The organism is Oceanobacillus rekensis (assembly GCF_002153375.1).
Classification (GTDB): Bacteria; Bacillota; Bacilli; order Bacillales; family Amphibacillaceae; genus Oceanobacillus; species Oceanobacillus rekensis.
In genome coordinates, this window is sequence record NZ_MTBQ01000003.1 from 519,042 (window position 1) to 576,712 (window position 57,671).

A 57,671-nucleotide genomic window follows, 5' to 3' on the forward strand; every position below is an offset into this window, starting at 1 on the left:
GCAACGACTATGCTCTACAAAGGCTAGTAGAACTTATTGATAATATTTCGTATGATACCGGCAAACCATTAAATCTTGGTCTCACATTAAAATATAGTGATCCTATTGTATAGAATAAAGACGGAAAGCTGACGTAACGTATACTTCCATAAATTGCCAAAATCTTATACTTTATAAAACCAAATAAAAAAACAGAGCCCCGACGCTCTGTTTTTATTTCGGTTTTATTTCTACTTTTTCTTTCGGGTACGTGAGTCGTTTTGCATCCCGAATCCCCTGGTCGATATCCACGAAGCGAAGGATAAAAATACCGATGATAAAAAAGAAAATAAGCGAAATAATACCAAGTCTACTGTTTCCTGTAATCTGGCCAATGAAAGCAAACATAAAAGGACCTATCACTGCTGCAAACTTAGACGAAATTCCGTAAAACCCAAAGAATTCCGCGTGTTTATTTGCAGGAACCATCTTTCCAAAAATAGACCTGCTAAGTGATTGTGCCCCACCTTGAACCATCCCAACACAAATGGCGAGAATATAAAAATGAAGCGATGAATTCATGAAATATCCGAGTATGACAATACCAAGATAGACAAAAAGCGTTATATTCAATGCCTTCTTAGCTGTTATAACAGTCGCCAGCCAACCAAAGAAAAATGTAAAAGGAATACCGACGAACTGTGTGATTAACAAAGCAATGATTAAATCATTTTGAGCAATACCTATTTCACTTCCATAAATAGTCGCCATCCGAATAATTGTCGATATACCATCATTATAGAGCCAAAATGCCAATAGAAAAATAGCAAGTTGTTTATATTGTTTAATCTCTTTTAATGTATTACCTACCCTCGAAAAACCGATGGCGATGTAGGATTGATTCCTTTCCGTATGAACTTTTTTCTCTTCTTTAATATTCTTTAGTAAAGGGATGGAGAAAATAAACCACCATATACCAACCGTTGCAAATGACACACGGCTGGCCATAGCTGTGTCTACTAATCCAAACCAGCCTGGATTTAGAATCATCAGTACATTAATGGCAAGTAAAATACCTCCACCTATATAACCGAAAGCAAAACCACCCGATGAAATGCGATCCATCTCATCCTCTTTCGCTATCTCAGGCAAAAAACCGTCATAAAAAATATTAGCTCCCGAAAATCCAATGGAACCAACGATAAATAATACAGAAGCTAATAGATAATCTCCTTCACCAACGAAAAACAATAAAATACTAGCAATAATACCCATAAATGCAAAAAATTGAAGGAACTTCTTTTTAGCTGCAGAGAAATCACTGATTGCTCCTAAAATCGGCGCCAGTATAGCGACTATCAATACAGAAATGGATTGGGAATAACCCCAATAACTTGTTGCAAGGCCTTCTTCCAAACCAGAGGCAGCAACACTTGAATAGTAAACAGGCAGAACAGCAGCCATAATGGTTGTCGCAAATGCTGAATTCCCGAAGTCATAAAGCATCCAGCTCCGTTGTATTTTCTTTTTATTTTCCATCGACCTATCACCCCTTTTTCAGCATACCAAATAAAGAGACGATGACACATAATATTAAATGAAATTTTATTAGAAAACTTGATTGTCACCAAGCTTTTAAGTGACAACCTTAGTTGCACTTATGCAGTAAGAAAATATTTATGCTTTCTTAACTGCCAAAAAAATACAAACATGAGCGGTCGTAATAAAAGCCTTACCATGAAAAGGTAAGGCTTTTATTGTCTATTCCCAAATAAAATGTTTAAATTCATCACTCAACTTCATAAAATCTTCCCTGTTTCCATTTTCTATCGAATCATTGATATCTTCTTCTAATCTTTTCTTATTCCAGTTAAAACAAAGTTCATCAAGAATTAAACGAGCAAGGAGTCTAATTTCATAAGGAATTTCACGTTTAGCTTGCAATTTTCCACCTTGATAGCGACAAAATTTATAAACTACCTTTTCCTTTTTCATAGAACATGCCCCCTTTGTCTATTCTATTATTATCCTAAATTTTTAGAATAATTGCAACTATTTTTATTTTAATTTGATGTTTATTTAAGCTAAATTACTTAACAAGATCAAAACATATTCACTAAAGACCGAATGTTTCTCTAGACCAACCATGTACACCTTTGATAAACTATTAGAACTGAACGAAAGAGCAATATAATTTAGGTTTAAAATACAGACATACTTATAATTTCCACTGTTTTGGAACAACCTCTTATAAGGGATCAGGAATACATATAGCTATCATACATGGAGGCAAGGGATGAATCACTCAGACAATCTAAAAAGAGGCGAAAAAGGTGCTTGGCTCAGTATCTTTGCCTATATCGTGCTAGCAATCACCAAACTATATATCGCAAGTGTTGGTAATTCGGATGCATTAAGGGCTGATGGTTTAAACAATTCTACAGATGTCATAGCATCGATAGCCGTATTAATTGGGTTAAAAATTTCAAGGAAACCCCCTGATGAAGTACATCGTTACGGACATTACCGAGCAGAAACCATTGCATCTTTATTCGCAGCCTTTATTATGATGTTTATCGGTATACAGGTCATATTAGATACATTTAATAGCTTATTAATTGCTGAAGTTCCTCAGCCAGATATGCTAACGGCATGGACCGCAATAGGTTCAGCATTGGTTATGCTATTCGTTTACCGCTATAATTTAAAGCTTGCAAAACAAATAAAAAGCAGCTCGTTGAATGCTGCTGCACAGGATAATCGCTCAGATGCTCTAGTGAGTGTTGGAGTGTTTATTGGGATTGTTGGGGCACAATTTGGTATCTTCTGGCTGGATCCTTTAGCAGGATTAATTGTAGGTATCATTATTTGTAAAACAGCCTGGGATATTTTTAAAGATTCCACAATTACATTAACAGATGGTTTTGATGATGAACAGCTTGAGAAAATTAGAAGGAGTATATCCAAAGATACAGACGTAAAAGAGGTTGTTGATGTAAAAGGCAGAATCCATGGTAACCAGGCCTTAATAGATATTACCATCCTAGTCGATCCTAATCTGACTGTAGCAGAAAGTCATCATATCACTGAAAGAATCGAATATTACCTGTACGAGAAACATACAATCACATATGCACATATTCATATTGAACCATACGAAGAAAAAGGGGTATAACGCATATAATTTACGTTATACCTCTTTATTTAGGCTTCTTGCGATAGAGATAAAGTGCGAACTAAGATAAGCAGCAACTTCGGCGACCGCTCTGGGAAAATACACTGTGCGTATCCGCCCACAGCAATCATAGACGGCGGCATAAGCACATGTATTTGGAAATCTGCCAGCAGTCACTTTTTATGATTTTGTGGAAGAAATCTAAAATACATAGTAGTTAGTTCGCAGTTTATCTTGGGCTGCGAGAAATGCAAGGCAACAATTGGCGGTATTGTAACCATAGTTTAAAATATTATGAACAAAACATATATTCATAAAGATAAAAAATAAACGGTAATGATTGCTCCAATTACAACCAACACTACATTTAGACCTATATAAGCAAGAATTACAGCTACAATTCCACCTAGCAATCCAATTTGGGATTTATCTGGATTAACAGATAAAATACCAGGGAAAATTAGCGCCCCCAATGCTGCATAGGGAATAGCACTGAGCCATCTATTCACCCAGGGCCGGAACTGCATTTTTTCAATGACAAAAGCTGGAATCACTCTTGGTATCATGGTCACTAAAGACATACCAATAATGATTAGAATAATCATGCCACATCCTCCTTAAGCAAGTAAATACCGCTCATTCCACCAATAATCGTTCCCGCTACGATTGCCCACCCTGTACTCATACCAAGTTGAATACACAATGCATGAATCAGCATAGCAAATAGAGCTATTACAGCTATCTTTTTCTCCTTTTTAATCGAAGGTATTAGTAATCCGATAAACATAGCATACAACGCAATTCCCATACTTTGACTCAATCTATCTGGTATAACATCCCCTAAAACCCCACCAAGAAAAGAACCGATAATCCAGGATAAGTACGCAATGCTTATGATTGTTCCATAAAAAAAGGCACCCTTTTCCATTTTGGCCTCGTCTTTATTGATGGATGAGACTGCAAATGATTCATCCGTTAAACCAAGTGATAAAGGTATTTTCCATTTTAATTTTAATTCCCTCAGTTGATTCATAAACGAAAGACTCATGATAAAATGGCGAAAATTGAGTACGAATGTTGCAATAATAATTTCTAGTGTACCTGTGCCGACTGCAATCATATTTACTCCCATAAACTGACTAGCTCCAGCAAAAACCATAACACTCATTAATGTCAATTCCATTAAAGTCATTCCTGCCTGTTTTGCCAGCACTCCATAAGTAATGGCAACTGGTAAGTAACCGAGCATAATTGGAATCCCGGTAATAAATCCTCTTTTAATCATATGTACCGCAGTGGATGAATAAATCTCTGCTTTGTCTGTCACAACTACTGACATTCCTCCTTCAGTAAAATTCTACTTATTATAACTGAATTTTTTGCAAAGTTGAAGTCTTTATAGGTCTTTTATGATTTATTAAGTCCAATTTTTGGCATTCTATTTAAACAGATACTTTTTGAAAAAGATATGTTATTGACAAATAATCAATCAACCGTGTATAGTCAATATTATCATAATTAAATACTTACATTATCCAAGGATTCACAGTAGACTATTCCCTATGCAGAAAAAAGAGACAAAGCGGTTGCTGCAAGCTTTGGCAGGTAATGATTGAATTACAGTTTCCAATATTCTGTTCGAAACAGAAATATTATAAATGGATTATTACATTGAGAGGGTGGATTTATTTCACCAATCAGGGTGGTAACGCGGAGATAAGCTTCGTCCCTTTTTAGGGGCGGGGCTTTTTTATTAATTTCAGAGGAGGAAACAACAACATGGTCCCTATTAACCCAAGACATTATCCTTCATTAATGGAAGCAAGTTTATTCTTTATTCTTATCATCGGTCTGATTAGCTATTTTATTATTGGATTAGAAACAGTACCACATATACCGATATTACTTGGTATTTTTTCTTTAATTGCTTATGGACTATTAAAAAGGATTTCCTTTAAAGATTTACAAGAAGCTATGATTTCAGGAGCAACCGCTGGAATGGGTGCAGTCTTCCTGTTCTTTCTGATTGGAATACTTATCAGTAGCTGGATCATCAGTGGTACCATTCCCACACTTATCAATACAGGCTTTTCGATTATTGGCGGTACATGGTTTTATGGAATTGTATTCGCTGTGACTGCAGTTATCGGGGTCGCACTAGGTAGTTCGTTAACGACGACTGCTACAATCGGCGTAGCATTTATTGGCATGGCAAGTGCTATGGATATCTCGCTTGCTATAACAGCTGGTGCAATTGTCTCTGGTGCTTTCTTCGGAGATAAAATGTCTCCACTGTCCGATACGACTAATCTTGCATCAACCATTGTCGGAGTGGATTTATTTGATCATATTAAACATATTAGTTTAACAACCATTCCAGCTTTTATCATTTCATTTATTTTATTTATTTTAATTTCACCAGAACAATCTGCTTCATTCGGCCATGTTGCTGAATACCAAACAGCACTACAGTCATCTGGACTTATACATTGGGCTTCATGGATTCCATTAATTGTATTGATCATTTGTACTCTATTTAAGATTCCAGCATTTATTGCCTTAACAATCAGCAGTTTAATCGCTACTGTATCAGCGGTTTTCACGACAAATCTGAACTGGGCTGAAATATGGACAATCTGGTTTAGTGGCTATACTGGCACAACTGAATTTGCTCCTGTAAATGAATTATTAACAAGGGGCGGTATCAATAGTATGCTGTTTACCATTTCGCTAGTTCTTTTGGCGTTAAGCTTTGGGGGACTTTTGTTTGCGACCGGAATACTTCCAACCATGCTTACTGCTCTACAAGAAAGGCTAAGCAAGGTTCGCTCTATTATACTTTCAACCGCTGCAACAGCAATCGGTGTGAATGTCTTAATCGGAGAACAATATTTATCCATCTTGCTGACCGGTGAAACATATAAAGGAATATATGAAAAAGCAGGACTAACGAAAAAGGCTCTCTCCAGAACATTGGAGGATGCCGGAACAGTCATCAATCCACTTGTTCCATGGAGTGTATGTGGAGTATTTATCGCAGACGTATTAGGTGTTCCCGTGCTTGAATATTTACCATTCGCATTCTTTTGCCTGCTTAGTCCACTGATAACAATCCTATTTGGGGCAAAAACAGCAAGAATGAATAAATGATAGAAGAGCCGAGAGTTTTTTTTCTTGGCTCTCTTTTTGATTGTGCTTGACTACTTGGACACGATAAATTACTCTTTTCCAGAAAACATGGCAATCGGGAATTCGCCTCTTTTCAAAGCTCGCACTTATGCAAACTTCCTTTACTGCAAAAAAAGAGAGTTCCCCTCTTAGGAAAACTCTTCCATTTCATATAACTTCCAGTAATTTCTTCAAACCATCGAGCAACCTTGGTGACGGTCTACAAAATAGTGATTCTTCAAGTACATGAATATTGCCATTCTGTATGGCCTTCATTTCACTCCAACCGGGGCGCTTAATCACTAATTCGGGTCGCATTTTTTCTTCTTTGATACCAACCCAGACCATACATATATGATCAGGATTTCTTGCTTTGACATCTTCCCAGTCAGTTTGATAACTTGCTACGTCTTCGGATGCAAATATATTTTCTGCACCGGCAAGTTCGCTAATTTCTGTGAGCCAATTCACTCTTCCTGGTGTGAATACGGGCTTGGGCCACCATTCCCAATATAAGGATGGGCAAGTATCTCTTTCTGAAGCTTTTTCTTTTAAATGTGCTACCTCATTAAGAAACCTTTCCGCTTTTTTCTCACCTAACTGCTTGAGATTTAGTTCATCTCCTACAGTTCTTATATCATCTGCTATCTCCTGTAATGAGTTGGGATTAAGAATAATGTATGGAATTCCCTTTTCTTCCATGGCCACGATATTCTTTTCCATACCTGGGACACTTAAAGATGCTAGGACGAGATCCGGCTTTAGTTTTTCCACCTTTTCCATATCGATGGAAAGGTCTGGACCAACTTTCGGCAAGCTCACTATAGATTCCGGCCAGTCTGAGAAATCATCAACACCGACCAATACATCTAATTTACCTAAATAAGCCAAGATTTCCGTATTACTCGGACAAATGGATACAACTCGCATTGATGCCCTCTCCTCTACCCACGTATAAAGTTGATTATTTATCTTGATCGGTTAAAATTAGTGGTCCTTCTTTTGTAATAACAATTTGATGTTCATATTGTGCAGAGCGTCCTTGATCGATGGTTCTTGCCGTCCAGCCATTGTCGTCCATTTGGCTTTCCCACGTACCTTCATTAATCATAGGTTCAATTGTAATAACCATGCCTTCTTTCAAGCGCAACCCTTTATTCGGCAATCCAAAATGTGGAATATGTGGTTCTTCATGGATGGTTGGTCCAATTCCATGTCCTGTAAAATCACGTACAACGGAGAAACCTTCCGCTTCCGCATAAACTTGGATAGCATGACCAATATCCCCGATTCTGTTTCCAAGCTTTGCTTGCTCGATTCCTTTGTAGAGAGCAGTATTAGTTACATCCATCAATCGTTTGCCAACAGCATCAACATTTCCTACAGCATATGTCCAAGCAGAATCTGCCAACCCACCGCGAAGGTTAACGACCATATCGATTGTAACGATATCCCCATCTTTTAACTTCTCATCCGTCGGAAAGCCATGGCAAATCTCATCATTGACTGATGCGCAAATTGCATACGGGTATCCACTATATCCCTTTTGTTCCGGTGTTGCACCATGTTTGGCCATAAAATCTTCGGCAAATGTATCAATTTCCATTGTCGAGATTCCAGGTTTAATTATTTTAGCTATTTCTTTATGACATGCAACAAGAATATCACTTGCTTCCTGCATTTGTTCAATTTCACGTTTACTTTTTCTTGTAATCATCGGGTAAACTTCCTTTCTATGTGGTAAAAACTCTGCTATATTATTCGTATTTTAATTTACCACTTTATATATCAATTAAATACTTTAATTAAATACATTAATTAGTGAAATATCCAAAATAAAGTGTATCATAAAAAACTGTTAAATTCAGTAATGGAACACTTCAAAACAGAAAACCTAAAATTCATTTTACATTAGACTTAAGTTTAACCATATATGTAATTTTTACAGGTAAAGGAATAATTATATGACAATGAAAAAAATGCAGCGGATTAGCGCTGCATTCTTATTTTCTAGGCAATTAGGAAAGTATAAGTACTTTCTTAACTGCTAAGTGTGGCTAGTTTGTCACTTAAAAGCTCGGTGACAATCTTAGTGTTCTAACAGTATCCGCCACCACCGTAACCGCCATCTGTATATGCTGTTCCGATGATAATTAATAAGATGAATAACACAACCAGCAATGCGAAACCGCTGGATCCGAAACTTCCTCCGTCTTTACTCATTCTTTCCCCTCCTCAATTCTTTAGACTACTTTACTTTATGCAATCCATCTGAATTGGGAAGGGCTAATTGCTCAGTTTTTAGACTACAGATAATCTTTTACATTGTAAATTTTGCCACTATTTATATCGGTATCGACTAGAATATCGATCAGAACACCACCAACAAGCTCTGTACTTTTTAGTAAATTATTTTCTTTGTACCCTTGAAACGTTTCCAACTGTAAAAACTCTGACTTGGTACTGGACCGAATCTTTTTCTGCATTTCCGTATCCATAATTCCTGGACTGAAAGCAATTATTTTATGATCCGTTTTCAATTCCTCTTGCTCGAGTGCAACCGTTTTTGTATACATATTCATACTTGCCTTTGTTGTACAATATGCACTCCATCCATACATTGGTGATTCTGCAGCACCAGATGTAACAATTGCACATATGAGCGGAATTTCTTTTTCAGTCGCTTTATCCAGAAAATAATTAGTGAGCACCATTGGGGCAATTGTATTTATATGAACATGGCTTTTCAGTTCGTTAGCTTGTATGTGCATCGATTGCTTAACTGGCTCTACAACTCCTGCATTGTTAACCAAATAAATAGTATTCGTCTCTTCAGAAAAAACGATATCAGCTACTTCTTCACATACCTGTTCCAGTGATTCAATTTTCTCAAGGTCACAAGGAATATGTTTAAATATCGCATTATTCTCTTTGGCTATTACGGAAAGATAGTCATTATTACTCCGGGACAAACCAACGACATGAACACCGGATTCCAAAAACAGCTTTGCAATCGATTCGCCAAGTCCCTTGGAAGATCCTGTTATGATGGCATATTTCATTTCATTAAACCCCCTGTTCTAATTTTACAGTTTTCCTAAATAGTTATTATGTAAAATACCCCGAATCCGATTTACAGAAACGGGGGTGATGCCATTAATGAAGCATTATTAGAGAAATAGCTATCCAACTAGCGAAGCTTTATTTCTTTACCTCATCCCAATAATATACAAGTGTTTCCATACCCTTATCAAAACTATCCAATGGAAAACTCTCATTTGGAGAATGCAAGCGGTCATCAGGTGTGCCGAAGCCCAACAAAACTATTGGGATGTCATAGATTGCTTCAATCCACTCTACTACAGGTATAGAGCCGCCCATACGAAGGTAGACTGTTTCTTTGCCGAATGCTTTTGTATAGCTTGACGCAGCTTTCTTTATCAGTGGATGTGTTGGTTCAACTTTATATGCTTTAGCCGAAAGTTTTTCCTTTTTTACATCCACGGTGACTCCAGTTGGCACTACGTTATTAACATGGTCTTCCAATAACTTCTGGACTTTTTCTGGATCCTGTCCTGGTACAAGACGGCAGGTTATTTTTGCGGTTGCTGAAGAGGGGATAATTGTTTTTGTTCCTTCCCCCTGATAACCACCATAAATTCCGTTTATTTCAAATGTTGGTCGGCCCATTGTATGTTCTTTGGCTGTATATCCCTCTTCTGAAACAGTTTCCGGTATTCCAGTCGTTTCTAAAAAGTCTTCACCAGGTGCCTGCTCCATGAGCTTTCTTTCCGCATCTGTCAATGGTTCCACATCATCATAAAATCCATCTACCGTAACAACTTCATTTTCATTTTTCATGGAAGCAAGGATATGACTAAGTGCCATGATTGGATTCCTTACAGCTCCACCATACATCCCTGAATGAAGGTCATGGTCTGGTCCATTAACAGTGATTTCGATACCAGTAAAGCCTTTCAAACCATATAGAATTGTTGGCTGATTCTTTTCAGCCATACCAGAATCAGATATTACTGCGAAATCAGCTTGGAACTGCTCCTTTTTCTCGTGAAGAATATCGTACAGATTTTCACTGCCAATCTCTTCTTCCCCTTCAATACATACTTTTACATTGATTGGGATTGCTCCTTCTGTTTTCATGTATGCTTCAAAGACTGCCAGGTGCATGAAAACCTGCCCTTTATCATCGCTGGAACCACGTGCAAAAAGTCTTCCATCTCTTACTTCCGGCTTGAATGGGTCGCTATCCCATAAATCAATCGGATCTACTGGTTGCACATCATAGTGACCATAGAAAAGTACTGTTGGTGCGTCCATTCCTGCTCCATTATATTCCGCATAGACGAGTGGATGTCCGTTTGTTTCCTGCTTTTCCACTTTGTCAAAGTTAATATCGGTTAAATATGTAACGATAAAATCTGCTGCGCTATGGACATCATCTTTATATTGGCTATCGGTGCTAACACTTGGAATAGCAAGGAATTCATTCAGCTTTCCAAGTAAACGTTCTCGATTATCCTTAATATAATGCAGCGCTTTTTCGCTCATGATACATACCTCCAGTTTCTTTGCATAATAAAATTTTAGAAAACAATCCTACTAATCGACTGCCTAAGTTATATCATTTATTAAAAAACTTCACGCCATTCTTCTTTTCGATTCAGCATTTCTTCTGCGATTTCTTTGGCACCTTCCAGGCTGTGGTTTGCAGCCCATCCGCATTGGACCTCATTACACGCAGGAACTTCCTCGGCTGTTAAAACATCATTTAATGTTTTCTCCAATATAACAAGGACATCGTCAAAATCTTCATGGTTAAGGAGCGATAAATAAAATCCTGTTTGACACCCCATCGGACCAATATCCAATACAGAATCCGTATGATTTCGGATATGTTCTGCCATCATATGTTCCAGTGAATGCAGACCAGCCATTTCCATATGTTCTTTATTCGGCTGCTTAAAACGGATATCGTATTTATATACCTTATCCCCATTGGATCCCTCTGTTACACCAACCAAACGTACATATGGTGCTTTTACTTTTGTATGATCAAGGTTAAAGCTTTCAACATTCATTTTTTTTGTCATAATTAAATCTCTCCTCATTTGGCTTATTTTTGTCTGTAAGAAACAAAGTCAGTCATTTGATTAGGCTATTTTCGCATGGTTTTCTATTACCAGGCCCCACAGCCCGAGATAAACTGCAATATAACTTCTGCTTGCTATAAGTAGGTGCTATTATCGCCGTCCGGGATTGCTGTGGGCGGATGCGCACCTTAGGGCACGGCCTCAGCCCACCGAAGAGAAAACCACTCTTTGCTGTCTTCGGACACATGCTGTTTCCGAAGGAGTCACGCCCACAACGATGCCGGACTGGTGAAGTTGTAGGATGCTTTTTAGCTATTAGCAAGTCTAGTCATTGTCAGCAACCTTCTAACCAGCTCTGGGAAATATACGGAGACTCCTGCGGGAAAAGAGGCATAGGTAAGACCCTGAAATGCGTTAGAATGAAGGGGCTCACCAGCCGCCCTAAGGTGCGTAAAGTATATCTCCCAGAGCGGTCGCCGAAGCTTACTTCCGTCATAGTTTATATAAGCTGAAAGGTCAACAATGTATACGAAAAGAGCCTTTGATTAAATGATACATCAAATCGGTACTTTTCAAAAGTATTCTCTATTATAGAAAAAACGAGTGCTTCGGGGAGCACTCGTTTTTTATCCATTAGTTATTTTGTGGGAAGATACGTTGAATCATATTGCCCATTTGATCAAAAAAACCTTCAATTGGTTCGCCATTGTTCATATCATCAACATAATTATTCGTTAAATCAATAAAATCAGGGTTCGATGAGACGTATACATTTTCAATATTGTTGTCTACCGATCTTACTATGTCACCAATTTTTTGCTTCGTTTCTTCGTTGACTTCTTCTTCACCGTCTCCATTATTCTGTCTATTTTGGTTTTGATCGTTTTTATTATCAATGCTTGCAGCTACATATGCATTATTATCCGTGGTTAGCACTTGTACACGGTCTACATCCTTAATTTCAGAAGTTATACGCTCTGCCGCTTCTTCTGATACATCGTATTGGTTATTACGATTCTCATCGTTCACGTTCGTACCACGGTTCTGCATTTGGTCAGCATCCCGATCCATCGTATTGTTACGAACTCCTGTTAGTCCATCACCAGTATTATTATGATTATTGTTATACCTGGTTTGCTCCGCATTGTCGTTCCCATTTGTACCTGCATCTTGTAATCCAGTTTCATCAGTATTCTGACATGCAACCAAAGTCAGAAAAAGTACTGCAAAAATGCTCATCAATTTGTATTTCATTGTTTATTCCTCCTTACGTGTTTGGTTTTATTATGTAACGGAGATTAAATACTATTCGTACTTGAGGAAACCCTTATATTGGTATTCACACCATAAATGTTGCCAACATTATATATAGAAAGCAGGAAAACATAACTAATGACCCTTGACAATCAAGGAGGAGTAATAATGATTCTGGACTACGACAAAGCACTTTACTATACGTTATGGGGACAATGGGATGATCTATTGGTATTAATGGTACGGACAAAAGATGATTTACTTTCTAAGAAAATCGAACGTTTTCTGAATGATTATCACTACTCATTGGACCAAACAAAAGTAGTTGATTCCCATGATACACTGCTGTACTACCTGGACCATGCGATGAAATACAATCCGCCTTTAGTAGAAGAAATATAAAAATGGAAAAGCACATATATGTGCTTTTCCATTAATTATTTCCATTACCACGATTATTATTGTTATTGCCATTGTTTTTTTCTTTGTTTTTGCTATTTCCATTATTATTATTATTATTATTATATTTTTCACTTGGATGATTTTTTTCTCTATGCTTATGTTTTTCGTTTGAATGATATTTTTCTTTAGAATTTTGTTTACCATGACCGCTGTTACTAAATTCATCTTTATAATATTTATTATTGCCTTTGCCATTATTCTCATTGCTATCTTTCACTTCATTTTTGGCTTTATCTTTTTTCATATTCTGACCATTATTATCTTTGTTCCTTTTCTCTTCACCTTTACCTTGATTGTCATTCGTGAATTTAGTCTTCTCAATCTTTTTTTTGCTCTCCGCTTTATTCTCAGAACGTGAACTATTCGCATTAGAGTTGGCGTTCGTTTTAGTCTTACCACTTTCACCCTTTAATTCATTTGGATCTTTTGATTGATGATTTATTTCGCTTACTTCTTTTTCAGGCTGCTTTTCTTGTGTAGAAATAGATTGATTTGGGCTTCTTTTATTGTTCTGTTCAGTAACTGGGGTAATTATCACTTCTTCATCATTTATAGAGGAGTTACCTTCATTTTCATCTGGTACTGTAATCGTATTATAAAAAGAGTTAATAATTGCTTTATCATTTGGATCAAATGTGGCTTCTTCTATTGAATCAGAATCTTTTTGCAATATTTCCTGGGCCATAACTTTGTTCATGGATATATCATTATCTTTAGCTTGCTTTCTAATTTTTTCTGGTACAATAAATGCAGCGATTTCCCATCCTGATATAGTTGAGAAATAATTTTTCAGGTTTCCAGTAAAAAGTTCACTTTGCCTTGATTGAGCATCCGTATAACTGATACCAACAAGCATGCTTTTATCATCATTAAACATTCCGATATGCTCACTTTTATTAATAATTTTACCAATAATTATTTCGATATTTTCATTTTCAACATCAGTTAGCTCGCTTAAAAGTAGTGATGCATCCTCATTTAATGCCTTTATATGCTGTACATTGAATTCTTCATCTATTTCCATTTCAATACTTGGATTGATATCAACAGTAATGTACGCATAGGTTTCCTTTTTGCCAACAAAAAAATATAATGGCAATAGTACTAAAAGCACAATACAAACCATAGAAAGTGTTTTAAATGGAACATTTATCCTCTTTAAGGAAAATAGCAGCCCTTTATAAGGCTTATAGGAAACTTCCTCCCCTACTGCCACGTTTTCATCAAGTACCACTACTTTCTTAAAAGAACCATCTCTAGTCAAAATAATCGAATATTTACGATGGTGTTCCAACACAATCCCTTTTTTCATTACCCCACTCCCTTAAGATAATCCTTAAGATAAATAAAATCTCCACTGAGAACTATAAAAACCGCTATAATAAATTTACGATTTCTTTCCAGTGTTTTCTTGCTGACTTCTACTTTTTTCAATAAGTCTTTGATCGGAAGTTTTTTCTTTACTTCTACATACTCCCTTAATTCGCTATTATCGTAAAGAATTTGTGCTACTTCTACTGCAGAAACGCGAGCATCCCTATGTTTAGGTGACACTTCCGTAATTTCTACTAATGTTAATTTATACTCCCCGAGCTTTTCTTTAAATTCCATAATCTCTTCTCTGCGGCGTATCGTATCCTGCTCTTGATTATATTTTTCGATTACGGCCGCTAATTCCATTGGATTTTCCATTTGTTCGGCATCAAATGATTCATCCAGTGACAACGGAGTCGGTCTTCTCTGGTTATATCTGATATAATCAATAACTTTACGTTTCACAACAAGTTTAGCAAACGACAAAAAAGAACTTCCCTTATCCGGGCAATAAGAAAAAATAGCCTCATTAAAGGCAGATAAACCAATACTAAATTCGTCATCCCTCAACGGATCGATATATCGCTTGCAAACTTCCGACACACTTTTAGCGATAAATGGCTTATACTTATCCAATAAATAATTTTGCATGGTCGTATTCCCTTGCTGAATGGATTCCACCATTTCTTCGAGAGGTTTGTCTTTGACCTGGCTGTTCATCATCAAACTGAAGACCTCCCAGCCACTATATAATTCGTAAATATTACAGTTTTTTCGGGTGTTGTTACAAAAACATTACATTTATGTATCGTTAATTGATTTCTATTTATATATATCATATGATGTCCCCACCATTTTCATTTTTTTTGATTTTTATTATATATTTATCGACAAAAATATCTAATTTTTTTAATATAGTTCATATTAACCCATCCACCATGCCTTTACTATCCCAATAAGATTACATTTCATTTAAATTTCAATGACTATGGTCAATTACTGTACAGACCATTGCCCAAACGTCTTGACCTTTCCATGCATATGCTGTACTGAAGAAGGTATTATTGGACGTATCCAAAGAATGACTGGGAGCTCGGTTGTCTGTTATATAAGTTAAGTAAATTGCTGTCATAACTTTATTTATTCTTATCTCAGCAAAAAAGCCTGCCATTTGGCAGGCTTTTTGATAGACTCTTTAATTAATATTTAGGACTGCGATTCTCGTCCTACGAAAAGAATTGTTGCTTTATAAGCATCGCAGTTGATATTAATTGCTACATAAGAAAAGAAGCTTCGGCGACCGCTCTGGGAAATACACTGCGCTCATCCGCCCAGAGCGACCCCGGACGGCAGGGAAAGCACATACTTTAGAATTCAGAACAGCAGTTACTTCGCAGTTTATAGATTTCGTGACAATAAAGCTTTTCTACGGCGAGTAGTGCGCAGTCCAAATTTCGAGAATAAAGATTTTGATATTAAAGGCTTGCTATAATCTCATCTTTACTTGTAAATGGTTTACTACTGGAAATTCCTTTTACTGAATCATTGATATAAAGGTCTTTTTCAAACCAATCCACTGTTTTAATTTGCTCCACTCGGTAAATATATAATTCTTCTTCCAACAGATTTTCATTACTATTCACAACAATATAATTAATCTTCCATTGTTCCGAATCATAGATCATATCAACTAACTTGCCGATTTTCCCATCTTTAGCGTGGACTTTAAAACCAATCGTTTCATCTTCACTTCGCAGATGTTTTTCATTCTTGTCTCCGTTCTGCTCACGTTGCAGATGCGGCTCTTCGGGCACCTTTTCCTTCACTGACCTATTTGGTTCAAAGGTTCCAATCGGTCCTCGCTCTGTACCTATTAGTGCATTATCTGGAAATACATTCCAACCATAGTAGTCAACCAAATTACTTTCCTGCTCTTTGGTAAGATCTTCATTTTCCGGTACAGGTGGACTGTTACGAACCATTTCTTTATCATATTCCACAGCAACATACTTATCGTCTTTATTCACATTTATAAATATATCTGGCGGTAATAGTACTTTTCTTCCTGGGAGCCATTTCCTTGTATCCACAATGGCATATCGAATACCCCAGTTTTGATCGTTAAAGTATATATCTTTAATTTTCCCCATTTCACCATCTTTTGCAAGAATACTGTAGTTCTTTAATTGCGTTGTATAGAATTGCATAAAAAACGCCTCCATAAAGGATTTACATAATGTATACCCTTCACCTGAGACGTTAAACCATTCTTTTTATTCCTTTTGAGATGCATACTTATAATAAAGATCGATAGGTATAAATAATCCAACCTTGCCAAAATCATCATGGGTCATCGTAGCGAAAATTACACCAATTACTTTTCCGTCCTCATTAATAATCGGGCTACCACTGTTGCCTCTATAGACGGGAGCTTCAATCATCACTACTTCTTCATCCCAGCTTGATAGCTGTGTATAACTAATCATCGTCCCTTCATTCACAATACCGTTGAATCTCAAAGGATTCCCTATAAAGTGAATTGGCTCATTCGCTTCAAAATTGGTTTGTTCTGCCAATGGTAAATAAGGCAGATCTTGTTCACCGACTTGAAGTACAGCTAGATCAATTTCAGGGTAGGATTCTGTGACATCTGCAGTAAATAGCCCTTCATCTGGAAAAGCAACTGTCACACTTGTCTCACCTTCAATTACATGATGATTCGTTAAAATTGTTCCAGTGTCCGATATCGAAAAACCTGTTCCTTTACTATCATCCGTTTCAACAACAACGACAGATTTTTTATACGTCTGAATCGTTTCATCGGTAGATAATTTTGCGGAAGTAATTAGAAAATCAATTGCTGGAATAGAAAATGTCTGTGGTATTAATGCGAATACATTAAAAACAAGTGCAATAGCAATTAGCCAGAACGGCCATTTTGGAAATGGCCGTTTCGGTTCAGATTCTTCATTCGATTTAGCTCGTTCTAAAGCTTTCCTACGTTCTTCCTGGACAAGCTCATATAATTCTTCGTCATCAAATTCTTCATATAGATCCTCATCAATGATGTCATCTCGTTTATTATCTTTGGAATCCATATTCCACCCCGCAACCCGAATGATTATAGACAAAAGTTATTAGATTGCAGCCTTTATCTTTCCTTGCTGCATTTAATACATCGGAAAATATAGACCTTTCTCTTCTATCAGTTTATCATGATTTCTTTGTTCTATGATAGTTCCACGGTCAGGGAACAAAAATCGTATACGCCTGTTGAATCGTTGATATACGATGCGCAATGACAAGTGTTGTTCTACCTTCTTCTAGAACCTCCAATGCTGTTTGTATAATATTTTCCGTTTCGTTGCTATATGTTCAATAATTTTCGCCTCTATCTTACCATCTACAGTCGACATCAAATCATCCAGAAACAGTATTACTTAGTTATTGTAATACAACAAGTTTAGGTGGTAAGAGTCCAATTGCACCGGCAAGAATCAAAGAAATAATTGCAAATGTTTAAAAACCCAATCCAGTTTTTTAAATACTTGATCATCTTTCCACCTTCCAGTCATACTTTTATAATTTAATTTTAAACTTTCACACAAAAAAGCATACGTCTATGACATATGCAAAATACGGGACAAAAAATTCCCAAATATTACAAAAGGTCACAGACAAGTGTGACCTTTTGATGGTTGATTAGTTAGAAAGTTAAAAGCTAAAAGACAAACACATTTTGAATGAAGGTCACTATATACACGATTATTCATGATTGCTAACAAATGCTTTTTCCATCGTAATGACCTTCTTAGAGTTTATTCACCAATAATTATAGTATTCGTAATTTTATAATCAATTACTTTACAGAATATTCATTTAAATATAAAGAAAAGAAAAAGAGAACTGCTCATTTAGAGTTATTCTCAGTATCTACGGGGGACTCATCTCAATTCATTTCAGATTCAATGGTAATTTTTGACCTAAGGTTGCCATGTTTTCTATTTTTTCTAAAGAAATGTTAGTTGACTCGGATATTTCTTCGAGCGTAACATGAGGTGTTTTTTGGACAAAGCTCCGAATTAGCTCACTATCCCTTAAACAAGTTGGGCACATTATAAACGGGCTGCTTTCCATTGGTTCTTTACATAAACGACAATTTCGAACAATACCTCCCATTTCCTCACCCCTTATTTAGTCATATTTACATAATACATCAATATATATACCTTAACAATAACAACTTAGAATGTTTCGAAAGATGGTCCCTAAGACTCAATTTATGTCATTATTCTACCAATAAATTTCCTTAATTCTTAAAAAAATGCTATAGTTTTTAACAAAGATTAAAGGGAGTTGATTAAATGCATCTAGATGAAATGCTAGAATACAACAAAAAGTTTGTTACGGATAAGGAATACCAGGCCTATACAACTGATACATATCCGAATAAAAAAATGGTCATATTTACTTGCATGGAGTCACGATTAGTCGAATTATTGCATCGAGCATTAAACATCCATAATGGCGATGTAAAAATGGTAAAAAATGCTGGCGCAATTATCCGGAAACCTTTTGATAGTATTATGAAAAGTATTCTTGTCGCCGTATTAAAATTAAAGGCAGATGAAGTGGTGGTCATTGGTCACCATGACTGTGGAATGTCCCATGTGGATACAGATGCTCTTAAAACTATCATGGTTGAACGCGGAATTCCTGAAGATACGATAGATACCTTAACAACCGGTGGAATTAATTTGGATGACGAGTTTCACGGCTTTGACACCGTTGAGGAATCTGTTACACAAAGTGTATCCATTATACGAAACCATCCACTATTGCCCAAAGAGGTAAAAGTTCATGGATTGGTCATCGATCCAGATACAGGAAAAGTAGATGTTGTTACAAGACAATAAAAAACCTAAACGAAACTACCACTCGATGTTGAGCTGGTAGTTTTTATTTTCGCTGTTTTCTAGAAGGTTGGACTGCAGTTACTCGTCCCACAGAAAAAGATTAGCTTTTTTAACCTTCGAAGTTTATATAAAGTGCGAAGTAACAAACATTTTTAATAATAATTTCCGCTTCATCTCCACATACTAAAAGAAATGTATGGTTTCTTTTCGGAGGTTCTTATGAGAAAAAGGCTTAAAAGTGAATCTAAAGGTATTTTCCCAATTAAAATCGACCAGTTGGAAAACTTGATTACAAGTAATTTTGAAAATAACACAGACGTAAGTTTTTCGACGTATGAATATCTTAGCCAGAAAATTGCTGTATTTTATATTCCTTATCAAGTAACACCAGAAAAAGTAGAAAATCTATTATTAAAACCATTATCCGAAACGAAAGCAGAATGGTCCTCAGCCTCCATCCTGAATGAAATTCCACTAAGCTCCGGAAAATTGGAAACGAAATTGGAAGTTATACTGGAAGGTTTAATAAGTGGAAAAGTCTTCATTTATGTAGAAAATGAAGATGACATTGTTTACTACCCCATGTTAAAGATAGAAAAAAGGGCATTGGCAAAAGCAGAGACGGAAACTGTCGTTTTGGGCCCACAAGTAGCCTTTACCGAGTCTATAATTACGAATTTAAATATTATGCGCTGGCGTATCCGTTCAACCGATCTCGTGTTGGAAAAAATAATGATTGGTAAAAGATTCCCTAGAGAAGTACGAATGATTTATGTAAAATCAATTGCAAATGAAACCGATGTAAATACAATGCGGGAACGGTTACAGGAATTAGAAGTGGACGAAATTGAAGACAGCAATGTTCTAATGCAATTTATTGAGGATTCATCCACTTCGATATTCCCACAATTCTATTCGACAGAACTTCCTGATCGTGCCTCCTATGCGATATCAAAGGGCAGAATCGGGGTACTAGTAGAAAATAGCCCATCAGCAATCCTTGCACCAACTACTTTTTTTAGTTTCTTTGAATCGACGGAAGATTTGTATATGCGCTGGAATGCTGGGTCTTTCCTTAGAATTCTAAGGTTCCTCGCAATGTTCGTATCCGTTTTATTAACACCGATGTATGTTGCAGCAGTGACCTTTCATTATGAAATCATCCCACCACAATTGCTTGTTTCTATCGGACAATCGAGAGCGAGTGTGCCTTTCCCTCCCATATTCGAGACGTTATTTATCGAATTAATGATTGAATTATTGCGGGAGGCAGGTGCAAGGCTACCTACGAAGGTGGGACAGACCATTGGGATTGTTGGTGGTGTTGTTGTTGGAACGGCAGCTGTTCAAGCAGGGATAACGAGTAATATTTTAATTATTTTTGTCACGATAAGTGCATTGGCTTCCTTCACCGTACCAAGCTATCTTATGGGGTCAACCATTCGTGTCATTCGTTTCCCAATGATTCTACTGGCAGGGATGTTAGGTATTATTGGAATTATGTTTGGAATCTGTTTTATTATAATTCATTTATTAAAATTAACTTCTTTGGGACGTCCATATCTGACACCCATCTATCCATTTAGATTTGAAGATCTTAATAAAGTACTATTTCGATTACCACAAAATTATCAGTGGAAACGTTTTGCCTCTTTTCAACCTAAAAATTTAACACGATTCCAAAAAAGAAAAGCTAACGAGAAAAAAGATATCGATGAGTAGGTGAAACGGTGGACGTTAATGTAAAAATAAAATCAATTCTACGTATTCGAGCATTCTACTTATTTTTCATTATTTCATCAATCCAATTAGGGGTTGGAATAATGGGTGCTCCAGCCCTTATCTTTATCGAGGCACGTCAGGATTCCTGGATATCAATTATCATTGCCGCCATTTATATTGTCATTGTACTATTTGTTATGCTACTTATTCTTAAACAATATGAAAATGCAGATATCCTTGGCATTCAGGTTGATATTTTTGGAACAGTTTTAGGTAAATTACTAGGTACCGTTTACATTATTTATTTTGCTGCTACTTTATTATCTGTGCTCATCACTTACATCGAAGTAGTAAAGGTTTTTATTTTTCCCGAGTTAAACAATTTTGTTATGGGGTTATTGTTGATTTGTCTTATTGTTTATAGTGTCCTAGGTGGGCTTCGAGTAATTGTTGGCGTTTGCTTTCTCTTTTTCATCCTTTCCCATTGGGTTCTTTTGTTGTTAATTCAACCTGCATTACAAATCGATCTAACCCATCTCCAACCGGCATTTCAAGCCTCTTTTGTTGAATTATTACAGGGGGCTAGATCCACATCCTATACTTTTCTAGGATTTGAAATACTTTTTATGGTTTACCCATTTATTCAAAATAAAGAAAAAGCTAAAACACCTATTTTTATGGCCTCCCTGTGGTCTGCTGCTCTTGTCCTAGTCACTACAGTTATAGCTATTGGATTCTTCAGCCATGAACAGTTAGAGCGAAGAGAATGGTCTGTATTGGCATTATTTAAAATTCAGAGCCTTCCTTTTATTGAACGCTTTGATTATATTGTTGTAGCCGAATGGATGATGATAACTGTTCCAAATATGATTCTGCTCATGTGGGGGGTAACGTATGGCATGAAAAGATTGTATAAGCTTCCTCAAAAAATATCTTTGTATATTGTTGCTATCCTATTACTGATAGCCTGTTCATTCATGGGTCAGCATTTTCAAATACAAAAGGTAACTGATACTGTAGCGAATTTAGGTTTTTGGATTGTCTATGTATATCCTTTTTTACTTCTACCACTTGTATTATTCAAAAAGAGATGGATGAAACGAAAAGAGAGGGAAACTGATGCTAATTAGAATGACTAGCTTTATGTTAACTTCACTTCTATTACTTGGAGCCTGTTTACCAGCAAAACCTTTAGAAGATTTAGCGATTATAAATACACGGGGAGTGGATATTGCAGAAGATAGCAGTGACCAAATCGAAACGACAATAATTGCCTATCAATTTGATGCAGAATCCCAGGAAATTACGACAACACTTTCAGGGCTAGGCCACACCATAAAAGGTGCTCGTGAAGATGCAAATGCAGAAGCTGGATTTAGCTTAAGCCCTGGTCAAATTCGCCTTGAATTATATGGTAAAGAAGTAGCACAAAAAGGAATATTACAATACCTAAGTTCAGCGGTCCGTGATGCACGTGTATCAGAAACAATGTTAATAGCTATAGCTAACACTTCGGCAAAAGAAATACTCACAAAAGGGCAAGATGAACTGTCACTCAATATTGGGCAATACCTTCATAATCTAATTGAAAAAGAAATAGAAGAAGATAGTTTTCCCGATATTTATTTACATGAGTTTACGCATCTAGAAGCTGACATTGGGTATGATCCGGTTGCACCAATTATTGACTTAGTAGAAAACAAGCCAAAAATAAGTGGCATTGCATTATTTAAAGGTGATAAATATGTTGATGAAGTATCACTGCTGGAAGGATATCTCGTAAATTTAATGCAAAAAACAACAAGATCCACCCCTTTAGAAATTTCGGTTCCTATAAAACCGTTTTTACCATATATCGATAAAAATCGAGGGAAAGCTGATAATGATGATGATGATTTATATATAAATGTAAATATAGAAAAAGGGAAAAGCAAAACAAAACTAAAAGATTTCAAGAACTTACATTTTGATACAACGATTAATTTAAAACTAAATTTATTAGAGACGTCTGATTTATTAAGTGTTGAAAATGAACATGTAGCAGATCTATTGGAAAAGGAAATTGCAAATGAATTCACAAAGCAATATACAAATCTATTAGCTAAACTTCAGGAAGCTGGTACGGATCCATTTGGTCTCGGAGCGATCTATCGGGCAAAAAAAATGGATAGTTCCTTAACAGATGAAGAATGGCGAGAGAAGTTTCCAGATGCAATAGTTGATTTTCATGTAAATGTAAAATTAACAAATTATGGAGGAATACAGTAAGAAAATAATCCCTGGCTTGTTTGCCAGGGATATAATTATTTGCTTGCACCCTTAATAATTTCAATCACTCGATCACGGGATTGTTCACTTTTATACTCCTGCATCGTTTCGACCATAATGGGCGCATATTCTTTTAATTGCAATAACTCTTCTTTCATTGTTTGTTTCGTTAGACTTTCTTCTTCAAGAACTCTGGCATAGCGTTTTTCCTGAAATGAGTTAGCATTAATAATCTGATCTCCCCTACTAGCACCTTTCGATAATGGAACTAGGAGCATAGGAATCCGCAGTGCCAGGAATTCAAAAATAGCGTTGGAACCAGCACGGGATAATACATAATCTGACGCTGCAAAAATATCTTTCAACTCTTCATTAATATATTCAAATTGAACATATCCTGGTTCGTCTATCGAATGATCAACTTTATCCTGTCCGCAAATATGTATAATTTGAAACGAGGATAATAGCTCTGTTAAACTCCCCCTTATCGTTCCGTTAATTTTTTGTGAGCCGCCACTCCCACCCATGATCAGCAAAACAGGTAACTCACGAGTTAATCCAGCAAAGCGTAGCCCTTTTTCCTTGCTGCCTTTAAAAAGCTCATCCCGAATAACCGCTCCAACATATTCCGCTTTCTTTTCTGGAAGGTATTGCATGGTTTCAGGGAATGTCGCCAATACTTTCTTCGTAAACGGTATCGAAAGCTTATTTGCCAGTCCTGGTGTATAGTCGGATTCATGAATGACCGATGGAACACCGCGAAGTTTCGCTGCTGCAACAACTGGAACTGAAACAAACCCGCCTTTTGAAAATACGACAGAAGGTTTCCGTTTTCCGATAATGCGATAGGCCTGCAAGGTTCCTTTTAGAACTTTAAATGGATCTTTTAAGTTTTCTTTTGACATGTAACGGCGTAATTTACCAGTCGAGATTGGATGATAGGTTACTCCCTCCAACTGCCCGATTAGTTTTCTTTCTATTCCATCATAGGAACCTATATAATCAATTTCCCATCCCTCTTCCTGATAAAATGGAATCAGTGCCAAATTGACAATCACATGGCCTGCTGTCCCACCACCAGTGAAAAGAATTCGTTTATTTTTCATTAAAAGCTTCCTTTCTTTCACAATTCATTAAAACCCGCTATAATAATCTTTATGCTACATTAGGATTACACTCTCTATCCTATTAGAAAATACACGAAAAAGGAAGAGTTTCATGTACGAAACTGCTACGATTAAAGAAAAATTAAAGTTGCTTATTATTATATTATTACCAATATTGATCACGCAAATCAGCCTAAACCTTATGACGTTCTTTGATACGGTGATGTCTGGGCGTGCAGGTGCTATAGATCTGGCAGGTGTAGCAATCGGATCAAGCCTATGGGTTCCACTAGCGACTGGAATTAATGGAGTCGTTTTGGCAATTACTCCAATCATCGCTCAATTAATTGGTGCTAAAAAGGATGATGAGGTTCCAAAAATTGTTCAACAGGGAATATATCTGGCAATCGCTTTTTCCATTGTCATTATTCTAGCTGGCGGTCTCGTTTTGAACCCGGTACTTTCCTTAATGGATTTAGAACCGGAAGTAAGTAATATCGCTAAGTATTATCTTATTTCCATTGGTGCTGGAATTATACCATTATTTATTTTTAATACCATTCGTTGTTTTATGGATGGTTTAGGACAAACACGTGCCTCCATGCTTATTATCCTAATATCATTGCCCCTAAATATCTTTTTTAATTATATCTTTATTTTTGGTAAATTGGGACTTCCAGCATTTGGTGGTATTGGTTCTGGAATTGCAACCGCAATTACGTACTGGCTTGTTTGTATCATTGCTTTAATTGTCATGTTGAGAGTACAGGAATTCCAAAAATACAATATCTTCGCAAAATGGTTTAAGCCCTCATTAAAACGCTGGATGGACCAATTAAAAATCGGCATTCCAATTGGAGCCGCAATCTTTTTTGAAACGAGCATCTTTTCAGCCGTCACATTATTAATGAGTGTCTATGACACCTATACGATTGCAGCCCATCAGGCAGCAATGAATTTCGCCGGATTATTATACATGATTCCATTAAGTGTTGGTATGGCCTTAACAATTACCATTGGTTTTGAAGCGGGAGCAGGGCGTTATAAAGAAGCACGTACGTATGGCTATCTCGGAATGGCTGGCGGTATCTTTATCGCTATATTTGCTGGAGCTATTTTATTTATCTTTAATGGACCTGTTGCAGCATTATACAATACGAACCCAGAGGTAATTGAGCTCACAAAGCAATTTATCTACTTTGCTATTTTCTATCAATTGGCAGATGCATTCGGAGCACCAATTCAAGGTGCACTTCGCGGTTATAAAGATGTAAATACGACACTGATCATCGCATTGGTTTCCTATTGGGTTATTGGCCTGCCAATAGGCTGGTTATTTGCAAATTACACATCCTTGGAACCATTTGGATATTGGGTCGGAATTATTGTTGGTCTTAGCTGTGGTGCAGTAGCACTGTTATGGAGACTGATTCATATCCAAAAAAAATACGCTAGATAGGAAAGAAAAGCTCATCAGCATTAAACTGCTGATGAGCTTTTTTTGTAATTTCAATATAAACGTTTGGCTTGTTAATGAATGTTTAAAAGGAAGCAAAATAAGAAACAAGTTGGTGCCCTTTTGTACTTCCTCTTACAGGAACAATCCAGCAATCGTCGCAGATAAGATAGAAGTAAGAATGGCCCCAGCTAGTAATTTCATTCCAAACCCAGAAACGATGCCTGCCTTTTCACTATCAATACCTTTCACAGTTCCAGCTATAATTCCGATGGATGAAAAGTTAGCAAAACTTGTTAGGAATACAGATACAATCCCAATTGTTTTCTCTGACATCGTATCAAGCAACGGCTGGAATTCAAGCATTGCCACAAACTCATTTGTAACAATCTTTGTACCCATAATCGAACCAGCCTCAACAACTTCACTCGGTGCAATCCCCATTAAGATTCCAATTGGCGCAAGAATATATCCTAATATCTGTTGCAGCGTAACTCCTGCAAATACAGCTTGGATAATCCAGTTGACAAGTTCCAGAGATGCTATGAAGGCAATAAGCATGGCTGCCACGATTAAAGCAATTTTACCACCTTCAAGTGCACCATTACCCATTGCTTCGAAAACACTTCTATCATCGGAAACATTTGAGACATCCACATAGTCTTCTTCCCTTGATACGTTCACAGGAGCAATGATGGATGCTACCATTAATGCACTAAACATATTCAATGGAAGAGCAACCAGAATATATTCAGCTGGAAGCATTTGAATATATGCACCAACAATGGATGCTGAAACCGAACTCATTGCAGATGCACTGACAATATACAATCGGTTTGCCGTTAAATGATGAAATTGGGAACGAATAGCGATTAAAGCTTCAGACTGTCCAAAGAAAATACTGTTAACCCCATTAAAGGATTCAATTTTTGGCAACCCTGTGATTCTTGATATCAGTCCACCAATATATTTAATGATAGTTGGGAGTATTTTCAAATAAGTAAGTACTGATAAAATCGTGGCAAAGAAAACGACAAGCAGCAAAACATTAAAGAAGAATACGCCACCTTCATTTACAACAAAACCACCAACAACGAAGTTAATACCTTCCATACCAAATTCAATCAGTTTGTTAAACACAGCTGATATTCCATTAATGATGGCATTACCTATTTCCGTCGAGAACATAAACCAGGTAATAAGGAGCTGTAATACGAGCATAATCCCTATCCCTTTATAATTAATGTTTTTCTTATCATTGGACATAAGATAGGCTAACCCAAATGTAATAATAATAGCTAGAATACCGAGAATAATATCCACAGTAGGCCTCCTTAGATTAGAGTATTCAATTAGCTTTTCCCTAATTTTATTTTTATTAACATATAAATAACTGTTTAATTTAGTACGTGTCCACTAGACGGAAATAACCAAACAAAACTATGTATGAGTATCTCTATTTTAAAGGAACTCAAGTAAACATTTCAGCCTTCTTACGTTAACTTTAATTTAACCAACGTTTTCTATAATATTCGACTGACAGGTATTTTGCAATAGTTAGTTGACTAAAATTAAAACACAAAAGTCCATCGTTCTGTTCAACGACGGACTTTTGTGTTTTTTATTTATTAACCTTCGAGTAATAAATCATACGGGTCTTCAAGCATTTCTTTAATACGAACTAAAAATTGTACTGCTTCTTTTCCATCGACAATCCGGTGGTCATAGGAAAGTGCCAGGTACATCATTGGGCGGACTTCAATGGAATCATCTGGCATTACCATTGCACGTTTTACGATGTTATGCATTCCGAGAATACCAACCTGTGGTGCATTTAAAATTGGTGTAGACATCATCGAACCGAATGTACCACCATTTGTGATTGTGAACGATCCACCTTGCAAATCACTCAATGCCAGTTTGTTATCACGTGCTTTTGTTCCCAGGTCAACAATCGATTGTTCAATACCTGCAAAGTCTTTACGATCAGCATCACGTACAACCGGAACTACTAATCCATCATCCGTAGACACGGCAATACCAATATCATAGAATTTTTTGAGGACAAGTTCATTTCCTTGAATTTCGGCATTCAGTAATGGGAATTCTTTCAAGGCACCGACAACCGCTTTTGTAAAGAAAGACATAAAGCCAAGCTTCACACCATTTTTCTTAACAAACTTCTCTTTACGTTCACTGCGAAGTTGCATGACCGCTGTCATATCCACTTCATTAAATGTCGTTAACATAGCAGTTTCCTGTTGTACATTAACAAGGTTCTTTGCAATGGTTTGACGGCGACGCGTCATTTTTACACGTTCGACAGGTTTTTCAAAGTCTGTTTTTGCCGCAGCTGGCGCTTCCTGTTTTGCAGGCTTCGAAGGTTTTGCTTCGCTTCCAGCTTTTGCTGTTGCTTCCACATCTTCTGGACGAACTCTTCCAAGTGGATCACGTGCAGCCACTTTACTTAGGTCGATATTCAATTCACGGGCACGTTTTCTTGCTGCTGGAGATGCAATCACTTCCCCATTGCTTCCTTCAGCAGACGCTTCTTTTTCCGAAGTCTTTGGTGCCTCCGCTTTTTCTTCTTTTGCAGGTGCTTCTTGTTTTTCTTCTTTTGGAGCTTCTTCAGCTGGTGCTGATTCTCCACCAGCTTCACCATTTTCATCTAATTTCGCGATCGTGTCACCTACAGCCACATCGTCGCCTTCTTCGCTAATAATTTCAGTGATGACACCGGAAACTTCAGCATTTACTTCCACATTAACTTTATCTGTTTCTAATTCAACGATTGGATCGCCTTTTTCTATTTTATCGCCTTTTTTTACGAGCCATTCCGCGATTGTACCTTCTGTAATAGATTCTGCTAGTTCTGGAATCTTAATTTCTTGCACTGGAATTTCCTCCTTCAGAGTTGTTTAATGCTTGTCTTACAATTTTATTTTGGGCTGTTTTATGAACGCTTGGGATACCCCCAGCTGGCGCTGATCGGTTCGGACGACTAATTACCCGTAATTTTTGGCCTTCTTGTAATACATCTCTTAAATAATCATCAACGAAATTCCAGGCTCCCATATTTTTAGGTTCTTCTTGTACCCAGACAATTTCCTGTAAATTCGGTAGTTGTTTCAATACTTCTTTAAGTGCCTTTTCAGGGAAAGGATAGATTTGCTCCAATCTTAAAACGCGTAACCATTCAAAGTTTTGTTCCGAATTATCAATAGCTTCCTCAATATCTACCATTACTTTTCCACTACCAATTAGGAGACGTGTGGCATTCTTACTAACTTCCAGATTTGGTTGATTCCGCAATGGTTGAAATTTACCTTCAGAGAATTCCTCTGCAGATGATCCCATACGCGGGTGGCGAATCAAACTACTTTTCGGTGTCATTAAGATTAATGGTCTAGCTTCTTCACGGCCACGCATTGCTGCCTGTCTGCGAAGCAAATGGAATAGTTGTGCAGATGAAGTTACGTTCGCTACTATCCAATTGTTTTCTGCCGACATTTGCAAGAATCTTTCTAAACGAGCGCTGGAATGTTCCGGTCCTTGTCCTTCATAACCATGTGGCAGAAGCATAACCATGTTTGATTTTTCTCCCCATTTTGCTCGTGATGAGGAAATAAATTGATCGAAGATGACCTGTCCAGCATTTGCAAAATCACCAAATTGAGCTTCCCAGATAACCAATGTATTTGGTGACTGAACACTATAGCCATATTCGAATCCGAGCACACCAGCCTCCGATAACGGACTATTTCTAACATCAAACGATACGTTGGCATCTGATATTCCGTGCATCGGGCTATATTTTTCATTCGTTTTTGTATCATGAAGTACGATATGTCTATGTGCAAATGTACCTCTTTCAGAATCCTGGCCAGTTAAGCGGATTGGTATACCATCACGTAAAATAGATGCATATGCTAATGCTTCTCCAGTACCCCAGTCGGCTTTACCTCCTTGTTCCAGTGCATCTGCACGACGGTTCAAAATTTTCTCCGTCTTTTTAAATCCGTTAAATCCTTCTGGACGTTTCAATAATTCCTTGTTTAACGTTTTTAGTGTTTCAAGATCTACTGCCGTCTTAAATTGACCTAATCCATTCGAAAGTACTTTCGGCATTAGCTTTGCTTCTGGCTGACCGATTTCATTTTCAGTCATCTCGTTATAAATATCGCTTAATTTAGTTTCAACTTTTTCTTTAAGCTTGTCATAATCTCCTGCTTGTATAGTCCCTTTACTTTCCAATGATTGGGCAAAGAGCTTTGTCACAGTGGGATGATTATCAATCTCTTGATATAATTTTGGTTGCGTTGTTCTTGGTTCATCCATCTCATTATGACCATATCTGCGGTATCCAACTAAATCTATTAGAAAATCCTTATTAAATTTACTGCGGTATTCATATGCTATTTTAATAGCTGAGATACATGATATTGGGTCATCAGCATTAACACGAATAATTGGAATTTCGAAGGCTTTAGCCAGATCACTCGCATAACGTGTGGAACGCCCATCTTCACGATCTGTTGTATAACCCAATAAATTATTTGCGATAATATGAAGTGTCCCACCAGTGTTATACCCCGGCAGACCGCTTAAATTCAATGTTTCGGCAACAACACCCTCACCAATAAATGCAGCATCCCCATGAATTAATACGGGCAACGCCTTTTTAATATCCCGTTTCGGATATCCTCTATTCTTACGGTCATCTTGTGCAGCACGTGTGAACCCTTCCACAACAGGATTCACAAACTCTAAATGTGATGGATTATGTGCTAAAGTTATTCTTGTTTTAACTTCATTTCCATTATTAATTTCTTTTTTAGCACCGAAATGGTATTTCACATCTCCGGTCCAGCCATAATTAATACCAATTGACCCTTCAGAAGGCATTAATTCCCTATCTTTGGAATAATTAAATTCCGAAAAAATCTTATCGTACGGTTTCCCTAGCACATTGGCAAGTACGGATAAACGCCCACGGTGAGCCATGCCCATCATGATATTTTCGATTTTATCCTTTGATGCATAATGGACAACCCAGTCAATCATCGGAACCATGACTTCCAGACCTTCAATGGAAAAACGTTTTTGTCCGACAAAGGTTTTTTGAAGAAACTCCTCAAAGCCTTCAACATCGACAAGGCGTTCCAGTACTTCTTTTCGTTGATCAGCTGATAATTCCAGTCGTGCATTTCCATTTTCAATCAATTCAAAAAGCCATTTTCTTTCTTCGTGGTTATTAACATGCGCATATTCAAACGTAATGGTACCCGTATAATATTTCTTTAATCTATTTACGACATCTAATCCATTTTCCACATCACCTGATGCATGTTCCCATAAACCAGATGCTGGAATATTTTTTAGATCTTGTTCAGTTAAACCATACGTTTCTAAATTTAATAGTTCTGTTTCATCTCCCTTATAGCCACCAACCGGATAAATATCTGCCTCGGTATGACCATAACGTCGAATAGCCTCAACAAGTTGTATCGCTGAGGTAAGTTTCTTCACGTCGTATTCTGATATCGATTGAGTTGAAGTCTTGGCTGCGCTGCTTGATTGCTGTATCCAGGCAGGAGCTCCATAAGTATCGAAAATCTCTTTTATAGTAGATTCAATAGCCTCTGGATCCTCTTTATATAACTCATATTGTTGTTCTAAATACCCCCTGTTTGGTCCATGAAACTGCCCCCAGAATCTTGATGCAGATTCTTCATATTCTGCCACGTCTGATACCCCCATTAGAAGTTAACTTTTCCCCGCATGTAAACGGTTTAATTTTATTATTGAATTTCCTATGTGTTTCATCTTTTAATATACCTTATTTATCTCATTGTTACAACTTTTTACTAGACAATTTATTCGGATATTATAAAATATTCATCCCCGTAAAATATTAATTTTTCATTGTTAGTTCACATATATAGTTTTTTTGGTTATAATAAGGACATACTTAACGATTAAAGCTTATCTCTGTAGATATGGAGGAGGAAATTTTATGAAATTAGCATTATTATTTGGTGTTATGATAACATTTATTGTTTCATGCTTTACTTCAGGCTATGAGGCAAAACCTGGTGTTCCTAAGAAAGATCAATAATTATTAAAATCGTCATGCAATAGGTGCATGACGATTTTTTTTTCAGATCTAAAGCCTTAATAATCAAAACAGGCCCATAGGAGACCGCATCCCGTATACACTTCGCTTTTCCACGGGCGGCTGGTAAAGTGTTTGTTAACAGAATCTATTAATTGATAGAAAAGGCAAAGTTATTCTTCCGAAAATAGCTTCTTTAGTCCGGGATTGCTCCGGGCGGTGACTCCTCGAAAATACAGGGCAATTTTCTTACGAAGATCTAAAAGCTTCCGTAGCCTTCCTTGCCCTGCGGGAACAGCACGTGTCAGAAGACCAGAAGAGTGGTTTTCTCTTCAGGACTGAGGCCGTGCCCTAAGGTGCGCATCCGCCCAGAGAGATCAAGGACGGCGGCAACAGCACATATCATTGCAAAGCAACCAGCAATTACTTCGCACTTTATAAAAATTGCAAAGATTAATAAACAACAGAATTTACAAAAAAAGCTTTTTTAACCATGGAATGAGGAAACAACTTCATTTTATGTTAAGTTTGGAAATTCCTGCTGTCTCAGTGCTTCATAAATAATAATTGCTGCTGTGTTGGATAGATTCAGTGATCTGACTTTGTCATTCATATGAATTCGCAAACATTGCTCTTCCTTGCCAAAGAGAAGTTCTTTCGGTATTCCAGTTGATTCGCGACCAAACATAAAAAAGATATCTTCCTCTGGCTTATTAAAATCAAAATCGGAATAATGCTTTGTTCCAAAGTTTTCAATATAATAAAATTGCCCATTCGGATATTTCTGATAAAGTTCTTCTATAGAATCATACTCATGTACATCAACATCTTTCCAGTAATCAAGCCCCGCTCTGCGCAGCATTTTATCTTCTGTTGAGAAACCTAGTGGATGTATAAGATGTAGTGTTGTATCTGTTGCCAGGCATGTTCTGCCAATATTTCCAGTATTAGCTGGAATCTCAGGTTGATATAATACGACATGTAAACTCAAAACTCATTCTCCTTACAAGTTAGGGTCCGAACATCCCTAAAAATTGATAACCAAATTATTATACCATTAATCATCCCCTATTCGGAAAAATTTATAGTTTATATTTGGTGTCCATGCAGTGGAATCTTCATAGGACCAATAACGATTCCGACTATTATCTGTATGAGCATTTACTAAAGGCATCCCCTCCGCATCTTTGGCTACAACAATCGTATTATGATCCCATCTACCATCACCCCCGAAATCATAACAGATTACGTCCCCTGGAATGAGTTGATCAGCACGCTCAACTTCTTTTCCTTTTAAACCTTGTGTTGAACCACTGAGATACCATCTGAGGGAATGCGCAACAGCCCAGCTGAAGCTCCATGTATCCGTTCCATACCACCATCCCCGTTCCCTAACAGGCGCACCCCATGTCGGTGCACCACCAGCACGTAGACATTGAGAGATATAATTGGTGCAGTCTACATCAAATACCCGGTATGCAGGGTTGTAACTGTTCCACCATCGTTCTGCATATTGAACTGCTGCTAGTCGATCATAAGTAAAACGTTCACTTTCTTGTTCGCGAATTTCATTTGTATCAAGCTTTTCCCGTTTACTTTCTACATCAATTCTTTTTATTACTTCATGATTTTTTATCGCACCATCAATCATTCGGAATTGATAGGGTATCACTTGCTCTTCCACATGAATTTTTTGGCCCTGTTTAATGACGTACGTTATATGCATTAAATAGTTATAAAAGGTTTCGTTATCGTAATTAAGTTTACGAAAGAGCTTCCCATTTCCCCCTATCCGAATAACTTCGGCACCTCTCTTTGCCCACAATTCCTCCTTCCTTCTCCACCAATTATCCTCTCTACGCTCATTTTGAAAAAAATCAAGCCATTGTTCTTTTATTTTTTCCATAAAAAATCCCCTCCATTTAAAATTATATGGAGGGAATGCTTGTTTAACGATTTATTTGTGTGAAGCATGCTTGATTAATATTATTTGTATAGCTGTTTCCCTAAAACATTGGTACTCCGCTCTGCTCGCCCACAAAAGATATAAACTTCGACATAACTGCTAGATGATAACTATAAGTATGTGCTTTTCCAACCGTCCGGGATCGCTGCGGGCGGATGCTTTCCGCGCGCACGGCCTCAGCCCTCCTCGAGAAAACCACTCTGCGGGGTCTTCGGACACGTGCTTTTCCCGCAGGAGTCACCGCCCTCCGCTCACCCGGACTGGTGAAGTTGTTCGATGTTATTTTAGCTATTGCACATACAGTAATTGTCTGTAACCTTCAAACCAGCTTTGGGAAATACACGGAGACTCCTACGGGAGGAGAGGCATAGGTGAGACCCTGAAATGCGCCAGAATGAAGGAGCTCACCTATGCTTTAGGATGCGTGAAGTGTATTTCCCAGAGCGGTGGCCGAAGTTACTTATCTTATGTCACAGTTTATCTCGGGCTACGGAAATAGTCTGTTTATTTGACTCCAGCATCTTGCTGAAATTCGAGTCCTTTACTCATTTCATATAAAACCTGCTCATCCTTTTCCTTTAACATGGCATCTTGAATGGCCTCGAATGCTTCTTCTGTTCCAATTTTCCCAAGTGACCATGCAGCTGTTCCACGAATAACCGGTCTTGCATCATTCCTCATGACATCGACCATCTCATGAATCGCTGTTCTGTCTTTATAATGACCAAGGGCGATTAAAGCATTGCGCTGAAGTGGCTTTTTCCCTCGCCATGATCCAGAAATATACCCAAATTTTTCTTTAAATTCCCGATTGGAAATATGCAGCATTGGTTTTAATTTTGGCTTTGCCACTTCATGTTCCGGTTCAAACTCCGGATGAATATGAAAGTCGATTCCTTTATTTCTAGGACAAACCTGCTGGCATGTATCACAACCGTAAATCCGATTCCCAATCTTTGTTCTGAATTCATCCGGCAAAAAATCTTTTGTTTGGGTTAGAAAAGCAATACAGCGCTGTGCGTTTAATTGCCCACCCTCACCTACTAATGCTCCAGTTGGACAGGCATCCATACATTTTCTGCACTCTCCACAACTGTCTTCCAGCGGGTCATCAGGGACAAAAGGAATGTTGGTGATCATCTCGCCAAGATAGACAAAAGAACCAAATTCCGGAGTGATAATGGATGTGTTTTTCCCACTAAATCCAATACCAGCCCTCTCTGCAACAGCACGGTCGGAAAGTTCTCCTGTATCTACCATTACTTTATTAACTACATCAGGAACTCTCTCCTGGATGAAACGTGAGAGTTTTTCTAAACGTTCACGCAAAGCGACATGGTAATCAATCCCCCATGAAGCACGAGCAAATAAACCCCGGCGTTCCTCTTTCGTGCTTTTCGGGGCATTTTTCATACGAGAGGGATATGCAACCGCAATCGATATAATGGACTGTGCTTCAGGCAAAAGGCGTTTTGGTTCTGTACGTTCTTCCAATGTACCTTTTTCAAATCCTGATTGGTAGTTTAATTCCTGCTGTCTCCGTAACCGTTCTTTTAACTCTCCGAACACATCTGCGGAAGCAAAGCCAATTTTATCAATTCCAATTTGCTTGGCATATTGAATAATCTCCTGTTTTAATTGTTCCGTCTGCATCAGAATCCCTCCCTTCTATTTTTAGTTTACTCTAGCTGTCCGTATCCGATTTAGCACTGCAGCAATCTCATGTCTGCGGGGCCGCGCCAAATCGCCTGGATGCTCATCTTTAAAAGTGGTGAAGGATGCCAGGCCCTTCCTATCCATTTGTATTTCGATTGTATCAAGTACATCTCGCAATGTTTGATTTTCCAAACCATTGATACGATGTATTTGATTAATAATCTCAGCAATCATTCGCGTCTGTGATGAGTCAACCAGTTGTTCTGTATCGTTAAAGTTGATATCTGTTCTTCCCATAATAATATGATGTAAGCCTTTCGCCTGGATTTTCGTTCGTTTACCATTATCCAACTGGAGGGATTTTTGCTGAAAAGAACGATGGATAACTTGACCGAAATCTGCTTCACTCTTAGTTTCACGTTCTAATGGGTATTCCCTTATTATTTCTCTTGCCTTATCTGTTACATCATATGGAACATATTCATCCATCATAATCACCGAATTTGCCACAGAAAAATAATCACCTGATCCACCCATAACAAGGATAGTTGATACACCTAGTTGATTTGACAATTGCTTTATTCGATCAATAAAAGGAGTGATTGGTTCTTTATCCTGCTTTACGAGCTGCTGCATCCGTTGATCACGAATCATAAAGTTCGTTGCACTCGTATCTTCATCGATAAGTAATGTCGTTGCACCAGCTTCCAGCGCTTCCATTACATTTGCTGCCTGTGAAGTACTGCCACTAGCATTTTCAGTTGAAAAAGATGTCGTTTTTTGCTTTTGTGGTAAATTAGTTATGAATGGAGAGATATTAACGGATGTAATTTGTCTGCCGTCTTCTGCGCGGATTTTAACAGCATTTGGGTCGGTTATAACAAATTCACGACCATCTCCCTGCATATGATAGTATACACCACGTTCTATCGCTTTTAAAATGGTACTTTTTCCATGATATCCACCACCAACAATTAACGTAATTCCTTTTTTTATCGCCATTCCTTTTAATGGTAGTGCTTGATGTGGAATAGGTATGGTGACCTCGTCCTCTTTCGGACTCTGAAAGGCAACTGCTTTTTTTAGTGGTTGATTACTAATGCCACTCTCCCTTGGAAGTATGGACCCATTGGCAATAAAAGCAATCCAATTATTTTTATGCATTTCATTACGGATTGCTTCCTGTTGGTCCGCTAAGTTTATTGCACTACCTATTTCATCATCTTTAATTTTAAATATAGAGTTCTTTACAATAGAGGGAATTATTTCAGCAAAAAGTTTCTCTGCTTCCCTACCATTGATTCGACGACCATTTGCGGGCAAACCGACAGACATACAAACAGTGATCGTTTCCGGAGTAATTTGTAATGCCGTTCGTTCAAGAACTTCTTGCCCTGGTGTGTCGAACTGAATCATGCCACTTTTTCCTGAGCCTTTCACTGAAAAGCGCTCACGTTGGACAGCACTGCCTACCGCCCGTGCAAAAGTATCTTCACAAGCTACTTTCCGCTTTCGGGACTGAAGCCATTCCGGTTTAATTGGACGCTTTTCCTTCGATATAACAATCCGGATCTTGGAAGGTGTCGCAAAAGGGTCGCCTTGCACATAATCTATATATAACTCAAAGTCATCAAATTTATAATGACCCTGGATACTTTTGTATGCTTTATATCCTTTACTATCTAATTGATTTAATTGCCTGGAAAGGTTTTTCATTTTATCCCTCATTTTAATGTTTATTCTATAAGGATACTATGTTTGAAAAGATGTATTCAAGTGTAGTCTTGCTTAGAGGATGAATATCTGCTGGAAATAATAAAAACGCAACGCTTCGTAATCTATTTTACGAAACACTGCGTTATGACATATGTATGGAGCGGGTGAAGGGAATCGAACCCTCATCATCAGCTTGGAAGGCTGAGGTTTTACCACTAAACTACACCCGCATATAAAATTGAAAAAATCATGTGTTAATTTGAAAGTTTTAATCTGTTTTCGGTAACAGAATCTAGTATAGCAAGATTGTTTAGAAAAATCAACAGGAAATTCAACATTTTTTTACAAAACTTTACATTGCTGTTATAACCCTTATTTCAAAGGGACTTATTGTAAATTATTTTAATTTCAGAAATATCAATATTTACTTTATCGACCTCAAGCTTTAAACTAGTAATATGTTTTTTTTAGAAAGGGGCTAGTTGTATGTATGTATATCCAATCATCCTGACACAATCCAGTTTTACCCACAAAGATAGTTTGAAATATCCATTTGAAGAACGAGGTCTCCAATTCGGTGATGGTATATATGAAGTGGTCCGTATTTATCACGGAACGTATTATTTATTGGAAGCACATGTAGATCGCTTATTTCGTTCTGCGGAAGCAATAAAAATACAGCTTCCTTATAATAAAGAAGAGTTAACTAACCTGCTAATCGAACTGCTCGAGAAAAATAAGATGACTAATGATGGTAAAGTCTATATGCAAGTTACTCGTGGATCGGCACCAAGAGATCATGTTTTCCCTGCTGATGTGATGCCAAATATCTATGCTTATGTACAAGACCAATCTCGTAATCTGGCAGGATTGGAGAATGGTGTACATGCAATTACACATCGAGATATACGCTGGGAGAATTGTTATATTAAAAGCTTAAACCTGCTACCAAATGTGCTTGCAAAACAGACAGCCAAGGATAATGACTGTTACGAAGCAATTCTTCATAAAGACAGTACTGTAACAGAATGCAGCTCATCTAATGTCTATTTAGTGAAGGATGGCAAAATATTTACCCATCCTGCAACAAACAATATTCTGCACGGTTGTGTCCGAATGGCAATAGAAAGATTTACAAAAGAAATGAATATTCCCTTCATTGAAGAAGCATTTTCGGTAGAAGATATTAGTCTAGCTGACGAAATGTTTCTATCAAGTAGCACCTCTGAAATTACACCAGTTGTCAAAGTGGATAATACACAAATTGCCGATGGAGAACCAGGTCCTATTACAATTAATTTACAACAGGCCTATGAACGGGATGCCAATATTCATGAAATCAAAATAAAACAAACTCTCTAGGCAAAACGCAATCACCAGTAAAAATCCAAAATAGCATAATGCCTCCGCATAATATGTGGTGGCATTTTTAGACTGGAGGTTTCTATGAGAAAGATTGCGATTATTGGTAGTGGAGGATCTGGAAATTCAACATTAGCAATGAAACTTGGCACCATGTTTCATCTTCCGGTCCATCATTTGGATGCACTATACTGGATCTCCCAAAGAGCTAAGGAAATATATAACAGAATTGGAGACAATTCAATAGAAAATAGACAAAACAGCTGCACCTACTATTCAATAGGTGCAGCTGTTTTAACGGCGGTTTTTCTATTAGGCTATTTTCGCATCTTTTCGGTGGGACGACTGACGCAGTCCCAAATATTCTCTGCGGGACGAGTAACCGCAGCCCCAATGTTTACCAAAAGAGCTTCTATTTTATCGTGAAAACGAATCATTTATCCGTCGGTGTTTTATTTTTACGGCTAGTTGATTTGTTTTATCGGTTATTGATATTCTGCAACAAATTTATTATCCTTATCCTTGATATATTCTTGCAGCGATAACGATTCTGTTTCATTAATATCACTATTATACCAATCCATTACAGCCTCAAGTGTCTCTAAACTTGTGAAATACGGTACCTGATATCGAACAGATAATTCACGTATATAAAAACCGATTTTCTCTCTTTCCCTACCTTGGTTTGGAATGTTGAGAACAATATGTGGTGTTTCTTGTTGCCAATGTTCCAGTAAGTCACCTTTATTTTTCAACATAGCAGTTGTCTGAATTCCATGTTGCTGCAAATACGCAGCAGTCCCTGCAGTAGCGGTAATGATTGCACCTGACTCTGAAAAAGAACGGATTAGTTTTATACTTTCACTTTTTAACCGATCAGAAATCGACACAAACACTTGTATTGGTTTTGCTGAGCTTGTCGTATTAATATTTAGGGGTGATGCTTTCTTCATCGCTTCTTGTTTATTAAAAGCCATTCCAATAATCTCACCGGTGGATTTCATTTCAGGCCCGAGAACATGATCCACACCTTTTAGTTTGCTTGCTGAGAATATGGGTGCTTTCACCGTGTAATATGCTGGTTCTTCCACTAACCCATCTTCATTGCTTAGTGCATGTAATGGTGTACCTAACTGTGTTTTCACCGCCCATTCAATCATTGGGATACCAGTTACTTTACTCATAATTGGTACGGTTCTAGAAGAACGTGGGTTGACCTCTAGCACATAAATGATATTTTCGTGGATAACGAATTGAATGTTCATTATTCCGATGATCGGCAAATTACTGCTGATTTTATGTGCAATTTGGACAATGCTATTTTTCTGCTCTTCTTCCAAAGTAATTGGTGGGAAGATACTCATGCTATCTCCGGAATGAACGCCAGCTTTTTCAATATGTTCGAAAATACCAGGAACGATAATTTGTTTCCCATCGCTGATTACATCAATCTCACACTCTAATCCAGGAAGATATTGGTCAATTAAGAGTGGCCAGCAACGGTCATTGGTATCTTTTTGGATTCTGTTAACATAATGATTCAGTTCCATTTCGTTATAGCAAATAAACATGGACTGACCACCAATAACGTAGGACGGACGGATTAATACCGGAAATCCAAGTTCATTAACCAATGTTGGCAATTCCTCAGATTGATGTACAATATATCCAGTGATATGAGGAATATGCAATTGATTTAAAAACTCATAAAATTGCTCACGGTCCTCCATTTGGTCAATATGTTCCGGAGTTGTACCGAGAACACGGATACCTTCATCCTTTAAGTCACTTGCGAGATTAATCGCCGTTTGACCACCGAATTGGATCAGAACACCTGCAACATTTTCTTTCTCGATTACTGCCAAAACATCTTCCAATGCCAAAGGTTCAAAGTATAGACGATCCGCTACAGAGTAATCCGTACTGACTGTTTCAGGATTATTATTAATAATGACTGCTTCATAGCCACTTTTTTTGAGTGCTAAAGCAGCATGGACAGAACAATAATCAAACTCAACTCCTTGACCAATCCGAATTGGGCCTGAGCCAAGAACAAGAATCTTTTTCGGGTTCATATTCGTAACTACTTTATCTTCCCCATGCCATGTGGAATAATAATAGGAATTTACCGCGTCAAATTCTCCAGCACATGTATCAACTAATTTATAGGATGGGATGATTGCATTTTCTTTATATGATCCTCTTAGTTTTTTAGCTGTTGTACCAAGCAATTCAGAAATCCTGACATCACTAATATTTAATTGTTTTGCTTCCTTCAGTTTTTCTGACGGTACATGTGGCCATGCGTATTTCTCTAATTCCTTTTCACATTGAATAATTTGATCGATTTTATCTAAAAACCAGTAATCAATACTTGTAATACCGATTATTTTTTTTATTTCTATGTTTCGGCTTAATGCTTCCCCAATTGCAAATATACGTAAATCATTGGGGATATCCAAAAGCTCCAGAAGTTCAGCATCTGACTTTTCAGCCATTCCAGGCCAATGTAAGCTGAAAACATTCAGCTCCAACGATCGGATTGCCTTATTCAATGCCCCGACAAATGTTTTGTCAATTGCCATAACTTCTCCAGTTGCCTTCATTTGTGTGCCTAGTGTCCGGTCAGCCTCCGTAAATTTATCGAATGGAAAACGCGGGAATTTAACGACAACATAATCCAAAACTGGTTCAGATGATGCGTATGTACTTCCAGTAATTGGATTTAAAATTTCATCAAGTGTATAACCAATCGCACACTTGGCAGCAACCCGGGCAATCGGATATCCTGTCGCCTTGGAAGCAAGTGCGGAGGATCTGCTCACCCTTGGATTTACTTCGATAATACAATACTCATTGGATTCGGGATTTAAAGCAAATTGAATATTACATCCACCAACGATATCCAGTGAACGTATGACCTTCAATGAAGAGGTGCGTAGCATTTGATACTGCATATCAGACAATGTCTGGGATGGCGCAACAACAATGGAATCACCTGTATGCACACCGACCGGATCCATGTTTTCCATATCACAAACGATGACACATCGATCATTCACATCACGTACGACCTCAAATTCAATTTCCTTCCATCCTTTAATGCTGCGCTCAACAAGTACTTGATCTATTGGGCTCAACATCAGTCCCTTATTCAACAAATTCTTAAAATCTTCCATGTCATATGCAAATCCACCACCTTCACCACCTAAGGTATAGGCAGGGCGTAAAATAACAGGAAAACCAATTTCCTTAATAAACTCCAACCCTTCTTCCATGGACTGGACAATCTCGGATTCTGAGATTGGCTCATTAATATCGAGCATTAACTGACGGAATAATTCTCGGTCTTCTCCTTTTTTTATTGAGGGAACGCTGGTCCCCAGAAGTTTGACATGGTATTTATCTAAAATACCTTTTTCAAAGAGTTCCACCGTTAAATTCAAGCCTGTTTGTCCTCCAAGGCTTCCAATTAATCCGTCTGGCTGTTCTTTGGCAATGATCTTTTCCAATGTCTCGATGTTGAGGGGCTCCATATATACACGGTCTGCAACACGGTCATCCGTCATAATGGTTGCAGGATTATTATTGACTAATACTACTTCAATATTTTCTTCTTTTAATGCAAGGCATGCCTGTGTTCCAGCATAGTCAAACTCTGCTGCCTGCCCAATAACGATTGGTCCCGAACCGATAACTAATACTTTTTTAATAGATTTAAGCTTTGGCATATAGTTGTGCCCCCTCCTCAGATGTAGTGACCACTTGGTGAATAAACGCTTTGAAAATAATTATGGGGTGCCCTTTACTCATGACTTAACACTCTCCGCTTCTGTCAAAATCTCTTTGAATGTTTGGATAAAGAGTTCAAGTTCCTTTAATGTCGTTGTAAGTGGTGGTAAGATTCGCAATACATTCACACCAGCGGATAAAACAAGTACGCCTTTTTCACGAAAAGCTTGAATAAATGGAGCTGCTTCTACCGTTAGCTCGATTCCAATAAGGAAACCTGTTCCACGTACATCCTTCAAAATTGCATATTCTTGCATCAACGCATCGAGTTGCCCCTTTAACCATTTACTATTGGTTTCCACTTGGCTAGTAATTTCTTCGTTTAACATCGTTTCGATAGTGGCAATTCCTGCAGTCGTTGAAAGTGGATTCCCACCAAATGTACTGCCATGTGTTCCAGGCTGAAATGTGGTTGCAGCATGTTCTTTAGCAAGCATGGCACCTATCGGAAATCCTGATCCAAGCCCTTTCGCGAGTGTCATCACATCCGGCTCTATTCCATATTGCTCATAAGCAAATAATGAACCTGTTCTGCCCATACCCGTTTGCACCTCATCCACCATCAGTAAAATATCAGCTTCCTTACAAATAGCAGCTAGTTTCTCAATCCAAGCGTGCTCAGCCTGATTCACGCCGCCTTCACCTTGAATCATTTCGAGTAGTACTGCTGTTGTTGTCCCATTATCAACTTGTTCCAATGCTTTTTGATCGTTATAGGTTAAATAACGGAAGCCTGATGTCAATGGGCTGAACCCTTGTTGGATTTTTTCTTGCCCTGTTGCCGCCATTGTTGAACCGGTACGTCCGTGAAATGATTGGTGAAACGTTACTATCTCGGTACGTTCCGGGTTCCCTTTATCTTTTGCATATTTTTTTGCCAATTTAATTGCTGCTTCATTTGCCTCTGCACCACTATTGCAGAAGAACACTTGATCATAGCAACTGTTCTCCGTTAATAATGTTGCCAGTTTAGCTTGTGAAGGTATTTCGTACAGATTGGAGCAATGCCAAAGCTGATCAAGCTGATTGCTTAGCTTTTGATGAACCTGATCCGGTACATGCCCTAAATTACAGGTTGCGATTCCAGATGTATAATCCAGGAATTTCTCCTCTTTTTCATTCCATACATAGCTTCCCTTTCCTTTTTCAATTGTTAGTGGAAAACGCTGATACGTATGCATGATAGGATTTATTGGTTGATTAATATCTGTATTAGACATGCTGTACCCCCTCGTTATGAATTACTTTTGTTCCTGCCTGCTTCCCTTCGATAAACTTTTTCAAATCCTCTGGGTTCAGACCGTTTAAGATAACCGATTCCTTTACGCCACCGGACAAGCCTTTTAATGCAGAGCGAACCTTTGGAATCATGCCCCCATAAATAATGCCGGATGCTATTTTTTCCTCGATTTCTTCTTTTGTCAGTTGGTCATGGACGGTTTTCTTGCCGGCAATTTCTTCCATCACTCCTGGTATATCACTGATTAATGCCAGTTTTCCTTCTAAAGCCTGTGCAACTGCAGCAGCAGCCATATCCCCATTAATATTATATCGAGTGCCAGACTTATCCACACCAATTGGTGATATCACCGGAATGCTGCCATATTGTATGACCGTATCCAGCAAAGAAGTATTTACTTTATCCACCTGTCCGACAAACCCAAGTGTTCCTTTTGGATCCAAAGGAATTGTTTGAAGGAGCGAACCATCGATACCACTTAGCCCAATAGCTGTTCCGCCCGCTTTTTGCAATTTACCAACAATTGTTTTACTGATTGATCCACACATCACCATCTGCGCAACATCCAATACTTCCTCTGTCGTTACACGCAAGCCATCGATAAATTCAGTTTCAACATTGAATTGCTTTAATGCTTCATTTATTTCAGGACCGCCACCATGCACAATTACCGGTTGGCATAGGTTTTGCTCTCTTAGGCTTACGACCATCTTATAAAAAGAATCAGGAAGCTTTGCCAACACACTGCCACCGACCTTTAACACCATTATTTCCATTTCTTCACCTCAAGTTCGATAGGAAGCATTTATTTTGATGTAATCATAGGTCAAATCACAGCCCCACGCAGTTGCTTCACAGCTTCCATTGTTTAAATCGATCAGTAGTTTTACCGTTTTACTTTCCAAATAATCCGTACCTTCTTCTTCATCAAAATCTACTGGCAGACCATCTTTTACAACCTCAATATCACCAAGAGATACACCAATTTTTTCTGGGTCAAGTGGTTGTTCACTATAGCCAACAGCACAGACAATTCTTCCCCAGTTTGGGTCAGACCCATATACTGCTGTTTTTACTAGATTGGAAGAAATGACTGCTTTTGCCACATGGCCTGCAGATTCCTCTGTTGGAGCACCTTTCACATTTACTTCAATCAGCTTTGTTGCTCCCTCGCCATCACGGGCGATCATTTTTGCCAGTTCCTCACTTATCAATTGCAATGCTTGAACAAACGTCGCCCACTCTGGATGTGACTCATTCAGTAGATTATTATTTTGCTGTCCATTTGCAAGGACTAACACCATATCATTTGTACTGCAATCTCCATCAACTGTAATCATGTTAAATGATTTATTTGTAACTTCACGTAAAGCTTGCTGTAAACTATCTGGATCTACTGCAGCATCTGTTGTAATAAATGATAGCATTGTTGCCATGTTCGGATGAATCATCCCTGAACCTTTAGCAGCACCACCGATTGTTATCGTTTTATTATCTATTTCCAATTGGATTGCAGTATGTTTCGTAACTGTATCTGTTGTTAAGATTGCATGCTCAAAGTCTTCGGTAGATGTTTCGCTTCCCATTAAGTCAATACCATTTTTTATTTTATCCATTGGTAAAGTTACCCCGATCAATCCTGTTGATGCCACAGCTACATGATCAACACAAACATCCATTTTCTCTGCGGCCCATTGCTGCATCGTTAATGCATCACTATACCCTTGTTTACCTGTACAGGAATTGGCATTTGCTGAATTTACGATTATTGTCTGTATATGCTTATCTTGTTCAATACTATTTTTCGTTACTTTTAATGGTGCAGCCTGGAAAGTATTTAATGTATATACTCCTGCAGCGGCAGCAGGATTTTCGGAATGGATCCAGCCGAAATCTAGTTTCTTTTTTCTTAGTCCGCAATGTACCCCGCCAGCAGTAAACCCTTTGGGACTTGTTACATGTCCGTCCTTTAAAACCTGTATTGTACTATCTGTCATTAATGCCATTTCATTTCCCCCTATGGATAAACCGGTGTCGTATGTAATCCGTGCGTTTCTTCCCAGCCATTCATTAAATTCACATTTTGAATTGCCTGGCCTGCAGCCCCTTTAACGAGGTTATCGATGGCAGATGCAATAATAATTTGATTGCTTCTTTCGTCCACATGGATTCCAATATCACAAAAATTACTCGCATAGACTTCTTTTGTAGCAGGAAACATACCTTCTTCTCGAATTCTTACAAATGGGTGATTCTCGTAATAGGATTGATATTGCTGTATAACTTCCGCTGTAGAAGTTTCCTTCGCCAATTGTCCATACATCGTACAAATCAATCCTCTTGTCATCGGCACAAGATGTGTCGAAAATGCTACTGTAATCGGCGCCTTTGCTTGGGCCGTTAAATATTGTTCGATTTCAGGAATATGCTGATGCTTGCCGATCTTATATGGTTTAATATTTTCATTCGTCTCTGAATAGTGGGTCATTGCTGTTGGTGTTCTTCCAGCACCAGATACGCCGGTTTTCCCATCAATAACAATTCCCGCTTCTTTAATAATCTTGTGTTCGATAGCCGGAATCAAACCTAGCAATGCGGATGTAGGAAAACATCCCGGATTGGAAATAATTTTCGCCTGCTTAATTTGTTCGGGATAAATTTCTGACAGTCCGTAAACTGCCTCATCGAGTAATTCCTGTGGTGCTGCTTTCTTGCCATACCATGATTCATATTCAGATGGTGATTCTAGACGAAGGTCACCAGAAAGGTCGATACACTGAATAGATGCGTCAACCAACTTTGGAATAATTTCCTTTGCTACTCCAGCAGGTGTTGCAAAAAATAAAATATCCACTTCATCTTTTAAACTCTCAATCTGTAATTCTTGCATTGGATCTACTATGAAATCCGTTAGATGTGGATAGATTGCTGCAATTTGCTCGCCATGCTGTGAATGAGAGTATATCTTTTTCAATTGCATATGCTCATGACTTTGCAGAAGTCTGATTAGCTCAATTGCCCCGTATCCAGTTCCACCAACGATTCCTACATTTTTCAATCGATTCCGCCCCTTTGTTAATTTCTAATTATTCATTATTATAGCGATGTATGATTATTAATGCAAGTATATTTATAAAAAAATATTAATATTTATACATTTAAATCAACGATAAATTCAATTTTATTCAAAATAACGCATAAAAAATGCATAAAAAAGGAATCCTCTAATTTAGAGGATCCATCTATTTATGGTATATATTTATTCAGAAATGCTGTTAGATGTTTTATATACTTATCGGTATTTTTCACAAAAGATTCGCCATGGTTTGCCCCATCAAATAGAACGAGTTCTGCATCACTTTTCGTATTTTGATACAATTCCTCTGCCATTGAAGTTGGTACAAAGGTATCGCCTTCACCATGAATATACAAAATTGGTATTTCCGCTTTACTTACTTGTTCAAGTGCAGACGCTTCTTGCAGCGTATAGCCAGCTCTTATATTTGTTACTAGACTGGTAGTTGGTATAATTGGGAATTCTGGCAGATGGAAAATGCGGTCAAGCTGATAGGAGAATAATTCCTGTACTCCAGTATAGGGGCTATCTGCAACAATTGCTTTTACATTCGGTGGCAGTTCTTCACCACTTGCCATTAGAACGGTTGCTGCACCCATCGAAACGCCATGCATGACAATTTCTGTGTCGGGGCCAAGTTCTTCCAATAGTTTGTTTACCCAACCCATATAATCCAAGCGGTCATGCCAGCCAAATCCAATATAATCCCCTTCACTCTCACCGTGTCCACGAAGATCGGCAGTGAACATATTGTAGCCCAGTTCTTCATAATAATATTGACCAAACAATGACATATCACTTGCCCGACCAAGATAGCCGTGGGCAAATACGACTGTCTTATTCGTTGGTTCTTCTGCTTCTAGGAAATAACCTTTCAAGTCCAACCCATCATGTGACTCCATTTCCATCATTTTAAAATCCTGTTGGTGAGACCAATCACGCCAATCACCAGCAAGCAGGACATCCATTGTTTCAGCGGAAACCTCCAAGTCAGCATTACCAGTCAGAAAGTCTTTTACATTCCGCTCGATTGCCAAGTTATAAAAGAAAAAACCAGCAATAATATCTATAATCAACAGAACTGCAATCAGTCCCATGACAATTTTCTTCCATACTTTATTTTTCATACGAATGCCCCTTCCGAAGTAAATACATGATTCAATTATACTAGAAAATATTACTGAATAGGCATCCAGGTTTTGGAATTCAATGACAAAAGGCTGCCCTGTTTGACAACCCTTTCCTAGCTGTGATCACTATCTATACATAGAATAGTTAATAAATTCTATAGTATAATATAAGGAACTAATTCGTTTATGAGGAGGATACATTTTTGAGTCAAATCTATTTTATTACCGGTTATCCTGGTTTTCTAGCAAGTAGTTTGATCCACCAGCTTATATATGACAGGCGCCAGCAAATTTCCCGTATCTATTTGCTCGTCTTACCTGAAAAAGAAAGAATCGCAACAGAGGAAATAGGATACTTTGCTAGAACCAATGATTTAGATCCCGATATTTTCTCTATTGTTACTGGCGATATTACTAAATCAACGTTGGCGATTGATACAGCTATCAATCGAGAATTGCAGGAATCCATTACACATGTGTTTCACCTAGCAGCGATATATGATTTAGCCGTACCAGAAGCACTTGCATACAACGTAAATGTAAATGGAACCGAGAATGTAAATAACTGGGTAAAAACATTAGGCAGCTTAGACCGCTATATTTACTTCAGTACGGCTTATGTATCTGGAACTCGCGAGGGACGAATAGTTGAATATGAACTTGCAAAAGGACAAACGTTTAAAAACTATTATGAACAAACGAAATTTGAAGCGGAAGTACTTGTTGAAGCGATGAAAAAATTGGTGCCAACAACAATCATTCGCCCAGGGATTGTCAAAGGGCATTCAAAGACAGGATTTACAGCTAAATTTGATGGAATATATTTTATGTTGAATATGTTTAACCATTTACGAAATCTTCCAGTCATACCTTATTTAGGCGTCGGTAATGCAGAAGGGAATTTTGTACCATCTGATTATATATTACAGGCTACAAGCTATTTAGCATTTAATGAAATCGGCAAGGGGAAAACGTACCACTTAACAGATCCGAATCCATACACAATGCGAGAATTATATAAAATGATTGCTAAAAGCTACCTCGGAAAAACCCCCAAGGGTACAATCCCTTTGGCGTGTTCGAAAGTTCCTTTGTCACTATCGCCAATTCGGAAATGGCTTCAAGTGGAAAAAGAAGCAATGGATTATTTCACTTTTAACGCATCCTATGACAGTAGCCAGACAGTCAAGGATCTGAAAGGTTCTGGTATCGTTTGTCCAGACTTTAAAGATACCATTGAACCTATGATTGATTTTTATCGTAAATATAAACATGATGGGAACAAGCACATAGAAATTAGATGATAGATAAGCATTGTTTTGCTTACAATAATTTATTCGTCTAGACTTCTTGTCTCACATATCCCGCCAATTAAAAAATACCTGTCTTACTGCTATTTAGCTGTATGGACAGGTATTTTTTCTTATAATACTTAGGAATCTAGTCACCTTGCACTTGCTCCGACATATTTGCGAATCATAATCGTTTTCATACAACAATCCATTAATCATTGCTTTATATTCAAAAGTTAAAGTTTATATGATCCAGTTATACAGTTCTTATTTTAGTAAACTAAAAAAGCTTCCATTGGGTGAATAACCTAAACGTTTTTATTCTGTTCCCCCACTTAATTTACAAAGAATGTATACGAATAATGCTAAATGGCAAAAATCAAAATAACTTGATAAATTGCTATCCTAATAATTAAGAGTAATGCCGAATAGTTATACACGTAGTAGTATCTGGATAGGAAGATCATTGCAGAAAGAGGAGTGTCTGATGTAAATGAAAGACAAGACAGGGATATTCATTGAAGAACTGGAGTATATGCTTACCGAAAACACATTCACGGAACCAACAGACGTTGAAATTCGCCGTTTTATTCAGGCAATTAATAGCGATGAAATTAATATAATGGACTATCGTAAAAAGATTTCGGCAGAGGAATACGGTGAAGACATGGTGTGGGCCATAAGTAAGGCTTATAAAAAACTGTCTTGAAGAATAACTCAACCATTATAAGAATTGGTATATGTGTTGAGGTACCTTATAGTTAAACGACACGCCAGAGGATAAGTTGATTTAAGGAGTGCCTCAATATTATCGGAAAGTGGTTGTAAAAATAGTAGAAAAGATAAATGCAAAAAAATAGCGAGTGAAATGGTTTAGTCAGAAAATCATCTTCGCCATTTTCAGATCATCTTCTACCATCACAATTCCCAAAAAGAACCTTCCATCTAAAATAGATGGAAGGTTCTGTGGGACATGTGGTCAGGAAATGCGTCCCATATTAAGAATAACAGCCGGGAAAATAAACCTGCCCCTCTGTCCCGTTTCATGCATGCTCTAAAACAAGTTCTTTCTCGTTTCCTTTGTCTATTAAGTCAAGTGATTCTTCGATAGATGCTTCAATTTCTTTATAAAGATTTGGGTTTTCAGAAAGTGCTATACCGTATGATGGAATCATTTCTTTAATTTTCGGTTCCCATTCTTTCAATTGTTCTGGGAAGCATCTTTCCATTATCTCAAGCATAACATGAACAGCAGTAGATGCCCCTGGAGACGCACCTAATAGGGCTGCAACAGATCCATCTTCTGCACTTACCACTTCTGTACCAAATTGAAGTGTTCCTTTTCCGCCTTCTTCTGTATCTTTAATTACCTGTACACGTTGGCCGGCTACGACAATATCCCAATCCTCTTTTTTCGCATTTGGAATAAATTCGCGTAATTCTTCCATACGTTTTTCATCCGATAACACAACTTGCTGTACGAGATATTTTGTAAGTGGCAACTCTTTGACACCTGCTGAAAGCATTGTAAAGAGGTTATCTGATTTGACAGAAGTTACCAAATCAAGCAATGAACCGGTTTTTAAAAACTTCGGTGAGAAGCCTGCAAACGGTCCAAATAATAACGATTTTTTCCCATCGATAAATCTTGTGTCCAGATGTGGTACAGACATTGGTGGCGCACCAATTTTTGCTTTTCCGTATATTTTCGCATGTTGCTGCTCAATTACTTCTGGATTATTACATACCATAAATAATCCACTTACAGGGAATCCACCAATATGTTTTGATTCAGGTATGCCGGTTTTTTGGAGCAAATGCAGACTTCCGCCTCCACCACCGATAAAGACGAATTTTGCCGTATGGTATTCGATTTTCCCGTTCTCCAAATCATGTACTTTTACTTCCCATAATCCTTCGCTATTTCGCTTAATATCTTCCACACTATGCTTATAGTTCACATCAACGTTCGCACGCTGTAAGTGTTCAAACAAAATGCGTGTTAAAGCACCGAAGTTCACATCTGTACCAGAATCAATTTTAGTCGCAGCGATTGGCTCCTTGGGTGTACGCCCATTCATAATTAGTGGCATCCATTCTTGCAGCTTTTCTTTATCATCCGTTAATTCCATCCCCTGGAAAAGTGGATTATTAGATAGCGCTTCAAAACGTTTCTTCAAGAACTCTACATTATTCTCCCCTTGCACTAAACTCATATGTGGTAAGGCTCTAATAAAGTCTTGCGGATTACGAATTAGATTACTGTTTACAAGATAAGACCAAAACTGTCTGGAAAGCTGGAACTGCTCATTAATTTTTACAGCTTTATTAATATCAATCGATCCGTCTGGTTTTTCCGTTGTATAATTGAGCTCGCACAAAGCAGAATGACCCGTACCAGCATTATTCCATTCATTGGAGCTTTCTTCTCCTGCTTTTGCGAGTTTCTCAAACACTCTAATTTCCCATTCTGGTGCTAACTCTTTTAGTAGTGATCCCAACGTGGCACTCATAATTCCAGCGCCAATTAAGATAACGTCAGTTTGCGTATGTTTGTTACTCATTTTATCCTTCCTTATCTCCTATATTTGTTAGAAAACTAGGGTTTAACCAAGCTTTTAAGTAACGTCCATAGTCGTACTTATACAGTTAAGAAATTATTAAACTTTTTAACATCAAAAAAATATAAAACGCTTACTTAAAATTTTAGGTAAACTTAAGTACAAAGGTAATTTCCTATCTCTTAATTATATACCTATTCTGTATATTTTTAAATGTTTATCGATTAAAAGCTAGTTTTTTGCTCTATAAGCCAATAATAGGCGTATAAAGAAGAGATGCGTTAAAGGGAAATTGTTTTTTTAAGAGTAGAGTAACAGCCGGCATAAATTCCTTGCCCTCTGCTTCTCATAAATACTTCAGGATTTTACCCCATTCCTCTACTTTGCCTGCAAATGTTTTCGTATACCGTCCTGGAATTGGGCTTGTAGATGGCATTTTCACCACTTCAACCTGTATAATGCTTTCAGCTGAAAAGTTCTTCATAAAAGTTTGGTACGACTTTGTTCCATTACATGCTATTAATTTTATTGTTTTGTACTCATTTAGTAAACCTATAATATCATTCGGTTGTTCATCTTTTATATTTGCATCGAGACTTCCTTCCCTGTAACACGAACCAATGGTATCCCAAAGCGCAATTCCCTTTCTTTTAATGAAGCTAATTTTCTCTTCATATTCCTCGTTCGGTTGTTCCTTGAATAACTCGAACAAAATTGGCCAAAAGTGATTGCGCGGATTACCATAATATTCACTTTTTGCGAGCGACATTCCACCTGGCATGGAACCAAGAATAAGCACTTTCGGTTTTTCAGGCAAAACGGGTGGGAATGAAATTAATTTCTCATCCATAATAATTCCTCCAATACCATTGATTATTGGACATGAGGGCAGGCTCACACCCACTTCCCCAAAATAACACAGAAGACTATTTCTGAATAGAATATTATAAATTCTAATTGGAGCTGGTAATACAATGGATCTTCCAACTTTATTGGCAGGACCGATGATACGGCGTGCAGATCGTGATAATGTGTACATTTGGCTCGCTACAAGCGAAAATTTCCATATTGAAGCAGAGTTAACTAAGATTCATGTCGAAGGGGAATCCTATCGTTATCATAAAATAGACACGAATTCCAAATCAGAAACAGTACGTGCAAGTGAATTCCTTTATATTCATCTGATAAAGGTTTCACCAGAAAGGGATAGGCTACCATATGACACACTTATTGGTTATAATATTACATTTAGAAAGGACAAACAACAACTTAATCTAAGCAGTTTTCATTTACTAGATAGTGATAACCCACAATCAATCGTCTACGGAAATCTCAAGTACCCAACATTTTACCTGCCACAAAACTACCCATCTTCCATTCTATACGGCTCATGCAGAAAACCTCATGGCAAAGGAAAGGATACCCTCTCCATTGCAGATAAAACGATTCATAAAAATCATATAAACTTACAGGAAAGACCAAGTACTTTATTTTTAATGGGGGACCAAATTTATGCGGATGATGTTGCAGATCCTTTTTTCAATGCTCTATCATCGATTACAAAACGTTTAAATGGAAACCGAACAGAGAAGCTAGGTAAAATCGATGATAGACTAGCAAATCACTTCCATCAATCCCAATTGGAAAAAATTCATGGCAGGCAATATATCATGGATCACTTTTGCAATTTCACCTCTGGAAATGCGTATAACCATCTTATCCAGTTTAGTGAATATGCTGCAATGTACGTACTCGTTTTTGGTCCTGCCCTATGGGAGAATAATGATTTACCAAGCTTCGTAGAAATTCTTGAAGCTAATAAACTGTTTTTCCATTCTACTGGCAACAATCAACAGAAACAAGAAAAGGAACTGGAAAAGCATCGCTTAAAGTATAATGAGCAACTGGAGGATTTACTAACCTTTATTGAATCATTATCACAAGTAAGAAGAGTATTGGCGAATACACCAACATACATGATTTTTGATGATCATGATATTACCGATGATTGGAATCTATCTCTTGCTTGGAAGGAGAACGTCTCGAAGTCTGCTTTAGGAAAACACGTCATTGCAAACGGCTTAACGGCCTACTGGCTCTTTCAAGGCTGGGGAAATAATCCGCCTGCATTTAACTCCGATTTCACCAACCATGTATCTCGCTACCTAAATGCAACATCACCTTCCAAAACCATCTATGATAATTGGGTATATCAATTACTGAATTTCCGATCATGGCATTTTATTGCTCCTACAAATCCAACAAGTCTTTTCCTGGATACACGTACAATGAGAGATTATGAAACCAATCCAAGAACTACAATTGGAAAGATAATCGGAACAGAACATAACCTTGCACAGTTAATTGGAACAGATGGATGGCGAATCATTTCAAATAGTCTTTATCAATCTGACTGGAAAAAAGGTGAAGCCTTGATAATTATTTCACCCACACCATTATACGGGATACGTTTTATCGAAGACTTTCTGTACGGCTATATCTATCCATTACGTTTCCTAAATCGTGATGTTCTTTATAACTTGGACTTTGAAGCTTGGAGATACAATGGAAAAGGCCTTAGTAATTTCTTACAGCAAATTGCTGAGTGGAACCCAAGAGAATGTATGATTTTATCTGGGGATGTTCATTATGCAAATGCAATTAAATCACGGATAGAATTTAAAAACCAAAACAACATGACCATTCGTCAATACACAAGCAGCCCGATCAACAATATGAGTTTTCCAAGCATAACCGGTTCTTTGATGAAGTCATCAATATGGATTTCCTTCATGTTAAATGGCAAATATGAGGAGATGCGGTACTGTGATGAAAATAATAATCTATTAGAACAAAAAGATTTGAAAAATCTCAAGTGGAAAGAGGAAATTCATTATTTAAAACCACAGCAAGGAACGTTAATCGAGACTGATAACAACCTTGGCCATTTAATGGTAACTAATGAATATGCCGAAAATAGACTACTAAGATATGATGGAGAAAATAAGTATGAACGTGATTATTTTAATAAGGCCAAGTGAGGAAATCGTCTGGTTTTCCTCACTTAGCCTTTATTCTTTGTATCTTCATCTTTCATGTGCTCCAACTTGCTATTGCGAATCAATGCAGTAACAATTAGTCCAAGAAAGAGTAATGTTAGCAGAATAAATACTATTCCCCTAGCAGCTTCGTTTTCGTTAAAGCTGTTATAACCTTGAATTGACATATTAATTGCACTCATTAAAAGTGCAATTATAATAAGTGGTAGAATTTTTACCTTTTCTATTTTATTCACTCCTAAATTCTATGCAGACTTGTACTATTCATTAGTTAATTAGAAATATCTACATTTTCATCCATGATATATCCAAGTTTAACATAGTTTATTAGTTTATTAGCTTCCGCCTCCACCCTTTTCCTGCCGTATGAATTATGGAGCCAATTTTCTCTAGTAGTAGTTTTATCATCTACCACACATAAAGAAAATGATATCCATGGGGGCATGAATGTTTTCAATGATAAGTACATCCTTCGCATATGTATACTTGCCGTTACAACAATCAATCTGTTTATGTTATGCAACCCCAATTCTCGATCAAGCACAAGTAACGATGCTAGGACATTTTCTTTCGTATGCAGGGAAACCTTTTCAACTAAAATATCTTCATCAGGGATTCCCATTTCAATTGCTTTACTCCGAAGCAATTCCGCTTCTGATACAACATTTCCATCCCAAACAACTCCACCGGAAAATAATATTTTCTTTGCTCTTCCATTTTTATATAATTCAACTGCTTTAGGCAGGCGGTATAATACAGCCTGACTGCTTCCTGGAACAAAAATACAATCGCCCTTCTGGTGATCGTCCACCAAATTGTTATAGAGCAACTCTGTCATTTGCACATCCGTCAGTTTCCCAGTCTGTAATTGTGAGATTTTCATAGGTCACCTGCCTGCTTTCATTATATCTCTCTTCAGACTTATTATCTTTTCGACTAACATATCCCTATATGGTACTAATTTCTTTAAATAATGCCAGCCGTTAAAGAACATAAAGCCCCATATGATAAAATAAATATGTGCGAAAACGATAAAAACAGACCAAAGATTTCTCATTTGGAATTGTGCCATCACATATTCATATTCATTTATCCCAACTGGTCGGCCAATACTATAAAGAAAGCCAACAAGTGGAGTAAGAAGTGACAAAATTATCGTAATCGCTGCTAATGGACTGTATATTCGACGGACCCAATTGATAATGCCACTGACTAATGTTAGAAAAATAATAATATAATATATAATCCAGAACCAAGTTGGTAAAGTCTCCATTCTACTCACCCCCAAACTTTCCTTCTCAACTTAATTAATTCGGCAAAAAAGTAAAACATCCTGCTTGGACAATGATTTTCAAAAAAAAGAAGCGGGACATGCGGACAGGTTTATCGTCCCAGTTCTATCTTTTTCCTTTATAGTAGGACTAGGAACGTGTACCACTTCCAAGGTTAATAAGTACATTATAACCGAAACAGAATACAGCAATTACTGTCACTGCACCACCAATGGTTGCAAGCGGGAAAAACACATCGCTAACTCCGTATATTGCCAATGCGATGGAGATCATCATGACCGGTAAACCAATATTATGCAGCCAGAAGTGAACCTTCGCTGTTGCGGTATCTGCAAGGTGTGGAAATAAGATATAAATGATTCCTGCAAGAGAAAGCGATACCCAGCCAAGTAAATTAATATGAACATGGACTGTCGATAGTGTATATACATGGAAGGGAGGACATGTACAATCCGATTGCTATTCCAATTAAGAAATAAACAACTGCAATTTTAATGAACTTTTCTCCCATTTCTTCTCCTCCTTCTAATGTACTTGCTTTACATTTATATGAAGTTCGGCTTGTCCATTATGTTTATTATAATAAATATAATTTTCAATCAAATTGGTTTCTGTTATGATACTACTAAATTTATTTCTTTAACCCAGAGGTGATGTTATGAAAGCAATTCTTATTGGTATTTTAGCTGCTTTATTTTTTTCCGTAACGTTTGTATTAAATCGATCAATGGAATTGGAAGGTGGAAGCTGGGCTTGGAGTGCGTCACTAAGATACATATTTATGTTGCCCATTTTATTTATTATTGTTGGCTATAAGCGAAATATAATGCCAGTAGTGGAACATATGAAGAACAGTCCTGCCCCTTGGTTCATATGGAGTACGGTTGGATTTGGATTATTTTATGCCCCACTTACGTTTGCAACCATTTATGGACCAGGCTGGCTCGGAGCCGCAACATTTCAGTTTACCATCGTTGCTGGTTCATTACTTGTTCCATTTTTAAATAAAAAAACGAAACAGCGTATCCCAATCCAAGGTATATTCATCTCACTCGTAATTCTAATTGGTGTGTTCATCATGCAAATCGACCATGCCTCATCTGTTCCAATTGTAAGTGTAGTATTATGTGTAGTGCCCATTATTATCGCTTCATTTGCCTATCCACTTGGCAACCGTAAAATGATGATGTTTGTAAATGGAAATTTAAATTCATTCCAACGTATTCTCGGTATGACTATTGCTTCGATGCCATTTTGGTTCATGCTATCCATTTATGGATTCGCAACACATGGGTTACCTACTCAGAGTCAAGTAATCCAGACCTTTATCGTAGCAGTCTCATCCGGAATTATTGCGACTGTTTTATTTTTCTATGCTACAGAAATGGTTCAAAACGACAATCAGAAATTAGCTAGTGTAGAGGCGACACAATCGAGCGAAGTTGTTTTCGCCTTGATTGGTGAAATTTTAATATTAGGTGCT

General features: G+C 37.6%; 49 protein-coding genes, 1 tRNA gene and 2 pseudogenes (2 of these 52 cut by a window edge). 15 read left to right on the top strand and 37 right to left on the bottom strand.

Annotated elements, in window-relative coordinates:
- On the top strand, positions 1 to 113 hold the 3' portion of the coding sequence (locus BV906_RS09965; protein WP_087973373.1) for a zinc dependent phospholipase C family protein. It extends 802 nt beyond the left edge of the window; only the last 113 of its 915 coding nucleotides appear in the window; its start codon lies off the left edge, out of view; it ends in the stop codon at positions 111 to 113.
- A gap of 100 nt (positions 114 to 213) precedes the next feature.
- Here BV906_RS09965 and BV906_RS09970 read toward each other — a convergent pair whose 3' ends face one another.
- Both BV906_RS09970 and BV906_RS09975 read right to left on the bottom strand, forming a co-directional pair.
- Complete coding sequence (locus BV906_RS09970; protein ID WP_087973374.1) at positions 214 to 1,518, bottom strand: MFS transporter; 1,305 nt, start codon at positions 1,516 to 1,518, stop codon at positions 214 to 216.
- Between the two features lie 222 nt (positions 1,519 to 1,740).
- Positions 1,741 to 1,974, bottom strand: a complete 234-nt coding sequence (locus BV906_RS09975) for an IDEAL domain-containing protein (protein WP_087973375.1) — start codon at positions 1,972 to 1,974, stop codon at positions 1,741 to 1,743.
- A gap of 301 nt (positions 1,975 to 2,275) precedes the next feature.
- On the opposite strand from BV906_RS09975, the gene BV906_RS09980 reads away from it, so the two are divergent.
- Complete coding sequence (locus tag BV906_RS09980) at positions 2,276 to 3,154, top strand: cation diffusion facilitator family transporter (RefSeq protein WP_087973376.1); 879 nt, start codon at positions 2,276 to 2,278, stop codon at positions 3,152 to 3,154.
- 311 nt (positions 3,155 to 3,465) lie between these two features.
- Here the strand turns inward: BV906_RS09980 and BV906_RS09985 are convergent, their stop codons facing one another.
- Positions 3,466 to 3,759 (bottom strand): AzlD domain-containing protein, encoded by a 294-nt coding sequence (locus BV906_RS09985; RefSeq protein ID WP_087973377.1) that lies wholly within the window; start codon positions 3,757 to 3,759, stop codon positions 3,466 to 3,468.
- Complete coding sequence (locus BV906_RS09990; protein ID WP_087973378.1) at positions 3,756 to 4,493, bottom strand: AzlC family ABC transporter permease; 738 nt, start codon at positions 4,491 to 4,493, stop codon at positions 3,756 to 3,758. Before BV906_RS09990 ends, BV906_RS09985 begins: the two co-directional genes overlap by 4 nt.
- Before the next feature lie 440 nt (positions 4,494 to 4,933).
- Here BV906_RS09990 and nhaC point away from each other — a divergent pair, with 440 nt between their 5' ends.
- Positions 4,934 to 6,304 carry a Na+/H+ antiporter NhaC gene (gene nhaC, locus BV906_RS09995; protein WP_087973379.1) on the top strand — a complete coding sequence of 457 codons (1,371 nt, stop codon included), beginning with the start codon at positions 4,934 to 4,936 and terminating at the stop codon, positions 6,302 to 6,304.
- A 186-nt stretch (positions 6,305 to 6,490) separates the two neighbouring features.
- On the opposite strand, the gene BV906_RS10000 is transcribed toward nhaC, so the two are convergent.
- The 7 genes from BV906_RS10000 to BV906_RS10030 all read right to left on the bottom strand — a co-directional run bounded on the left by BV906_RS10000 (position 6,491) and on the right by BV906_RS10030 (position 12,687).
- The gene (locus tag BV906_RS10000) at positions 6,491 to 7,252 is read right to left on the bottom strand and encodes a cobalamin-binding protein (RefSeq protein WP_087973380.1); all 762 of its coding nucleotides are present in this window, start codon (positions 7,250 to 7,252) and stop codon (positions 6,491 to 6,493) included.
- A 34-nt stretch (positions 7,253 to 7,286) separates the two neighbouring features.
- A complete protein-coding gene (map, locus tag BV906_RS10005; protein ID WP_087973381.1) occupies positions 7,287 to 8,039 on the bottom strand; it encodes a type I methionyl aminopeptidase in 753 nt (250 codons plus the stop codon).
- 380 nt (positions 8,040 to 8,419) lie between these two features.
- Complete coding sequence (locus BV906_RS10010; protein ID WP_087973382.1) at positions 8,420 to 8,545, bottom strand: YjcZ family sporulation protein; 126 nt, start codon at positions 8,543 to 8,545, stop codon at positions 8,420 to 8,422.
- A gap of 83 nt (positions 8,546 to 8,628) precedes the next feature.
- Complete coding sequence (locus tag BV906_RS10015; protein ID WP_087973383.1) at positions 8,629 to 9,384, bottom strand: (S)-benzoin forming benzil reductase; 756 nt, start codon at positions 9,382 to 9,384, stop codon at positions 8,629 to 8,631.
- Between the two features lie 139 nt (positions 9,385 to 9,523).
- Complete coding sequence (locus tag BV906_RS10020) at positions 9,524 to 10,891, bottom strand: dipeptidase (RefSeq protein ID WP_087973384.1); 1,368 nt, start codon at positions 10,889 to 10,891, stop codon at positions 9,524 to 9,526.
- A gap of 80 nt (positions 10,892 to 10,971) precedes the next feature.
- Positions 10,972 to 11,433 carry an S-ribosylhomocysteine lyase gene (locus BV906_RS10025; RefSeq protein ID WP_087973385.1) on the bottom strand — a complete coding sequence of 154 codons (462 nt, stop codon included), beginning with the start codon at positions 11,431 to 11,433 and terminating at the stop codon, positions 10,972 to 10,974.
- Positions 11,434 to 12,066: 633 nt separating this feature from the next.
- Positions 12,067 to 12,687, bottom strand: a complete 621-nt coding sequence (locus tag BV906_RS10030; protein WP_087973386.1) for a YhcN/YlaJ family sporulation lipoprotein — start codon at positions 12,685 to 12,687, stop codon at positions 12,067 to 12,069.
- A 165-nt stretch (positions 12,688 to 12,852) separates the two neighbouring features.
- On the opposite strand from BV906_RS10030, the gene BV906_RS10035 reads away from it, so the two are divergent.
- The gene (locus BV906_RS10035; RefSeq protein WP_087973561.1) at positions 12,853 to 13,089 is read left to right on the top strand and encodes a YhdB family protein; all 237 of its coding nucleotides are present in this window, start codon (positions 12,853 to 12,855) and stop codon (positions 13,087 to 13,089) included.
- 31 nt (positions 13,090 to 13,120) lie between these two features.
- Here the strand turns inward: BV906_RS10035 and BV906_RS10040 are convergent, their stop codons facing one another.
- The 5 genes from BV906_RS10040 to BV906_RS10055 form a co-directional block, all read right to left on the bottom strand.
- Complete coding sequence (locus BV906_RS10040; protein ID WP_087973387.1) at positions 13,121 to 14,461, bottom strand: anti-sigma-I factor RsgI family protein; 1,341 nt, start codon at positions 14,459 to 14,461, stop codon at positions 13,121 to 13,123.
- Positions 14,461 to 15,186, bottom strand: coding sequence for an RNA polymerase sigma factor SigI (gene sigI / locus BV906_RS10045; RefSeq protein ID WP_087973388.1), 726 nt, complete (start codon positions 15,184 to 15,186; stop codon positions 14,461 to 14,463). The genes BV906_RS10040 and sigI overlap by 1 nt, the downstream gene beginning before the upstream one ends.
- 256 nt (positions 15,187 to 15,442) lie before the next feature.
- A complete protein-coding gene (locus tag BV906_RS19455) occupies positions 15,443 to 15,634 on the bottom strand; it encodes a hypothetical protein (protein ID WP_176330308.1) in 192 nt (63 codons plus the stop codon).
- Between the two features lie 304 nt (positions 15,635 to 15,938).
- Positions 15,939 to 16,670, bottom strand: coding sequence for a PRC-barrel domain-containing protein (locus BV906_RS10050; protein WP_087973389.1), 732 nt, complete (start codon positions 16,668 to 16,670; stop codon positions 15,939 to 15,941).
- A gap of 66 nt (positions 16,671 to 16,736) precedes the next feature.
- Positions 16,737 to 17,561 (bottom strand): S1C family serine protease, encoded by an 825-nt coding sequence (locus tag BV906_RS10055; RefSeq protein WP_087973390.1) that lies wholly within the window; start codon positions 17,559 to 17,561, stop codon positions 16,737 to 16,739.
- 1,266 nt (positions 17,562 to 18,827) lie between these two features.
- Here BV906_RS10055 and BV906_RS10070 point away from each other — a divergent pair.
- From BV906_RS10070 to BV906_RS10085, 4 genes are all read left to right on the top strand, one after another.
- Entirely contained in the window at positions 18,828 to 19,379 is a 552-nt protein-coding gene (locus BV906_RS10070; RefSeq protein ID WP_087973392.1) for a beta-class carbonic anhydrase, read from the top strand.
- A 219-nt stretch (positions 19,380 to 19,598) separates the two neighbouring features.
- Complete coding sequence (locus BV906_RS10075; RefSeq protein ID WP_087973393.1) at positions 19,599 to 21,101, top strand: spore germination protein; 1,503 nt, start codon at positions 19,599 to 19,601, stop codon at positions 21,099 to 21,101.
- Between the two features lie 8 nt (positions 21,102 to 21,109).
- Positions 21,110 to 22,231: a GerAB/ArcD/ProY family transporter gene (locus BV906_RS10080; protein WP_087973394.1), complete on the top strand. Its 1,122-nt coding sequence runs from the start codon at positions 21,110 to 21,112 to the stop codon at positions 22,229 to 22,231.
- A 1-nt stretch (position 22,232) separates the two neighbouring features.
- Positions 22,233 to 23,369: a Ger(x)C family spore germination protein gene (locus BV906_RS10085; protein WP_176330309.1), complete on the top strand. Its 1,137-nt coding sequence runs from the start codon at positions 22,233 to 22,235 to the stop codon at positions 23,367 to 23,369.
- Positions 23,370 to 23,404: 35 nt separating this feature from the next.
- On the opposite strand, the gene BV906_RS10090 is transcribed toward BV906_RS10085, so the two are convergent.
- Complete coding sequence (locus tag BV906_RS10090; protein WP_087973396.1) at positions 23,405 to 24,475, bottom strand: undecaprenyldiphospho-muramoylpentapeptide beta-N-acetylglucosaminyltransferase; 1,071 nt, start codon at positions 24,473 to 24,475, stop codon at positions 23,405 to 23,407.
- 112 nt (positions 24,476 to 24,587) lie between these two features.
- Here BV906_RS10090 and BV906_RS10095 point away from each other — a divergent pair, with 112 nt between their 5' ends.
- Positions 24,588 to 25,934, top strand: a complete 1,347-nt coding sequence (locus BV906_RS10095) for an MATE family efflux transporter (RefSeq protein ID WP_087973397.1) — start codon at positions 24,588 to 24,590, stop codon at positions 25,932 to 25,934.
- A 132-nt stretch (positions 25,935 to 26,066) separates the two neighbouring features.
- Here the strand turns inward: BV906_RS10095 and BV906_RS10100 are convergent, their stop codons facing one another.
- The 8 genes from BV906_RS10100 to BV906_RS10135 all read right to left on the bottom strand — a co-directional run bounded on the left by BV906_RS10100 (position 26,067) and on the right by BV906_RS10135 (position 37,614).
- Positions 26,067 to 27,254 carry a NupC/NupG family nucleoside CNT transporter gene (locus tag BV906_RS10100; protein ID WP_087973398.1) on the bottom strand — a complete coding sequence of 396 codons (1,188 nt, stop codon included), beginning with the start codon at positions 27,252 to 27,254 and terminating at the stop codon, positions 26,067 to 26,069.
- A 305-nt stretch (positions 27,255 to 27,559) separates the two neighbouring features.
- Positions 27,560 to 28,825, bottom strand: coding sequence for a 2-oxoglutarate dehydrogenase complex dihydrolipoyllysine-residue succinyltransferase (gene odhB, locus BV906_RS10105; protein ID WP_087973399.1), 1,266 nt, complete (start codon positions 28,823 to 28,825; stop codon positions 27,560 to 27,562).
- Complete coding sequence (locus BV906_RS10110) at positions 28,812 to 31,676, bottom strand: 2-oxoglutarate dehydrogenase E1 component (protein WP_087973400.1); 2,865 nt, start codon at positions 31,674 to 31,676, stop codon at positions 28,812 to 28,814. The genes odhB and BV906_RS10110 overlap by 14 nt, the downstream gene beginning before the upstream one ends.
- An 887-nt stretch (positions 31,677 to 32,563) precedes the next feature.
- Positions 32,564 to 33,037 (bottom strand): tRNA (uridine(34)/cytosine(34)/5-carboxymethylaminomethyluridine(34)-2'-O)-methyltransferase TrmL, encoded by a 474-nt coding sequence (gene trmL, locus BV906_RS10115; protein WP_087973401.1) that lies wholly within the window; start codon positions 33,035 to 33,037, stop codon positions 32,564 to 32,566.
- Between the two features lie 66 nt (positions 33,038 to 33,103).
- The gene (locus BV906_RS10120; protein WP_087973402.1) at positions 33,104 to 33,952 is read right to left on the bottom strand and encodes an amidase domain-containing protein; all 849 of its coding nucleotides are present in this window, start codon (positions 33,950 to 33,952) and stop codon (positions 33,104 to 33,106) included.
- 564 nt (positions 33,953 to 34,516) lie between these two features.
- On the bottom strand, positions 34,517 to 35,665 hold the full coding sequence (queG, locus tag BV906_RS10125) for a tRNA epoxyqueuosine(34) reductase QueG (protein ID WP_087973403.1): 1,149 nt from the start codon (positions 35,663 to 35,665) through the stop codon (positions 34,517 to 34,519).
- A 21-nt stretch (positions 35,666 to 35,686) separates the two neighbouring features.
- The gene (locus BV906_RS10130) at positions 35,687 to 37,384 is read right to left on the bottom strand and encodes an ABC-ATPase domain-containing protein (protein WP_087973404.1); all 1,698 of its coding nucleotides are present in this window, start codon (positions 37,382 to 37,384) and stop codon (positions 35,687 to 35,689) included.
- Between the two features lie 156 nt (positions 37,385 to 37,540).
- Positions 37,541 to 37,614, bottom strand: a tRNA-Gly gene (locus BV906_RS10135).
- Positions 37,615 to 37,870: 256 nt separating this feature from the next.
- Between BV906_RS10135 and dat the strand changes: the two genes are divergently transcribed.
- The gene (gene dat / locus BV906_RS10140; RefSeq protein WP_087973405.1) at positions 37,871 to 38,746 is read left to right on the top strand and encodes a D-amino-acid transaminase; all 876 of its coding nucleotides are present in this window, start codon (positions 37,871 to 37,873) and stop codon (positions 38,744 to 38,746) included.
- 84 nt (positions 38,747 to 38,830) lie between these two features.
- Positions 38,831 to 38,941, top strand: a pseudogene (locus BV906_RS10145) (AAA family ATPase); the annotation flags it as partial.
- Positions 38,942 to 39,231: 290 nt separating this feature from the next.
- Here BV906_RS10145 and carB read toward each other — a convergent pair.
- From carB to BV906_RS10175, 6 genes are all read right to left on the bottom strand, one after another.
- Positions 39,232 to 42,477 (bottom strand): carbamoyl-phosphate synthase (glutamine-hydrolyzing) large subunit, encoded by a 3,246-nt coding sequence (gene carB / locus BV906_RS10150; RefSeq protein WP_087973406.1) that lies wholly within the window; start codon positions 42,475 to 42,477, stop codon positions 39,232 to 39,234.
- Between the two features lie 78 nt (positions 42,478 to 42,555).
- Positions 42,556 to 43,758: an acetylornithine transaminase gene (locus BV906_RS10155; RefSeq protein ID WP_087973407.1), complete on the bottom strand. Its 1,203-nt coding sequence runs from the start codon at positions 43,756 to 43,758 to the stop codon at positions 42,556 to 42,558.
- The gene (gene argB / locus BV906_RS10160) at positions 43,751 to 44,554 is read right to left on the bottom strand and encodes an acetylglutamate kinase (RefSeq protein ID WP_087973408.1); all 804 of its coding nucleotides are present in this window, start codon (positions 44,552 to 44,554) and stop codon (positions 43,751 to 43,753) included. Before argB ends, BV906_RS10155 begins: the two co-directional genes overlap by 8 nt.
- A 9-nt stretch (positions 44,555 to 44,563) precedes the next feature.
- A complete protein-coding gene (argJ, locus tag BV906_RS10165; RefSeq protein ID WP_087973409.1) occupies positions 44,564 to 45,784 on the bottom strand; it encodes a bifunctional ornithine acetyltransferase/N-acetylglutamate synthase in 1,221 nt (406 codons plus the stop codon).
- 11 nt (positions 45,785 to 45,795) lie between these two features.
- On the bottom strand, positions 45,796 to 46,836 hold the full coding sequence (gene argC, locus BV906_RS10170) for an N-acetyl-gamma-glutamyl-phosphate reductase (RefSeq protein ID WP_087973410.1): 1,041 nt from the start codon (positions 46,834 to 46,836) through the stop codon (positions 45,796 to 45,798).
- Between the two features lie 188 nt (positions 46,837 to 47,024).
- On the bottom strand, positions 47,025 to 47,981 hold the full coding sequence (locus BV906_RS10175) for an alpha/beta hydrolase (protein WP_087973411.1): 957 nt from the start codon (positions 47,979 to 47,981) through the stop codon (positions 47,025 to 47,027).
- A gap of 206 nt (positions 47,982 to 48,187) precedes the next feature.
- On the opposite strand from BV906_RS10175, the gene BV906_RS10180 reads away from it, so the two are divergent.
- Positions 48,188 to 49,288 (top strand): SDR family oxidoreductase, encoded by a 1,101-nt coding sequence (locus BV906_RS10180; RefSeq protein WP_087973412.1) that lies wholly within the window; start codon positions 48,188 to 48,190, stop codon positions 49,286 to 49,288.
- Between the two features lie 481 nt (positions 49,289 to 49,769).
- On the top strand, positions 49,770 to 49,985 hold the full coding sequence (locus BV906_RS10185) for a hypothetical protein (RefSeq protein WP_087973413.1): 216 nt from the start codon (positions 49,770 to 49,772) through the stop codon (positions 49,983 to 49,985).
- A 334-nt stretch (positions 49,986 to 50,319) separates the two neighbouring features.
- Here the strand turns inward: BV906_RS10185 and BV906_RS10190 are convergent, their stop codons facing one another.
- Both BV906_RS10190 and BV906_RS10195 read right to left on the bottom strand, forming a co-directional pair.
- Complete coding sequence (locus tag BV906_RS10190) at positions 50,320 to 51,840, bottom strand: malate:quinone oxidoreductase (protein ID WP_087973414.1); 1,521 nt, start codon at positions 51,838 to 51,840, stop codon at positions 50,320 to 50,322.
- 343 nt (positions 51,841 to 52,183) lie between these two features.
- Complete coding sequence (locus tag BV906_RS10195; RefSeq protein WP_087973415.1) at positions 52,184 to 52,687, bottom strand: DNA-deoxyinosine glycosylase; 504 nt, start codon at positions 52,685 to 52,687, stop codon at positions 52,184 to 52,186.
- Positions 52,688 to 52,811: 124 nt separating this feature from the next.
- On the opposite strand from BV906_RS10195, the gene BV906_RS10200 reads away from it, so the two are divergent.
- Positions 52,812 to 54,878 carry a metallophosphoesterase family protein gene (locus tag BV906_RS10200; RefSeq protein ID WP_087973416.1) on the top strand — a complete coding sequence of 689 codons (2,067 nt, stop codon included), beginning with the start codon at positions 52,812 to 52,814 and terminating at the stop codon, positions 54,876 to 54,878.
- A gap of 23 nt (positions 54,879 to 54,901) precedes the next feature.
- Here the strand turns inward: BV906_RS10200 and BV906_RS19460 are convergent, their stop codons facing one another.
- From BV906_RS19460 to BV906_RS10220, 4 genes and pseudogenes are all read right to left on the bottom strand, one after another.
- Positions 54,902 to 55,078 (bottom strand): hypothetical protein, encoded by a 177-nt coding sequence (locus tag BV906_RS19460; RefSeq protein WP_176330310.1) that lies wholly within the window; start codon positions 55,076 to 55,078, stop codon positions 54,902 to 54,904.
- A gap of 89 nt (positions 55,079 to 55,167) precedes the next feature.
- Entirely contained in the window at positions 55,168 to 55,779 is a 612-nt protein-coding gene (locus BV906_RS10210) for a YdcF family protein (protein WP_087973418.1), read from the bottom strand.
- 3 nt (positions 55,780 to 55,782) lie between these two features.
- Positions 55,783 to 56,169 carry a hypothetical protein gene (locus BV906_RS10215; RefSeq protein ID WP_087973419.1) on the bottom strand — a complete coding sequence of 129 codons (387 nt, stop codon included), beginning with the start codon at positions 56,167 to 56,169 and terminating at the stop codon, positions 55,783 to 55,785.
- A gap of 148 nt (positions 56,170 to 56,317) precedes the next feature.
- A pseudogene (locus BV906_RS10220) lies at positions 56,318 to 56,699 on the bottom strand (cytochrome-c oxidase).
- A gap of 147 nt (positions 56,700 to 56,846) precedes the next feature.
- Here BV906_RS10220 and BV906_RS10225 point away from each other — a divergent pair.
- Positions 56,847 to 57,671, top strand: partial view of a DMT family transporter gene (locus BV906_RS10225; RefSeq protein WP_087973420.1) — the 5' portion only. The gene runs 135 nt beyond the window's last position; the window shows 825 of its 960 coding nt (coding positions 1-825); its start codon is at positions 56,847 to 56,849; the stop codon falls past the right edge of the window.

Excerpts from the sequence above, each read along its gene's own strand:
- BV906_RS09970 (WP_087973374.1), bottom strand. The coding sequence starts at position 1,518 with ATGGAAAATAAAAAGAAAATACAACGGAGCTGGATGCTTTATGACTTC.
- BV906_RS09975 (WP_087973375.1), bottom strand. The coding sequence starts at position 1,974 with ATGAAAAAGGAAAAGGTAGTTTATAAATTTTGTCGCTATCAAGGTGGA.
- BV906_RS09980 (WP_087973376.1), top strand. The coding sequence starts at position 2,276 with ATGAATCACTCAGACAATCTAAAAAGAGGCGAAAAAGGTGCTTGGCTC.
- BV906_RS09985 (WP_087973377.1), bottom strand. The coding sequence starts at position 3,759 with ATGATTATTCTAATCATTATTGGTATGTCTTTAGTGACCATGATACCA.
- BV906_RS09990 (WP_087973378.1), bottom strand. The coding sequence starts at position 4,493 with ATGTCAGTAGTTGTGACAGACAAAGCAGAGATTTATTCATCCACTGCG.
- nhaC (WP_087973379.1), top strand. The coding sequence starts at position 4,934 with ATGGTCCCTATTAACCCAAGACATTATCCTTCATTAATGGAAGCAAGT.
- BV906_RS10000 (WP_087973380.1), bottom strand. The coding sequence starts at position 7,252 with ATGCGAGTTGTATCCATTTGTCCGAGTAATACGGAAATCTTGGCTTAT.
- map (WP_087973381.1), bottom strand. The coding sequence starts at position 8,039 with ATGATTACAAGAAAAAGTAAACGTGAAATTGAACAAATGCAGGAAGCA.
- BV906_RS10010 (WP_087973382.1), bottom strand. The coding sequence starts at position 8,545 with ATGAGTAAAGACGGAGGAAGTTTCGGATCCAGCGGTTTCGCATTGCTG.
- BV906_RS10015 (WP_087973383.1), bottom strand. The coding sequence starts at position 9,384 with ATGAAATATGCCATCATAACAGGATCTTCCAAGGGACTTGGCGAATCG.
- BV906_RS10020 (WP_087973384.1), bottom strand. The coding sequence starts at position 10,891 with ATGAGCGAAAAAGCGCTGCATTATATTAAGGATAATCGAGAACGTTTA.
- BV906_RS10025 (WP_087973385.1), bottom strand. The coding sequence starts at position 11,433 with ATGACAAAAAAAATGAATGTTGAAAGCTTTAACCTTGATCATACAAAA.
- BV906_RS10030 (WP_087973386.1), bottom strand. The coding sequence starts at position 12,687 with ATGAAATACAAATTGATGAGCATTTTTGCAGTACTTTTTCTGACTTTG.
- BV906_RS10040 (WP_087973387.1), bottom strand. The coding sequence starts at position 14,461 with ATGAAAAAAGGGATTGTGTTGGAACACCATCGTAAATATTCGATTATT.
- sigI (WP_087973388.1), bottom strand. The coding sequence starts at position 15,186 with ATGATGAACAGCCAGGTCAAAGACAAACCTCTCGAAGAAATGGTGGAA.
- BV906_RS19455 (WP_176330308.1), bottom strand. The coding sequence starts at position 15,634 with ATGGCAGGCTTTTTTGCTGAGATAAGAATAAATAAAGTTATGACAGCA.
- BV906_RS10050 (WP_087973389.1), bottom strand. The coding sequence starts at position 16,670 with ATGCAATTCTATACAACGCAATTAAAGAACTACAGTATTCTTGCAAAA.
- BV906_RS10055 (WP_087973390.1), bottom strand. The coding sequence starts at position 17,561 with ATGGATTCCAAAGATAATAAACGAGATGACATCATTGATGAGGATCTA.
- BV906_RS10070 (WP_087973392.1), top strand. The coding sequence starts at position 18,828 with ATGCATCTAGATGAAATGCTAGAATACAACAAAAAGTTTGTTACGGAT.
- BV906_RS10075 (WP_087973393.1), top strand. The coding sequence starts at position 19,599 with ATGAGAAAAAGGCTTAAAAGTGAATCTAAAGGTATTTTCCCAATTAAA.
- BV906_RS10085 (WP_176330309.1), top strand. The coding sequence starts at position 22,233 with ATGACTAGCTTTATGTTAACTTCACTTCTATTACTTGGAGCCTGTTTA.
- BV906_RS10090 (WP_087973396.1), bottom strand. The coding sequence starts at position 24,475 with ATGAAAAATAAACGAATTCTTTTCACTGGTGGTGGGACAGCAGGCCAT.
- BV906_RS10095 (WP_087973397.1), top strand. The coding sequence starts at position 24,588 with ATGTACGAAACTGCTACGATTAAAGAAAAATTAAAGTTGCTTATTATT.
- BV906_RS10120 (WP_087973402.1), bottom strand. The coding sequence starts at position 33,952 with ATGGAAAAAATAAAAGAACAATGGCTTGATTTTTTTCAAAATGAGCGT.
- queG (WP_087973403.1), bottom strand. The coding sequence starts at position 35,665 with ATGCAGACGGAACAATTAAAACAGGAGATTATTCAATATGCCAAGCAA.
- BV906_RS10130 (WP_087973404.1), bottom strand. The coding sequence starts at position 37,384 with ATGAAAAACCTTTCCAGGCAATTAAATCAATTAGATAGTAAAGGATAT.
- dat (WP_087973405.1), top strand. The coding sequence starts at position 37,871 with ATGTATGTATATCCAATCATCCTGACACAATCCAGTTTTACCCACAAA.
- carB (WP_087973406.1), bottom strand. The coding sequence starts at position 42,477 with ATGCCAAAGCTTAAATCTATTAAAAAAGTATTAGTTATCGGTTCGGGA.
- BV906_RS10155 (WP_087973407.1), bottom strand. The coding sequence starts at position 43,758 with ATGTCTAATACAGATATTAATCAACCAATAAATCCTATCATGCATACG.
- argB (WP_087973408.1), bottom strand. The coding sequence starts at position 44,554 with ATGGAAATAATGGTGTTAAAGGTCGGTGGCAGTGTGTTGGCAAAGCTT.
- argJ (WP_087973409.1), bottom strand. The coding sequence starts at position 45,784 with ATGGCATTAATGACAGATAGTACAATACAGGTTTTAAAGGACGGACAT.
- BV906_RS10175 (WP_087973411.1), bottom strand. The coding sequence starts at position 47,981 with ATGAAAAATAAAGTATGGAAGAAAATTGTCATGGGACTGATTGCAGTT.
- BV906_RS10185 (WP_087973413.1), top strand. The coding sequence starts at position 49,770 with ATGAAAGACAAGACAGGGATATTCATTGAAGAACTGGAGTATATGCTT.
- BV906_RS10190 (WP_087973414.1), bottom strand. The coding sequence starts at position 51,840 with ATGAGTAACAAACATACGCAAACTGACGTTATCTTAATTGGCGCTGGA.
- BV906_RS10195 (WP_087973415.1), bottom strand. The coding sequence starts at position 52,687 with ATGGATGAGAAATTAATTTCATTCCCACCCGTTTTGCCTGAAAAACCG.
- BV906_RS10200 (WP_087973416.1), top strand. The coding sequence starts at position 52,812 with ATGGATCTTCCAACTTTATTGGCAGGACCGATGATACGGCGTGCAGAT.
- BV906_RS19460 (WP_176330310.1), bottom strand. The coding sequence starts at position 55,078 with ATGAGTGCAATTAATATGTCAATTCAAGGTTATAACAGCTTTAACGAA.
- BV906_RS10210 (WP_087973418.1), bottom strand. The coding sequence starts at position 55,779 with ATGAAAATCTCACAATTACAGACTGGGAAACTGACGGATGTGCAAATG.
- BV906_RS10215 (WP_087973419.1), bottom strand. The coding sequence starts at position 56,169 with ATGGAGACTTTACCAACTTGGTTCTGGATTATATATTATATTATTATT.